The sequence below is a fragment of the Streptococcus sp. HMSC072D03 genome (assembly GCF_001812855.1).
Classification (GTDB): Bacteria; Bacillota; Bacilli; order Lactobacillales; family Streptococcaceae; genus Streptococcus; species Streptococcus salivarius_D.
Genome location: NZ_KV810610.1, coordinates 24451 through 76458, shown reverse-complemented (window position 1 = coordinate 76458; position 52008 = coordinate 24451). Strand labels below are relative to the sequence as shown.

50 protein-coding genes and 4 pseudogenes are annotated in these 52008 nt (G+C 39.9%); 16 read left to right on the top strand and 38 right to left on the bottom strand.

Going from position 1 to position 52008, the window contains the following annotated elements; translation table 11 throughout:
- From HMPREF2877_RS00820 to HMPREF2877_RS00730, 20 genes and pseudogenes are all read right to left on the bottom strand, one after another.
- Positions 1–2070: YSIRK-type signal peptide-containing protein (locus HMPREF2877_RS00820; RefSeq protein ID WP_070578065.1), on the bottom strand; the 2070-nt coding region annotated here is incomplete at its 3' end.
- A gap of 532 nt (positions 2071–2602) precedes the next feature.
- Entirely contained in the window at positions 2603–3490 is an 888-nt protein-coding gene (locus tag HMPREF2877_RS00815) for an Rpn family recombination-promoting nuclease/putative transposase (RefSeq protein ID WP_070578062.1), read from the bottom strand.
- Between the two features lie 84 nt (positions 3491–3574).
- Positions 3575–4660, bottom strand: coding sequence for a HigA family addiction module antitoxin (locus HMPREF2877_RS00810; RefSeq protein WP_013990806.1), 1086 nt, complete (start codon positions 4658–4660; stop codon positions 3575–3577).
- Positions 4653–4991, bottom strand: coding sequence for a type II toxin-antitoxin system RelE/ParE family toxin (locus HMPREF2877_RS00805; protein WP_049528707.1), 339 nt, complete (start codon positions 4989–4991; stop codon positions 4653–4655). The genes HMPREF2877_RS00810 and HMPREF2877_RS00805 overlap by 8 nt, the downstream gene beginning before the upstream one ends.
- A gap of 120 nt (positions 4992–5111) precedes the next feature.
- Positions 5112–6026: pseudogene (locus tag HMPREF2877_RS00800) on the bottom strand (N-6 DNA methylase); the annotation flags it as partial.
- Positions 6027–6218: 192 nt separating this feature from the next.
- Positions 6219–6449, bottom strand: a pseudogene (locus tag HMPREF2877_RS00795) (helix-turn-helix domain-containing protein); the annotation flags it as partial.
- A gap of 81 nt (positions 6450–6530) precedes the next feature.
- On the bottom strand, positions 6531–8450 hold the full coding sequence (gene tet(32) / locus HMPREF2877_RS00790; RefSeq protein ID WP_003505402.1) for a tetracycline resistance ribosomal protection protein Tet(32): 1920 nt from the start codon (positions 8448–8450) through the stop codon (positions 6531–6533).
- A gap of 361 nt (positions 8451–8811) precedes the next feature.
- On the bottom strand, positions 8812–9333 hold the full coding sequence (locus HMPREF2877_RS00785) for a P-loop nucleotide/nucleoside kinase family protein (protein WP_003505403.1): 522 nt from the start codon (positions 9331–9333) through the stop codon (positions 8812–8814).
- Between the two features lie 262 nt (positions 9334–9595).
- Positions 9596–9841: a Maff2 family mobile element protein gene (locus HMPREF2877_RS11380; RefSeq protein WP_070578059.1), complete on the bottom strand. Its 246-nt coding sequence runs from the start codon at positions 9839–9841 to the stop codon at positions 9596–9598.
- An 11-nt stretch (positions 9842–9852) separates the two neighbouring features.
- Complete coding sequence (locus tag HMPREF2877_RS00775; RefSeq protein ID WP_000048811.1) at positions 9853–10701, bottom strand: KilA-N domain-containing protein; 849 nt, start codon at positions 10699–10701, stop codon at positions 9853–9855.
- A 167-nt stretch (positions 10702–10868) separates the two neighbouring features.
- Positions 10869–11561 (bottom strand): annotated as a pseudogene (locus HMPREF2877_RS00770) (type I restriction-modification system subunit M N-terminal domain-containing protein); the annotation flags it as partial.
- 42 nt (positions 11562–11603) lie between these two features.
- Positions 11604–12356, bottom strand: coding sequence for a hypothetical protein (locus HMPREF2877_RS00765; protein WP_070578056.1), 753 nt, complete (start codon positions 12354–12356; stop codon positions 11604–11606).
- A 107-nt stretch (positions 12357–12463) separates the two neighbouring features.
- A pseudogene (locus tag HMPREF2877_RS00760) lies at positions 12464–13339 on the bottom strand (HAD family hydrolase); the annotation flags it as partial.
- Between the two features lie 16 nt (positions 13340–13355).
- Positions 13356–14588 (bottom strand): restriction endonuclease subunit S, encoded by a 1233-nt coding sequence (locus HMPREF2877_RS11110; RefSeq protein ID WP_083306921.1) that lies wholly within the window; start codon positions 14586–14588, stop codon positions 13356–13358.
- 51 nt (positions 14589–14639) lie between these two features.
- Positions 14640–15359: a hypothetical protein gene (locus HMPREF2877_RS00750; RefSeq protein WP_083306920.1), complete on the bottom strand. Its 720-nt coding sequence runs from the start codon at positions 15357–15359 to the stop codon at positions 14640–14642.
- A 165-nt stretch (positions 15360–15524) separates the two neighbouring features.
- The gene (locus HMPREF2877_RS00745) at positions 15525–16667 is read right to left on the bottom strand and encodes an AbiH family protein (RefSeq protein ID WP_070578047.1); all 1143 of its coding nucleotides are present in this window, start codon (positions 16665–16667) and stop codon (positions 15525–15527) included.
- A gap of 22 nt (positions 16668–16689) precedes the next feature.
- Positions 16690–19680, bottom strand: coding sequence for a type I restriction endonuclease subunit R (locus tag HMPREF2877_RS00740; RefSeq protein ID WP_070578044.1), 2991 nt, complete (start codon positions 19678–19680; stop codon positions 16690–16692).
- A gap of 117 nt (positions 19681–19797) precedes the next feature.
- Positions 19798–19929, bottom strand: a complete 132-nt coding sequence (locus tag HMPREF2877_RS11105) for a hypothetical protein (RefSeq protein WP_002886217.1) — start codon at positions 19927–19929, stop codon at positions 19798–19800.
- Positions 19930–19938: 9 nt separating this feature from the next.
- Entirely contained in the window at positions 19939–20706 is a 768-nt protein-coding gene (locus tag HMPREF2877_RS00735) for an SDR family NAD(P)-dependent oxidoreductase (RefSeq protein ID WP_070578041.1), read from the bottom strand.
- Positions 20707–20737: 31 nt separating this feature from the next.
- The gene (locus HMPREF2877_RS00730; protein ID WP_070578038.1) at positions 20738–21895 is read right to left on the bottom strand and encodes an Mbeg1-like protein; all 1158 of its coding nucleotides are present in this window, start codon (positions 21893–21895) and stop codon (positions 20738–20740) included.
- Positions 21896–22004: 109 nt separating this feature from the next.
- On the opposite strand from HMPREF2877_RS00730, the gene HMPREF2877_RS00725 reads away from it, so the two are divergent.
- Entirely contained in the window at positions 22005–22631 is a 627-nt protein-coding gene (locus HMPREF2877_RS00725) for a Pr6Pr family membrane protein (protein WP_070578035.1), read from the top strand.
- A gap of 37 nt (positions 22632–22668) precedes the next feature.
- On the opposite strand, the gene HMPREF2877_RS00720 is transcribed toward HMPREF2877_RS00725, so the two are convergent.
- Positions 22669–23511, bottom strand: coding sequence for a Cof-type HAD-IIB family hydrolase (locus HMPREF2877_RS00720; protein WP_070578032.1), 843 nt, complete (start codon positions 23509–23511; stop codon positions 22669–22671).
- A 151-nt stretch (positions 23512–23662) separates the two neighbouring features.
- Here HMPREF2877_RS00720 and HMPREF2877_RS00715 point away from each other — a divergent pair, with 151 nt between their 5' ends.
- The 4 genes from HMPREF2877_RS00715 (at position 23663) to HMPREF2877_RS00700 (ending at position 26372) form a co-directional block, all read left to right on the top strand.
- Positions 23663–24052: a hypothetical protein gene (locus tag HMPREF2877_RS00715; RefSeq protein WP_004182763.1), complete on the top strand. Its 390-nt coding sequence runs from the start codon at positions 23663–23665 to the stop codon at positions 24050–24052.
- Positions 24053–24242: 190 nt separating this feature from the next.
- The gene (locus HMPREF2877_RS00710) at positions 24243–25145 is read left to right on the top strand and encodes a glycoside hydrolase family 25 protein (protein ID WP_049553764.1); all 903 of its coding nucleotides are present in this window, start codon (positions 24243–24245) and stop codon (positions 25143–25145) included.
- 112 nt (positions 25146–25257) lie between these two features.
- A complete protein-coding gene (locus HMPREF2877_RS00705; RefSeq protein WP_045768905.1) occupies positions 25258–25731 on the top strand; it encodes an aminoacyl-tRNA deacylase in 474 nt (157 codons plus the stop codon).
- A 2-nt stretch (positions 25732–25733) separates the two neighbouring features.
- Positions 25734–26372, top strand: coding sequence for a histidine phosphatase family protein (locus tag HMPREF2877_RS00700; RefSeq protein WP_004182766.1), 639 nt, complete (start codon positions 25734–25736; stop codon positions 26370–26372).
- Positions 26373–26535: 163 nt separating this feature from the next.
- Here HMPREF2877_RS00700 and HMPREF2877_RS00695 read toward each other — a convergent pair whose 3' ends face one another.
- From HMPREF2877_RS00695 to HMPREF2877_RS00685, 3 genes are all read right to left on the bottom strand, one after another.
- Complete coding sequence (locus tag HMPREF2877_RS00695) at positions 26536–27438, bottom strand: HAD family hydrolase (RefSeq protein WP_002890593.1); 903 nt, start codon at positions 27436–27438, stop codon at positions 26536–26538.
- A gap of 320 nt (positions 27439–27758) precedes the next feature.
- Positions 27759–28238, bottom strand: coding sequence for a hypothetical protein (locus HMPREF2877_RS00690; RefSeq protein WP_004182767.1), 480 nt, complete (start codon positions 28236–28238; stop codon positions 27759–27761).
- A gap of 13 nt (positions 28239–28251) precedes the next feature.
- A complete protein-coding gene (locus HMPREF2877_RS00685) occupies positions 28252–29517 on the bottom strand; it encodes a LysM peptidoglycan-binding domain-containing protein (protein WP_004182768.1) in 1266 nt (421 codons plus the stop codon).
- Between the two features lie 227 nt (positions 29518–29744).
- On the opposite strand from HMPREF2877_RS00685, the gene lysS reads away from it, so the two are divergent.
- Both lysS and HMPREF2877_RS00675 read left to right on the top strand, forming a co-directional pair.
- Positions 29745–31235, top strand: a complete 1491-nt coding sequence (gene lysS / locus HMPREF2877_RS00680; protein WP_013990828.1) for a lysine--tRNA ligase — start codon at positions 29745–29747, stop codon at positions 31233–31235.
- A gap of 52 nt (positions 31236–31287) precedes the next feature.
- On the top strand, positions 31288–31833 hold the full coding sequence (locus HMPREF2877_RS00675) for a DUF7832 domain-containing protein (protein ID WP_045768906.1): 546 nt from the start codon (positions 31288–31290) through the stop codon (positions 31831–31833).
- A 290-nt stretch (positions 31834–32123) separates the two neighbouring features.
- Here the strand turns inward: HMPREF2877_RS00675 and HMPREF2877_RS00670 are convergent, their stop codons facing one another.
- The gene (locus HMPREF2877_RS00670; protein ID WP_013990830.1) at positions 32124–33155 is read right to left on the bottom strand and encodes an NAD(P)H-dependent amine dehydrogenase family protein; all 1032 of its coding nucleotides are present in this window, start codon (positions 33153–33155) and stop codon (positions 32124–32126) included.
- Between the two features lie 96 nt (positions 33156–33251).
- Between HMPREF2877_RS00670 and HMPREF2877_RS00665 the strand changes: the two genes are divergently transcribed.
- A complete protein-coding gene (locus HMPREF2877_RS00665) occupies positions 33252–34124 on the top strand; it encodes a MerR family transcriptional regulator (RefSeq protein ID WP_045768907.1) in 873 nt (290 codons plus the stop codon).
- 47 nt (positions 34125–34171) lie between these two features.
- Positions 34172–37048, top strand: coding sequence for a DEAD/DEAH box helicase (locus tag HMPREF2877_RS00660; protein ID WP_070578029.1), 2877 nt, complete (start codon positions 34172–34174; stop codon positions 37046–37048).
- Between the two features lie 22 nt (positions 37049–37070).
- Here HMPREF2877_RS00660 and HMPREF2877_RS00655 read toward each other — a convergent pair whose 3' ends face one another.
- Complete coding sequence (locus HMPREF2877_RS00655) at positions 37071–37460, bottom strand: (deoxy)nucleoside triphosphate pyrophosphohydrolase (protein WP_014634214.1); 390 nt, start codon at positions 37458–37460, stop codon at positions 37071–37073.
- A 102-nt stretch (positions 37461–37562) separates the two neighbouring features.
- Positions 37563–37871, bottom strand: coding sequence for a hypothetical protein (locus HMPREF2877_RS00650; protein ID WP_048790723.1), 309 nt, complete (start codon positions 37869–37871; stop codon positions 37563–37565).
- Positions 37872–38067: 196 nt separating this feature from the next.
- On the opposite strand from HMPREF2877_RS00650, the gene HMPREF2877_RS00645 reads away from it, so the two are divergent.
- Positions 38068–39402 carry an Nramp family divalent metal transporter gene (locus tag HMPREF2877_RS00645; RefSeq protein WP_021144417.1) on the top strand — a complete coding sequence of 445 codons (1335 nt, stop codon included), beginning with the start codon at positions 38068–38070 and terminating at the stop codon, positions 39400–39402.
- 35 nt (positions 39403–39437) lie between these two features.
- On the opposite strand, the gene HMPREF2877_RS00640 is transcribed toward HMPREF2877_RS00645, so the two are convergent.
- Positions 39438–39650, bottom strand: coding sequence for a YdbC family protein (locus HMPREF2877_RS00640; RefSeq protein ID WP_002886106.1), 213 nt, complete (start codon positions 39648–39650; stop codon positions 39438–39440).
- A gap of 124 nt (positions 39651–39774) precedes the next feature.
- On the opposite strand from HMPREF2877_RS00640, the gene HMPREF2877_RS00635 reads away from it, so the two are divergent.
- Together HMPREF2877_RS00635 and HMPREF2877_RS00630 are read left to right on the top strand one after the other, a co-directional pair.
- A complete protein-coding gene (locus HMPREF2877_RS00635) occupies positions 39775–40059 on the top strand; it encodes a hypothetical protein (RefSeq protein WP_004182773.1) in 285 nt (94 codons plus the stop codon).
- 95 nt (positions 40060–40154) lie between these two features.
- Positions 40155–40694 (top strand): biotin transporter BioY, encoded by a 540-nt coding sequence (locus tag HMPREF2877_RS00630; protein WP_045768912.1) that lies wholly within the window; start codon positions 40155–40157, stop codon positions 40692–40694.
- Between the two features lie 45 nt (positions 40695–40739).
- On the opposite strand, the gene HMPREF2877_RS10460 is transcribed toward HMPREF2877_RS00630, so the two are convergent.
- From HMPREF2877_RS10460 to HMPREF2877_RS00620, 3 genes are all read right to left on the bottom strand, one after another.
- Positions 40740–41057: a CHY zinc finger protein gene (locus tag HMPREF2877_RS10460; protein WP_079119893.1), complete on the bottom strand. Its 318-nt coding sequence runs from the start codon at positions 41055–41057 to the stop codon at positions 40740–40742.
- Positions 41057–42343 (bottom strand): peptidase U32 family protein, encoded by a 1287-nt coding sequence (locus HMPREF2877_RS00625; protein WP_004182776.1) that lies wholly within the window; start codon positions 42341–42343, stop codon positions 41057–41059. The genes HMPREF2877_RS10460 and HMPREF2877_RS00625 overlap by 1 nt, the downstream gene beginning before the upstream one ends.
- Before the next feature lie 95 nt (positions 42344–42438).
- Complete coding sequence (locus tag HMPREF2877_RS00620; protein ID WP_045768913.1) at positions 42439–43368, bottom strand: peptidase U32 family protein; 930 nt, start codon at positions 43366–43368, stop codon at positions 42439–42441.
- Positions 43369–43606: 238 nt separating this feature from the next.
- On the opposite strand from HMPREF2877_RS00620, the gene HMPREF2877_RS00615 reads away from it, so the two are divergent.
- Positions 43607–43903, top strand: coding sequence for a DUF3270 domain-containing protein (locus tag HMPREF2877_RS00615; RefSeq protein WP_002886140.1), 297 nt, complete (start codon positions 43607–43609; stop codon positions 43901–43903).
- Between the two features lie 53 nt (positions 43904–43956).
- Here the strand turns inward: HMPREF2877_RS00615 and HMPREF2877_RS00610 are convergent, their stop codons facing one another.
- The 7 genes from HMPREF2877_RS00610 to HMPREF2877_RS00580 form a co-directional block, all read right to left on the bottom strand.
- Positions 43957–44397, bottom strand: coding sequence for a YtxH domain-containing protein (locus HMPREF2877_RS00610; RefSeq protein WP_002890570.1), 441 nt, complete (start codon positions 44395–44397; stop codon positions 43957–43959).
- A gap of 12 nt (positions 44398–44409) precedes the next feature.
- Positions 44410–44808 (bottom strand): DUF948 domain-containing protein, encoded by a 399-nt coding sequence (locus tag HMPREF2877_RS00605; RefSeq protein WP_014634205.1) that lies wholly within the window; start codon positions 44806–44808, stop codon positions 44410–44412.
- Between the two features lie 124 nt (positions 44809–44932).
- Positions 44933–45724 carry a prolipoprotein diacylglyceryl transferase gene (gene lgt / locus HMPREF2877_RS00600; protein WP_049553768.1) on the bottom strand — a complete coding sequence of 264 codons (792 nt, stop codon included), beginning with the start codon at positions 45722–45724 and terminating at the stop codon, positions 44933–44935.
- Positions 45724–46653, bottom strand: coding sequence for an HPr(Ser) kinase/phosphatase (hprK, locus tag HMPREF2877_RS00595; RefSeq protein ID WP_049553769.1), 930 nt, complete (start codon positions 46651–46653; stop codon positions 45724–45726). Before hprK ends, lgt begins: the two co-directional genes overlap by 1 nt.
- Positions 46654–46779: 126 nt before the next feature.
- A complete protein-coding gene (locus HMPREF2877_RS00590; RefSeq protein WP_002885986.1) occupies positions 46780–47043 on the bottom strand; it encodes a PspC domain-containing protein in 264 nt (87 codons plus the stop codon).
- A gap of 65 nt (positions 47044–47108) precedes the next feature.
- Positions 47109–47549 carry a SprT family protein gene (locus HMPREF2877_RS00585; protein ID WP_002890560.1) on the bottom strand — a complete coding sequence of 147 codons (441 nt, stop codon included), beginning with the start codon at positions 47547–47549 and terminating at the stop codon, positions 47109–47111.
- Positions 47536–49668 (bottom strand): Tex family protein, encoded by a 2133-nt coding sequence (locus HMPREF2877_RS00580; protein ID WP_070578026.1) that lies wholly within the window; start codon positions 49666–49668, stop codon positions 47536–47538. The genes HMPREF2877_RS00585 and HMPREF2877_RS00580 overlap by 14 nt, the downstream gene beginning before the upstream one ends.
- Before the next feature lie 279 nt (positions 49669–49947).
- On the opposite strand from HMPREF2877_RS00580, the gene HMPREF2877_RS11100 reads away from it, so the two are divergent.
- The 3 genes from HMPREF2877_RS11100 to HMPREF2877_RS00570 are packed head-to-tail and all read left to right on the top strand — an operon-like array spanning position 49948 to position 51802.
- Positions 49948–50079, top strand: coding sequence for an SPJ_0845 family protein (locus HMPREF2877_RS11100; RefSeq protein WP_002885949.1), 132 nt, complete (start codon positions 49948–49950; stop codon positions 50077–50079).
- A gap of 5 nt (positions 50080–50084) precedes the next feature.
- Positions 50085–50987, top strand: coding sequence for a permease (locus tag HMPREF2877_RS00575; RefSeq protein ID WP_061652216.1), 903 nt, complete (start codon positions 50085–50087; stop codon positions 50985–50987).
- Positions 50987–51802 (top strand): TIGR03943 family putative permease subunit, encoded by an 816-nt coding sequence (locus HMPREF2877_RS00570; RefSeq protein ID WP_003093491.1) that lies wholly within the window; start codon positions 50987–50989, stop codon positions 51800–51802. Before HMPREF2877_RS00575 ends, HMPREF2877_RS00570 begins: the two co-directional genes overlap by 1 nt.
- Positions 51803–52008 lie beyond the last annotated feature (206 nt).

The following is a 52008-nucleotide window of genomic DNA, read 5'->3' as shown; positions in this document are numbered from 1 at the left end:
TGGAGTGCTTGAACCTGCCTCACTCTTTGGTGACTCGGAAACTGAAGTCTCTGAGACTGGATTATTGACAGGTTTTGGTTCAGGTTTTGTTGGAGAAACCGTTGAGACAGCTCCAACAATCGTCGCCTTATTGTCAATCGTATTATTGGATAAACGGATTTCGCCATTACCATTGTCACCCATCTCAAAGTTTTTGGTAATCACTGGATCAGCCAAGGTATTCAATAGTTTATTATCGTAGACATCGACATTCTTGATTGTTCCACGAACTTGTTGGAAATCAATGGCACCACGATGGAGCTTATAGAGGTCATTAGTTGTCCCTGAACGTAGAATGGTATTGTCATGAATCTTAATTCCAGAATCATTGAGGTCAAAATTGTGACCTGCAAAGACAGTGTTTACACGGATACCTGCTCCAGCAAAGACGTCCTTGATAAGGTTTCCTGAAATTTCATGCCCCTTACCACCAAAAATACCGATACCAGCCGCACGCCAACCTGATTCAATGGTGTTGTTGAGGAATTTATTATTTTCCTCAGCCGCGGCATTTGTCCCATCTGAAATACTTGACCAGATAGCTAAACCATCATCACCATTCCCACGGATATTAGAATTTTTAACTGTCGAATTCTTGGTCCCTTGAGCAAAGTTAATACCATCAGCCAAGTTATTACGGATACGAGCATTTTCAACGACAAGACCATCCGTATACTTCATATTACCCGTCTGGTCGTAGTCTCCAATCCACATACCGACTTCAAAATGCTGAACCCAGATGTCGTGAATTTTCGAATCCTTACCAAGTGTTCCCGAAATAGCCTTGTACTGTGCATCCTCGTTATAACGAGACGTTAAGTTGGAATCCATGTAAAGATTGCTCAACTCAATGCCATTACTATTATGACCGAAGACAATACCACCACCATAGCGTTTGTCACTTGTAAAGTGTAGTTGCGTATGCCAAACACCGGCACCTGAGATTTTTAGATTATCAGCTTCGATATTAACTTGTTTATCAAAATTGAAACGTCCTTCTGGAATATAGACAGATTTTCCGCTGGCTTTAGCTTCTTCCACAGCCGCAAGTAGGGCAGCAGTGTCATCACTATCATCATTGGCAGATGCACCCTTATCCACGATACTGATACTATTTTCACCTTGGGCAACAGGCGCTGGAGCCTGTTCAAGCTCAATAAAGTCAATACCGTAAGGGACATTGTCATCTTTCTTCTTAACTAGAGAAATCCTATCTCCAGATTTCAATTGGATATCCTTGAGGAGAAGACGTGTCTCATCAAAACGAAAACGTGCACTTGAACCATCAATGGCTTGATCATACTCATGGTCCCCTTTAAGGTACTGCCATGCTGAGTGAGATGACAAATCAAGATTACCAACGCTTGAACCATTGACCTGCACATCCAACTGACCTGATGCACCATCAGGTATTGTATAACGCACATTCAAAGCATTGGCTGGCTCAGTGACATTGAAAGTAACTGCCGCATCCTTTTTAGGAAGTTCAACATAAGTTTGGTTAGTCGCTTCCACAGCCGTAGATTCCATGTCCGTTGACTGCTGGATTGTAGCACCATTTTCAACACTTGCATTTTCTGCCTCATGAGTCGTATAAGGCATTTTTGCACCGTAACCATCTGTGCTGTACTCCTTGACTTGACCTTGGTCCTCAGTCGCATTGGTTAAGACATTTGCTGAAATTTCTTGAGTTTGAGGGTTGCTTGTCTCAACCAATCGATCAATGGTCGGAGTCTGTTCAGCTGCTTGAACAGTGGTAACCTGTGGCTGAGCTGGCATAATATTGGCAGGCTGTGACGCTTGTACTGGCTCAACTGATGCTGGTTCGGAAGTCGCCAATTGTGCCGTTGAGGCTGTTTGAGGTGTCTGTGCCTGATTTGAGGCATCAGTCAAATCACTAATCGATTGTGCCTCATCAGCCTGAACTGCTTGCCCATTGGCAAGAGCCATAAAGCCAATCAAGGCTGACGCTGCCCCAATAGAATATTTACGGATGCTGTACTTTGGTTTCGTTTTTCTTTCTTTAAACAAGTCTATTCTCCTGATACTTTTTTCACAATCTCTCTATTTTAGGACCAAGCCGTCCTTTGAAAGAAAATAAAGTTTCCCTCATATTAAAGATTGTTAATAATGCTGTTGTTTTTCTTATTAAAAACAAACCAAAGTAAATTATAAGGGATGAAAAAGTAAAAAAAAAAGGCTAGGCTATCCATTTTAACAAGGCCTTAACAAAATTGTCATATTAGAAAGTTCAGTCATTCATCTCTAAATTATAGTCTAAAAATGTCGCACAAAAAGGTGATTTCTTTCACGTGTAAGAAAGAAAAAACTATGAATTTCCATAAAGGCTTATTTAGCAAGAGTTATCAGCCAAAACAATCAAAATGTTTTAAATCTGTTTTCTCAGATTTCTGTCAAACGTTTGACAGTCTTTTTTAATTTTACGCTTCAAAGTATTATTTTCCGAATGTTTTAGTATTACAAATGTTAAACACCCAAAAATAAAAAAAGAGACAATAATCTGTCTCTGATTTTTCAAAAAAATAACTAACCTAACTAGATTTTACGATAACATTGCCTCTAGTTCTTCAAGCGACAGACCAGTCACATCTGATACTACTTCTAGAGATAGACCTTTTGAGAGCATCTTACGAATCAACTCTAAGCGCTCCTCATGACGACCTCGTTCCAAGCCTTCTTCACGTGCTTCATCAATTGCTGTTTCCATGGTCATATCATAATTTTCTTGAATACGTATGCGTTCATCAATCATCGCCTTTTCCTCCTGTGTCCAGCTGGATGAATCCAGTAATGAATCGGCATGCGTGACCGCTTGACTAGGTGCCTTGGAAAATGGAAGATTCCCAAAGAACTCTAGCCACTGCCGCCCTTCATCCGTAATATGCTTACCTTTATTATACTTATCCAACTCTAAAAAGGCAATCTGAAGAAGATTCTGACGTTTTCCGTCCTTATAGTAGACATTCAAAGGCCTACCCGTCCGACTATTGGCAATCCAATAAGTATTAATCGGGGACTCCTCATCTGGCAACAAGGTCTTCTCCAAGATAGCTATACCATAGACCGGCTCCATCTGCTCATACATCTTGTGTGTCTGTCCTTGTTGGCGTAATTGCTGCACATTTTCTACTAGCTGGCTAGCCAAATAATAATGAAAACGATTGAGAAAATAATGCTGCTTACGCACCTGAATCTCAATGATAACCTCGGTTCCATCATTCAACTTGGCTCGAACATCCACCGAGGTTGAAAAGAGCTCATCCTCGTCAAAGTCCTTTTTATGAAGCTGTGTCCCCTCCAAAATCTGAGCATCCACAACATCCAAATCCAAAATATCTCGAATAAATGCCACCGTCACCTCAGGCAGGCTGAAAATCTTCTTAGCCATAATATCCAAGGTCGGTGAGACATGCTTGTGTCTTTTTTCCATCTACTTCTCCTTAGTCAAAAATAGAGGGTTGGCCCCTCTACTTCTATTATTCGGAAAAAGCCTTTGATTGCACTATAAGATCCATTAAGAAACTAAATAATAGTTCACTTTCAAGTCTCTAAATTGATCATAACCCAAATACTCATCATTCTGCAAGCGACCTAAAACAATGCTTGGATGAATACCAATCTCATCAGCAAATTTCTTAATCGCTTGTTTATCAAAGCAAGCTTCATCTATAAATCTTTGATAGTCTTGAGGGTCAATTAGTAAATCTTTCGCAAACTGGTCTGCTAGCTCCTCAGAACGTCGATAAGAGTCACTACCTCCGTCATCAGATGAAAAGTCATTCTGCAGAATATGTCCAATCTCATGGAAAAGTGAAAACCAAAAAATATCCGATGCTTTATTACGATCTGTTAATAACAACAAGACACTACCGTTTCCAAATTTCTTTGTTGCACCATTTAAATTGGCATTTGCTAAAGCAGGAAGGCCCACTAGGACAACCCCACACTCTAGCAAGATATCGGTCAACTCTTGAGCAAAATCCTTTGGATCTTGTCTTGTCAAGTCTCTTAAAGTTGATAAGCTTTTCTCTAACTTTCTGCGATTAAGCTTCGTGGTCGTTTTATTACGAGCTTTTTTAGATGCTAACTCTAACATGATATTGGAATTAACGATACTCTTTTCGGTAAAGTCACGTGTATTACGATAACTCACTAAATGGTTAAAAGTCACGAGATATTCTAAACTCGATACCTCCAGAATTTTCCGAAGCTCTGTAATCTTTTCACCGATACTATAGCGCTTCTCTGGAACGTAGCCTTTTTGTTTAAAATACTTAAAGTCAATCATATCACAGATTTCCTTCTCGCGACCCTGATCAAGCTCTCTTTGTTCTACAATTTCAGCCACTTTCACATCATAAATGTTTTGAAGGTTGAGCCAAGTCTGCATAGAAACACCACTTAACTTGGCTAACTTATGAGCTGTCTCCTTACTAATAGACTCCTCAGCATTAACTAGCTTGCTGACAGTCTTGGCAGAGACTCCCAAACGCTCCGCAAATTCTTTCTGAGTTACGTTATAGTCCTCAATTAAGTCTTCAACATACTGACCTGGATGAAAAGCAACCAGGTCTTTGTACTCAACCACTTTTTTACTCATAATGATTGCTAACCTCCTCTATTTTCAAGATTTCGATTTCTACCGGACTAGAAAACACCTTCTCAAAATCTTCCTCACGAAATCCTACAATCAAACGATAGGAACTCCTTCGACCATCTATATCTAAAGCAAACTGTCCATTTCTCTTTCCCTTTAATTGGTGAAAATGATACTTAGGAAAAGCCGTCACACTAGCCAAAGAATCCGATACTTCCAAAAGGTTAATCAACTGGTGCAACTTTAATGCAACCTTATCCGAAAAATCCTTTTTCGCTCGCCTCAACTCAGTGCACTGTTTCTCAACAGTTTTATTTGTATAGATAAGCTTCATAAATTCCTTTCTGCTCGATTTAAATTACCTTTTTGGTAATTTAATATTATCAAATTCATAGAAAAAAGACCAGTCAAAACTTCATTTGACTGATCCTTCTTTTATCATTTAACTAATAAACTACCCCTTAAATGCTTCCACAAAAGCCTTAAGTTCTTCGTCTACTTCTGGTGTTGTTCCATGAAGCTGGCCAAGCATGTCAAGAAGGGACGCTGTCTGACTTTCAATCGTCGCATTAGTCTCATTAATCTTAGCCACAATCTCGGTCAAGGGCTCCACTTCTTCTTCCTCAAAGGTATCCACATAACGAGGAATATTAAGGTTGTAGTCATTTTCCACAATCTCTTCAAAGCTAGCCAGATGGGCGAACTTGTCCATATCTTCACGACTCTTATAGGCATTGAGAATCTTCTCAATATGGGCATCTGTCATGATGTTCTGATTTTTCCCTTTATCAAACTCCTTAGAGGCATCGATAAAGTAAACATCACGATTGGTGCGGTTCTTTTTGAGAATGATAACCGTCGTCGGAATACTGGTGTTAAAGAAGATATTAGCAGGCAGACCGATAACCGTATCAATGGCACCTTCTTCTAACAAAGCTTTACGAATGGTCCCTTCGGCATTACCACGGAAGAGCACCCCATGAGGTAGGACGATGGCCAGGACACCATTGTCTTGTTTCAAGTGATAGTAACCATGCAAGAGGAAGGCAAAATCGGCCTTAGACTTAGGAGCTAGTTTCCCAAATGGTGAGAATCGAGGATCATCCATGAATCCTGAGCTGGCTGACCACTTGGCTGAATAAGGTGGGTTCATAAGAACACCGTCAAAGTTAGTCGGCTCTTGGGTTGGCCAATCCTCATCCAAGGTATCAGCGTTGTGTAAAAACTGATTTTCAATCGGCACACCATGTAGAATCATGTTCATACGTGCCAGGTTATATGTTGAGGTATTCAACTCTTGACCAAAGTAAACCACTGTCTGTGGTTGACGTGAATAACGTTTGGCATTAAGCAAGAGCGAGCCTGACCCCTCTCGTGTCAAGCGACTGACACAAAATATATTGTCTATTTTTAGACAGCAAAAAGAGAGTGATTTCTCACTCCCTCTTGCGTCTATTTCCATATGATTTTTTGAACTATACTACCTTCACAGATAACCGACTCAACATACTTTTCCATAAGTTCTCGTGTAAGTTCATTATCTGTTACAACTTCTGTTTCATTCCATTTTTGTTATTACCTCCTTCGCAAAATCGTCCATGTGGACTCCAAAAAGAAAACAAATTTTTTTCAACGTATTTAAATCGGGTTCATTAACATCTCTCTCCCAATTCGATAGCGCCTGCCGGGTAACATTCAATTCCCCAGCCAGTTCTTCCTGTGTCATTCCCGATTGTGTTCGCAGATGACGTATTTGCTTTCCTGTTGTAATATCCGTCTGTTTCTGGTTCAAAATGGTTCCTCCTCTCTGATGCTGATTTTATCAATGATATTTCGGAATAGCCAGCAATGAACGCTTGCATTGCGCAAGACGTTACATTATCTTCTGAAACATATGCCGGATCTTGTCTAAACGGCTGTTCGGGCGGCGTGGCTGAAATACAGGCTCGCCGGAAGTTTCCTGATACCCTTTTAATTCTGTAATGCAGACACTTCTTCCATTTGTATAAAAATTCAGATCATTCCTATATTCACCGATACAACGGGCAGGGATTTCACCCTTAAAAATAACTTCATCTTTTTCAAGTCTGGTTGATTCAATGATTGCGCAATACTTTGGTGCATCATTATAAGCCCGTGAAAGATATTCCTGCGGTGCAAAAAGGGTAAAGGAAAGGTATGGTTCCAACAGTTGTGTCCCTGCTTTTTTCAATGCCTGCTCCAACACGACAGGCGCAAGAAAACGAAAATCAGCGGGGGTGCTGACCGGGCTGTAATAAACTCCATAATCAAAACAAATTTGGCAGTCTGTCACTCCCCAGCCATATAAGCCCTGCTCCATTCCATAACGCACACCCTCCATGACGGCATTTTGAAAACTTTGGTTTAAATAGCCGAGAGATACCTCGCTTTTATATTGTGTTCCGCTTCCAACAGGAAGCGGTGTTACAGTCAAACCAATAGATGCCCAAAACGGATTCGGCGGCACTTCAATATGAATCGTGCAGCTCGCTTTTTTTTGCGGTCTTTCCAGATAAATAACCGAAGGCTCTTTCATAGCCACGCCCACATGATATTTTTCTTCTAATAGCGAACAAATAACTTCTAACTGTACTTTTCCCAAAAAAGATAACATAATCTCATGGGTAACAGTATCAATGTCAAAATGCAAAAGAGGGTCTGTATCAGCAATCTCTGCGAGGGCATTTAACAGGGCTTCCCTTTGCTCCGGCTTTTGCGGCTCTACCGTTGTCCGAAGTAATGGCATGGGATTATCAATCCGTGTTTTGTGAGGCAGGAGTTTTTCATTTCCCAGGATATCGTTCAGTTTCAAAGTATCATCAGCTAAAATAACAATTTCTCCCGGACAGGCATGGTCAGCCGGGACGATTTCACCATTTGACGGAATACACATTTCTGTAATCTTTATTTTTTCCTTTTTTGACAGCAGCAGGGTATCCCGTAAATGGAGCGTCCCATGATACAGGCGTAAATAAGAAAGCCGTTTTTTCCGCTCTGTATACTCAACCTTAAAAACATATCCACATAATTCAGACTGAATATCGTCCGTTTCTGTAATGAAAGTTTCTATAATCGCTTCAATCAGTTTTTCTGTTCCTAAATTGTCTTTTGCACTCCCATGATAAACAGGAAACAAAGAGCAGCATCTGGTTCTTTTGCACTTTTCATATTGTAATTCCTGTATATCCAAAGAATCCTCTGCAACATATCGTTCTAATAGTTCATCGCTTCCGGAAATAATCATATCCCATTTGTCTAAATCAGAAATATCGGTCATGGTTATCTTTGGCGACAGGGAAACCTCCTGCATGACAATCATATCACTGGTAAGTTTATCTTTAATGCTTTGGTAAACACACTGCAGGTCGATCCCATTTTGGTCTATCTTATTTATAAAGATAATTGTCGGAATGTCCATTTTCTGAAGCGCATGGAATAATATACGGGTTTGTGCCTGTACGCCGTCTTTTGCTGAAATGACTAAAACAGCTCCGTCAAGGACAGATAAAGAGCGGTATGCTTCGGTTAAAAAATCCATATGACCGGGAGTGTCCACGATATTGATTTTATAATCATTCCAATAAAAAGAAGTAACCGCTGTCTGAATGGTAATTCCCCGTTGCCGTTCCAAAATCATAGTGTCTGTTCTTGTGGTCCCTTTATCCACGTTTCCCTGTTCCGCAATCGCTCCACTGGTGTATAGCAGACTTTCTGTCAATGTAGTTTTTCCTGCGTCTACATGGGCCAGAATGCCGATATTGATTATTTTCATGTGATTGTCCTCCCTTTACAGCCCCAAAGGGCATAAAAATCCCCAGCAGTAAAATACTTTTACCACTGGGGATTCTAATTTGCGGACATACACATATACAGCATACACCTATTTGTGATTGCTGTTTTTTGAATATGTCAAAATTGATAAGGCAAAAGTATTCTTAAATTGGGTACAAAAAACCAAGCCCCCACAAAAGGAGCTATCATAATTCTTTGTTCCCACTATTTGATTATAGTTTTATTTAAGAATACCTTGCCGCATATTTTTTACTCCTTTTCTGGAATGAAGCTATTATATCACATCAGTTTTAGGAAAGAAAGTACTTAAAAGAAATTTTTCTTCCCCTTATATGTAACAATCATACCGGCTTCCTGGTGTTCAGAATGGTTTCTGCTGTCTGCTGTGGTGTTTGATTGGAATTGTCCAGCCAAAAGCCGATCCGTGGTGTTGTCTGCATAAATGTATCGTATAAGGTTTCAACCGTAAAGCCGGAATAGCCTGTTTTCTCCCTGTATCGTTCCCTTTCTTTTATTGTTTCCACATCTGGACAAAGAACGACAACCTCAACAGGGTATTTATGCAGATAATTTATCATTCGGTTTAATTCATCACCGTAGTAGTTATCTTGGATCACTACAGAAAAGCCGTTGTCAAAGTATGACCTTGCCGCATCAGCAGTCAATTTGTATCGAAGGTACAGCTGGCGGACTGCTTCCGCTGATGGGGTAGCTGACATATTTTCTCTGCCTGAAATAATCATTTTTCGGAACACATCACCACGAAGATGGACGCATTTTTCTATTGATTTTGCCAGTAAATCGGAAACTGTAGATTTTCCAGAAGCCATTAAGCCTGTAATGAGATAAATTTTTTGTTTCATTTCACTTCCTCCGGCACAAAAAATATGTACATGTAACTAATTCAACACATTTATAATTTGAATAGGGACATTATAGCATTTACTAAATACAAATTCAATGTATACGGAAAGAAAGATATAAGGAGTGGGAGGGATTCCGCCGTAGTCGGCATTGTAGGAAAATCCAAAAGTTTAGATTTTCCCACAATGCTTATCTTTTGGTCTTTGGTTCGGAATAGTGTAGTGCTGGCGGTCTATCTCTTGTTTTCGGTTGCTTGCTTCCTTACCGTACATGAGCATTTGCTCCAGGGTTATCATTACCATATCCCTCCATAAGGTTAATAACACCCCATGCTCCAAGACCAGCACCTACTGCCATTACCAAAATCTTTACTGCTCCAATAAATACTAGGAAAGATATTATACCTAAAATCATTCCACTAACTTTTATAATAAATTTTAGAAAAGCAATTAGTATCGACAAGATCAATATTATTGGAAATAAGATAATTTTCAATGCCCATCTCATAACAGACCTCTCTATTTCTTTGATTTATCCTCTAAACTCTTAATACCTGTATTGTTCAACTTTTCAATTGACATCAGCTGAGTTCTGGCAAGCTTTCTAAGTTCTATCATTCTTTCTTTTTGATCCATACCTTTACCAATAAGAATTGCATTATAGCTTTCCATATTTGCAAGAACAAGTAATTCATTCAGACTTGCATAGTCTCTCATATTACCCTTTAACTCAGGATTTTCTTCACGCCACTGTTTAGCTCTCTTGTTAAACAAGGCTACATTGAGCATATCTGCTTCACTTGCATACTTGTAAGACAACTGTTCGTTGGTAAGATCTTTTAAGAGATATTCTTTGATTGCGTCTGTATGAATTTTGTAGTTAATCTTGGAAATTTCTCTATTCAAATTCCAACCTAATGATAGCTTAGAGTTTTCATCTGACTTAAGTCTTTTGTAATCCTGAATTACATACATCTTAAATTCAGCAGAAATCCATGAAGCAAATTCAAAGGCAATATCTGTATGTGCAAATGCACCACCGTATCTTCCTCCTTTTGAGATAATTCCGATTGCGTCTGTTTTTTCTACCCATTTCTTAGGGGACAGTGTAAAGGAATTATATCCAGCTTCCGATTTAATTCGGTCGAATTCGACCGAATTGAAATTCATGTTGTTTAAGCTTTCCCATAAACCAAGAAATTCAATTGTATCTTTCCTTCTCATCCAATTTTTAATTACATCACTTGGTTCATCGCTTTTATATCTAGCAATATCCGTTAGACTTATATAGTCGTTTTGAAAGTCTTCAGTATAAATTTGAATAGCAAATCCTTTTGCTTCAATCGTCTCTTTTTTCACCTTAGACATATGAGTTCCTCCTTTATGCTGATGTACTGTTTACAACATTTATTTTCATAATAACTGCTCTAAACAGCACACCAACGATTCATTTTTTTGATTTTAAACTTTGGTAGAAGCTCTAAAACCCTTGTATTTACCTGACTATTTGCCTGTGTCATTATTATGACACGAAACCCCATAGTCGCATCGTAGAGGGTAAAGCCTTGCTTGTCCTCACGACCTAAAAAGGCAATCTGGGTCATAAGCTTGGCTACAGGTTGCGGTGTATAGAACTCACCAGCTTTCTTACCCGAATCCGTCGCAAACTGACCAATCAAGTACTCGTAAGCATCACCAAGCATATCACCAGCATGACCAGCCACATCTAAGACAGCCAACTCCTTCATCACAGCCGCAACCGTTTGGTTTTGCTTTTGAGGAGTCGCTCCGAGTTTCTTAGAGTAGAGGTCGATGTCTTCGAAAAGGTTTTCATAAAGCTCGTCACTCTGCTCAATATCACGGAATCCCTGAGCCAAGTCCTCTAACTGAAAGCTTCCATCGTTCACTCGCTCCACTAAAGCCGTAAAGGTCAAGTCAGGATGAATGGCATAGCTCATCTCATCAGTGATAACTGCCAAGAGGTCCTCGTGAGTCTCCTCATCCTCGTAGTATTTACGATAGACTGCCAGTGCCTCTTCCAAACTTTCGGTCTCTTCCTCCATGGTCTCTGCCACGAAAAAGAGCATCTTGTCCGACAAATACTTGTAAAAGACCATGCCCAAGAGATAAGACTTGTAGTCGTTAGCATCCATCTTGGAGCGGAGCACATCCGCTGAGTTCCACAGGGCTTGATAAAGCGACTGGGAGGTTTGTGTTGTTTCTGACATAATGTTTCTTTCTTTGTATTTTTGAATGTTATCCTATTAGTTCTAATAGCCAATCACGACTGTTTCCACTTCCTTGATGACCTCATCTGAAATCTCAGAAAGAGGAAGTTGGTAAATAGTATTTTGACGTGGATTGAAAATGCCTAGATTTTCAATGATTTGAAACTCTGGATGAATCGAACGCCTACCCATGAGATAGTAAATCAGTAGCTGCAAGGTATGGTCCTTATTAGGCTTGCTGGTGGTGACTTTAAAGTCCCAAAGGGTATCTTTGGTCAGGAAATCCCCATCACCAGTCGTTATGGTAGCTGTATAAGCCCCTTCCATGGTAAAACCATCCGCAGTTACAGGACCAAAGGCCTTGAAAAAGCTCAAACTACGCTCAACCATGGTACGAATATTAGCAATAGTCGCCTTATCTGGAACAATCTTCTCCACTGGACGATAAGCCAGAGGACCAGCACGAAAGGCACTATCAAAACCTGCCAACTGACAAGCCTTAGTAATCGACAAATCGTCCAACCCCTTAACATCATCCAGAAGACCAAAAGCCTTAGCCTCCATCCTCATGGCACGAGCACCAAGCAAGGAAATCTCAAAAGCCTCCTCAACGGATGTTCCATCCATAAAACGACTGAGATAGTCCACAGCAGTCCCAACCAAACTAGCCGCAATAGACTCCTCAGGATTAAGAACCTGGCCATCATCAAGCGTCGTCACTGTAAACGACTTAACAGGCAGAAAACCACCACGGGGCTGCTTAATCTGTTTAATACGTTGTGTCACTGATACCATGTTTGTCTCCTTAAAAATATGAGGTAAGTTATAAGCAATAATTCTTGCTGGTAATCATGCTATTCAAAGGACTAGTAACTCGATTTTCATTTTAACTTTCTGGTACCCGCCTCTTTTTTATCACTATTTTTCTTGTTTTCTAATAGCTCGTTAAAGAACGTCTTATCAATAATAGTCTTTATTAAATTATCAAGTTCTGTATTTTCTGAGTAGTCTGCTGGCACAAAATAATCTATACGATTATCACGAGTCATTTTATAGACTTTTGTTTTATCATTAATTTCTGGATTGAATACACCGATAGAATATCCTCCTCTCGCTTTGACTAGCTTCATACAAGGTATATCAGTATCACTATCTCCTAAATAAATCATATTTCTAAAAGGTACACGTAAATCACTCTCTGAGAAGAAGTCATTTACCGCAGCATCATTTACATCTAGGACACCTTTAGTTATTCTAAATAGAAATTGTGTTTTATTCGTGTAATTTACTACCTGAGCTGGCCAGACTGCTACCCCATTTTCATCGCAATAAAAAGAAGTCGCATATATTTTCTTAAAGGCACCTTTCTTAGCTATCGAAGTCCCTTCTATCATCTCTTTCAAACCTGATGAAATAATATAGTGTTCTACAATCACGCCTTTCTCTTCCCCATATTTCCTGATTCGTTCAAACCAGTCTTCGACTCCTGGAAATAATTTGACTTCTGAGCCAAACCTTTCTAGCTCAGTTTTTGTAAATAAAACCTTTCCAGCAGATTCTGTTTTCATAGTAAACATGTAAGCTAGATTCTGGTCCATGTCATTTTTAATGGCGAAGCCATTTGACTTTTTCCAAAATTCACCAATTTCATACCCTAACTTCTGTATAAAACCTTGCGCCTGCATATCATCAGGAGACAGAGTTTTATCAAAATCATAACAAATGGCTACAACTGGTTTATCATCTTTAGTGAGACGATTAGATTTTATTTTTGACATAACGCTATTCTCCTTTTTATATAAACATATCCTGCAAGAGTTTCTTTTTGAGAGTTTCCAGTTGAGAAATTTTTTCTTGGTGAGCGGAAATAAGGTTATCTAGGTTAGAGAAATAAGCACCGATGGCTTGTTGTTCTTCCATAGAAGGGATCAATATCTTTTGATTTTTTACAATATCGCTATTGAGATTGACTTGACTTCCTGGTTGACCGTATCGATTCCATTTTTCTCTAAACATTTCTAACCATTGAAACATAAATTCTCTATCAAATTTTGGATTCATAAAAATTAAAAATCCATCATGTACACCAGTTTTAACGTAGTTAACAACAGGTTTTCCAACAGTGGCAGCAATACTAAGTAATAAATGAGGTTCCGTTAGAACTCTTGTTTTTTCTTGACCTAATTTTGATATTTTTTGTTCCAAACTATGAATTCTACCATTCTGACTTGTCACATCAGAGATACGTAACCAACCAATTTCTGAATTTGAATCAAACCATTTCGGATCTTGTATTGGTCTTGGTGAAGCACCTCGTACAATATCAGCTATCTCCCCTATACACTTTTCTTCCCATTCCCCTTCGAATCGATCCAAATGAATCTCAGGGACGGTCTGTCCAGCTTTGGGAAACATCTTGGAGAGCATGGTCGCCTTGAGAGATTGGTAGTTGGTGAGATTGTCCTTGTAGCTAGCCAGAAGGTCGTCGAGGGTACGGAAGAGGGAGCCGATGGCGGATTGTTCTTCAAATGAGGGGTAAAATAACTTAATCGCCTTCAAGTCAGAATTATGTAAATGAACAACTGATTTACCCTGTGCACGTTTAGATAATTCTCTTTGTTGTGAACCATTTGAAAGTGTCATTGCAATAAATAATGAGTTTAGGTATTCATGAGGCCTAACGATATTTAAATCTCCTCCCAAAATGATACCTCTATCAATGACACATGATGCCCTTGATATATCATCCGCACTTTCTCCAGAGGCTGGAATGATTACCTCTCCTCCCTCACTTACAACTGAGTTTTCCTCCAGATTAGCATAAGTTTCAACATTACTAATCACTGACTCATAATTCGTATAAAGACGACCATATAAAATGACAGGTGTTCCATGAGATTGCAAATCTTTCTTAGAATACCCCCTCCCTTTTGAAAATTCTGCAACCTCTGACAACTGTTTTTTTATCCAAGGTTCTGAGAAATCTCTAAATCTTACTATAGGTATTTTTTCTTTTTTAATCGACATATACTCTCCTTTGTTGTTCAGAAATGTGATACTTATAGTTTTCAAACATGCTTAGTTGTTATCATCATCTCTAACAACTTTAAATTTCATTCTAGTTTCTCCGTATTTCTGTTTTAAAATTTTCTCAGCCATTTTCTCAGGTGGAACAAGTCTAAATGCACTGTCCATAACATACTTTGTTATATATGTTTTGAGATTATCACATTTTTCAATTAATTTCGTTTCTTTACTAAAATTTTCAACTATATCAGCAAACTCATTAAAAGTATTGGCCTTTATAAATATATTATAATATTTTGAAAATTTTTCGACCTCTATTACAACCTCATGTTTCAAATCTGATAATTTTACATCATCTTGAATTACTAATGTCAGTAGCAACTCATCCTTTAAATCAATAAATTCGTAGTATTTCGGAGTTATTACTGTATAACAAAGTTTTAAAAATATCTTCTGAAATTTATCTTCATTATCTGATTCAGTCAAAGGGAAACTTTCATCTCCAAAAAAAGTTGCTGCTTTTTTCAATTGGTTTAATATTTTATAGGACCTCTCCGCCCTCTCAATTGTATACTGTAAGAAAATACGTTCTCTTTCGTTCGCTTCTTGTCTTTCAAAAAATTCTCGTTGTAACTTATGTTCATCTTTTAGCTGTTTAAGTTGCTGCTTATTTTGGAGCTTTGCTACATAAACAGCTACACCAGCACCCAGTAAAGCCCCAATCATTGAACTAATAAACTGAGAATTAAGAAATGTAATTATAGTATTCATTGCAATTTCTCCTATTCAAGTGAAGGAAAACGTCTAGTCTTAGACTATGAGTATTATACTTAGAGACTAAATTTTTTTGCTGAACTATTTTCACATAGTATTTGACTTCTGATTACCGAATCAATTCTTGAAAAGTTTTATCTATCTAATTTAGGTAATCATAACTTACTTTAAGAGCAACTCTCTCATCCCATCAACATCTTGACTTTGCACAAATACAACTTCCCTCCGACCAGTTAATTCAACCAATTTATCTTTGCCTAGAATAATGGCTAAATTCTTAATTATTGAACGTTTAGCTGTTTCATTAAAATATGTAAATATAAATCTACTTTGGTAATATTTATTGTCAACCAATTTAAAACAATTTGCAAAAATTTCCTTATCAAGTGGATCAACAGAATGTCCAAAAATAATAATATTTTTAACAATTTTTGGTATTCCTTTTGATATATCAAATTCCTGGTCAAAGAATCTCTCATATACAATTCCAGTCTCTTTAACGACACGTTGATAGAATTTTTGATAAGGTATTAAATCGCTATTGATTTCTGTTGATTTATCTTCAATGCCAAAAACCATGGTATTAATTTTATGTTTTTGTCTTTTTAAATCAATTTCTCCATGTATAAAATGCGTCTTTTCTAAGGGAATTTTATAAAGTTTATTTGGGGTATGTGTATAATTGAAACTAATCACACTAGCCTCTGAAATTCTATCTATGGCATCTAACACTGTCTCACTAGGAATAATTGGGGCAAATTCAAAGTCTATAAAGTCTCTATAAGAAAGATAAATTTCTAGGAGCTCCGTCAGTAAATCAAGATGATTAATAAAAAGATTATTTAATTCTGATATAGCTAATTCTCTCTCTAGCTTATCCCATCCGGAACTATTATAAAGTTTTAAAAAAATGGTGCCAATGAATATTTTTGAAGTAGAATTTCCCTCTTCATTCATCATTTTATGAAATCGGTCAACATATTTGGGGTATAAATCACCGCTTTTGTGATATAACTTATCGGAATTTAGTCTAAAAAAATCTATTGCTTCAGCAAGTTGAGAAATCATTATTTCAAGATTTGACCAATTTTCTCCGAGTGTAGACTTATTTTCATTAATATATTGAATATATAAATTATTTCTGTACTTTTCAATATCAATCAGATGTTTTTTAAGAAATCCATCCAACTGATTTTCTCTTTCCACAAACAATTTAGCAGAAAACTCCAAGAAATCTTTGTAACTTGTTTTTCGACCCATGGCTAAATCAAAGCCGTTTCCTAAAATCAATATCGTATCTGCCATTTATTCTCCCTAGTTATTCTCTCTACCTCCCCACTCTCAATGGTTCAATGACCTCTTCAATGAGTTTGGTGTAGGCTTCCTTGATGTGTTTTTTGTAGCTGAGCGGGTTGAGGGCATCAGCCGTTTCTGCTTTGTAGTCTTTGTAGCGTTGGCTCTTGGTGAGCTGGCTTTCGCCAGATTGCTTTTTAGCACCTTTACGATAGTGTTGGACATAGTAACGAAGTTCATCGAGTCCGACATACCATTCTCTCGCAAAGCGTTTGAGATGGTCGTCGATAATGGCTTCAATCATAGTGTCCAAGACACCAGTGATAGATTGTCCTTGGTAATCTTTAGGATTGGCTTGGACTTCTTTCCACAGGTTTCGGATAATTTCGGCTAGTTTAGGATTGGTGCGTTCCAGACTCTGGATATAGTTATCAACAGTTTCGATATCCTTGTCACTGAGCGTCTGTGGACTATCCTCTTCCTGCTGAATCATACTTTGAATCAAGGTCAGGATGTAAGCATAGTTAATCTCGTCGACTTGGACGGATTCCAGTTCGTAGTGGATATCAAAGAGATTATCATCACCATCGTCTTCAGCTCGGCTTTTGAGCTCTGCTAGGATATTTTGATAGATTCCTAGATAAGTTTCGAGCTTCTCATCTGATAGTCCTGTCTCCGCATAGATAGCCACTTCATCATATTCGCTATAGACACGGATAGATGCCAGATACTTGTCAAAGGTTTGGTAAGCCTTGGCAATGCGACGGAGTTGTGGGCTAGTTGCCTGCTCAATGGTAATGACATAGTTTTCCACATCTTCCACTTTTACTTGAAAGTCTATCCAGGCTTGGATAAAGTTAGCTTTTTCTTCTGCCCAGTCTGGGGCAGTAACATCATTTTCACCACCGTTTGAGTAAAGTTTAAGGGCGTTATCCACAGCCTCTTTAAAGGCCTCTGGTCTTTGGAAGGTGATGATATGGCCATAACGCTTTTTACTGTCGAAGATGCGGTTGGTGCGGCTAAAGGCTTGAATCAAATCCTGTGGACGCATGGGCTTACGATCGATAAAGAGAGTGGATAGACAAGGGGCATCAAAACCGGTCAAAAGACGGTCTACAACGATGACCAAATCCAACTGCTCTTTACGAGGAATGTATTTGTCTAACTTTCTAGCTAAACGATTATTGATATCCGTGTTAAAGCCACGCAAATCAGCCATATTAAAATGGGTCCCATACTCTTGATTGTAATCGTCCATGACCTGCTTCATGTGCTCTTGGTAGCCGATAGATTCTTCTTCATTTTCCGACACAGAGTAAGTGACTGTCACCTTTGGAAAGTCAAGTAGCACGCGCTTAACCCGCTCTGACACCTTGACACGTTCCTGTCCTGCCTTGATACTCTTGAGCAGATTGTAATAGGCCTGAGCCTGTGGAATGGACTTAACGGTTAAGATGGCCTCGTAGGTCTTGCCCTCACCATTTGGGAAGCCCAACTGTTGATAACTTTTGTTTAGGATAGCATCCAAGACTTCTAGCATGTGCTCTTTATCTTCATAGACAGAGTCAGGAAGGTCTTCTTCAGGAATCGGCGAAATAATGGTATTACGATAGTCCACCTTAAATCCCAGAACTGCCCCGTCATGGATGGCTTCTTTGACCGTATACTCATGGAGGCATTCGCCATATTGTTGGTGGGTGGTTTGTGCCAAATCACCTAATTGCTTGCGTTTATTTTCCTTGAAAATCGGTGTTCCTGTAAAGCCATACCAGAGCGAATTGTGGAAAAAGCCTTTGATGTCTTTTTGGGTCTGAGGCGTGACCGCACGGTGACATTCATCCACAACAAAAGCCACACGAAGGTCCTTGATTTTTTCCGAATCCTTTTGATATTTACCTTCTTGGAACTTGCGCATCATGGTTGTGATTTTCTGGATAGTCGTCACAATCACACGCTTATCATTTCCTGCCAAACGCTTAACCAAATCATGGGTATTGTCCGTTTCGTCGATATCAATAACATCGTTAGCGGCGTAGGAAAGGAAGGATGACGTCGTCTGCTGGTCAAGGTCCCTACGGTCCACGACGAAGATTGTCTTTTGAATGGCTGGAATCTGCAAGAGGTTGCGAGCCACCTTGTAGGACGTTAGAGTCTTACCAGAACCTGTGGTATGCCAGATATAGCCTGATTCCTGACGGCGAGAGGCATCTTGAACAGACTCGATAGCATGAATTTGATAGGGACGTAAGAGGATAAGGGCTTTCTTACTATCATCAATAACGGAATACTGCATCACCATCTGATGGGCACGTGGAATAGACAGGACTTCATGAGCAAAGTCCATGAGACTGGTCATGGGTTTATTATCTTTATCCACCCAAGATGTCAAGAACTGTTTATTGAGCTTATCCTCTCGTGCAGCTGCGATATAACGTGTATCCACCTTATTAGTCACAACAAACATCTGAAGGGCAGAATAGATGCCACGTAACTTACCTTCACGGTCATATTTTTTGATTTGATGAAAGGCATCCAAAAAGGCCACACGAGGACTCTTGAGCTCTATATGGATAAGAGGAAGTCCATTAATCATCAGCGTCGTATCTAAACGGCGGTCCTGATCTTGTGGATAAGCCTTGTCACGTTCCACCTGATTAATCACCTCGTAACTGGATTTTCCAGCAGCGATATTGTCACGCCAGATGACAGAAAGTCGGATAGTCCCAAGGCTAGCATCTTCACGCTGTACCTCAACTTTGGCAATACCATTTTCACCTGCCAACCACTTAGCAGCTTCATAATAGTTAATGAAGTTAAGCTGGTTCTTGATTTGGCGCTTCTCCTGCTCAGTCAAGGGATGGTCAGCGAGTAGGGCAACGTTATTTTGCGCTAACTTCTCAAAAAAGTTGTCCCATAATTGACCTTCGTTTTTTAAATCTGGGCGATAGGTCCACTGGCTCTCACCAGAGGTTAATTGCTCGATTAATTGACGTTCTATCTCAAGTTCTGGAGTAACAGGTGGCATGACTTATCCTTTCAATATTGTCGTAATCCCTTACATTATAGCATTTTCACGGGTTCTTTCATAGTTTTGGGAAAATTCGAACAAAAAAACACGGCCCGAAGGTCATGTTATTATCATTTATTTACCCATTTTTTCCTGTATGAGTTTTTCCACTCTTTGGTAACTGGCTTCAATTTCTTCCTTACTAAAGAGTTTTGTTTGCAAGGCTTCCCAGCTACTGCCGATGGCTGGATTAGTCTGATTCTTCATAAACTCCTCCTAGTCTTCCTCCCTATGAATGGTAAACCCTGTAGCTTGTTGGTTAGCCATGATGGTCATGTCTGAAATTTGGACGCGTCGTGGTTGCTTGGTGACGTAGAGAACTGCGTCCGCAATATCTTGAGCCTGGAGGGCTTCTAACCCTTGATAAACCTTGGCTGCCTTATCCTTATCACCGTGAAAGCGAACTTGAGAAAAGTCGGTCTCAACGATACCAGGCTGAATGGTTGTCACCTTGATATCTGTGGCAATGGTATCGATACGCAAGCCATCGCTGAAAGTTTTCACCGCGGCCTTAGTAGCTGAATAAACGGCAGCACCTGCATAGGCATAGATGCCCGCAGTAGATCCCATATTGATGATATGACCCTCATTGGCAGCAACCATGCTTGGCAAAATCTGACGTGTCACCATCATCAAGCCTTTGACATTGGTGTCGAGCATGGTCAGCATGTCCCACTCCTCATAGTCTTGGTAGGCTGTTAGACCTAGTGCCAGACCTGCATTATTGACTAAGACATGGATCTGTCCCACGCTTTTGAGAATAGCTTGGCAAACATCCTTGACCATGGCCATATCAGTGACATCCAGAGCAAAGGTCCAAACTTTTTGATTTGGATAGGTTGCTTGGAGCTCTTCTTTTAGAGTTTCTAAGCGCTCCACACGGCGACCTGTTAAGATGAGATTTTCTCCCTCTTTGGCAAAGGCACGCGCCGTTGCTTCCCCAATTCCTGATGTTGCTCCTGTAATAAGTACATTTTTAGACATAAAATTCTCCACTTCTATGATTCTGCTGCCCCTAATCGTTGTTGGTTAATTCACTCAACTTCTTGATAAAATCAGGAAGTTCTAGCTTGGGGAGGTTAGATTTCTTATTTCCCGACTTCCAAAATATCCAGAGCAACTGGTTGAAACCGTCCTGCAGAACTTTCTTTTGTTGGTCCGAGAAATTGCCAAATTCTTGCAACATCTGGCCTAGCTTAGGGAGAGTTTTTATCCCAATATCATCCAGACTTTCAATTCCAGAATCAAGAATGGTATCAAAGAACAAATCACAAACCTGCTTGAGTTCTTGATTAGACAAGGTCTCAATCCATTCTTGGAAGGTCTCTTTTAAGCGTTGACTCAAGTCTGTCGGCTGGTCCACATAAACAAAATCATTTGTTCCCAAGTCAACCTGCCAAAGTAAGACATTGTGTTGAGCGATGCCTATACCATCTGCTGCTACGAGCTTTGCGACCTTATCCCAATAAAGCATGACTCCCACAACTGATTCTTGAGGTCTGATAACCGTCATCTTGGGTTTTAACTCTTGGTAAGAAGTCTTCTCTAAGAGGGGCTTCATCAAGCCCGGAGAATCAAGAAGCAAGAGCTCTACTATTTGCTCACGCAGGACAGTCGAACTCTGAACAGCCGAATAGAGGGCAAGATTGCCACCCTTGGAATGTCCAGAAACAGCGATATGGCCACTGAGGTTTGGCAAGTGCTTCTCCAGAAAGGCCATGGCTGAGCGATGGGCAGGAATTTCCCGACTGTAAGTCAGCTGAAAATCTTCCTTCCAACCAATGACGCTATCATCTGTCCCACGAAAGACAATCTGCTGGTAGTCCAATTCAGGCAGACTGAAAATCATAGCCGCAAACTGTTTTTCCACTTCCTTGTCCAAGACACTACAGTAGTCACTTAGATTAAGTCCAGCGAAACGCCTAGACCTGACCATGGCTTCAGCGAGTTCCACCCGTTCCTTAGTCACCATGAAGGTATAATCGGGATTTAGGTCCTTCCCTTCAGCATAGTCATGTAAATTGATGGTTTCCTTCAAATCACTTGCTGAGAGCCATTTTTCATAAGTCAGGTAGCCAATCTCATTGATGCAAACCTTATCCAAGATATTAAGAGGCTCTTGGTCGAAAGGCAAATCCTTAACCTTTTCAAGATAATCGATTAAATTGGACATCATTACTCCTTAAAGTCTTTCTTACTTTGATTTTACTAGAATTTTCAATAATTTGTTAGTGAAAAATGTGATATGATAAGAGAAATTATTTATTAGGAAAAGGAAGCTTATGACTATTTCACGATTTTACCGTATCTTACTAGCTCTCTGTGGACTAGTAGGAGTTTCTATCCAAATCCATGATGATGGTTGGGGCATGTTGCTCTATTACACTGTTTTGTCCAATATCCTGGTCTTCTCCAGTTTGATTTTCTTCATCTTCTATGACTTCAAAAAAGGGGATGCGACAACTAACACCAAACTCTTACGTTACAAGGGTGGTGTAACCATGGCTATCCTCATCACTGGAGTCATCTATCATATCCTCTTGGCACCTATTACGGAACCTGAGAAATTCTGGACCCTCCGTAACTTCTTGGTCCACTATATTGTGCCTTGGGGATTGGTGCTTGATACCCTTATTTTCGATGCTAAGAAAGCCTACCATCTACGTGAGCCAATTTACTGGTCCGTGGTCCCTCTGTCTTACTTTGCCTTTGCCCTGCTAAATGGGCTGGTGCTAAAACTCCCAATTCCAGGTGCCAAAGATAGCCCCTTCGCCTACTTCTTTATCAATGTCAATAAATTTGGTTGGAACAAGGTTTTGGTAAACGTCCTGGTCATCAGTGCTGGGTATATCGCTGTTGGCTATCTCTTATATCTCTTGAAAAAATTTATCGGTCGTAAACCAGCATAAAATACAAACTGAGCTACCCTAGGTAACTCAGTTTTTTCTATTGCAATAAGCCTAATTTATCAAATGCCTTGTACAAGCCATCAGCTTCAACATCGTCTGTTACAAAGTCTGCCATAGCCAAGATTTCTGGCCCACCATTTCCCATGGCAACGCCAACCTCACAGTATTCCAACATAGGGATATCAATCTTGGCATCTCCGAAAGCAATGGTGTCCGAACGCTTAGCACCCAAATGTTCCAAAAGAACATCAATGGCATGGGCCTTGTTAATATCCTTAACACCCAAGTCACCAAACAAGGCTGTTTCACCTCGCCCTCCCCAAGTATGGGCTTCAAGCTGTGGAAAAGCTTCTTTGGAATCCAAGTGATCCTGATAAGACTCCAAAACAAAACTGACCTTGTTTAGGTCGTCACGATAGAGTTCTCCACCATACTGGAGGCCATGAATGAAATCTTCTGGTTCCTTACCCTCAACAGACTCTGCAGATTGCCCCTTTTGAATAGCGTAAGTCTTTAGTGTCTCACGCGCCCGCTCCCGAAAATCAGGACTAGCAAAGAGGCCGTTATTGCTCTCCAGATAAAAGGCCAGATGGCGCTCTGTTAGCCAATCCACAATCTTTGCTGCATCTTCCTTGGAAATCAGCTGATGCATGAGGACCTGACCATGATGCTCCACATAAGAGCCATTGCCACCAATCATCCCATCCAAGCCAATTTCCCATAATTCTGGTTGCATTTCTGCCTTACTACGTCCGGTACAAACATAGACCAGATGGCCCTTTTCACGCGCCTGACGAATAGCCTTGACTGCTGACTCTGGAATGCGGTTATGATAATCCACCAATGTCCCATCAACATCTAGAAAAATAAGTTTTGACATGTTTTCACCTCGAGTCTTCTTTTACTTTATTATACCCTGATACTGCTCCAAGAGATAATACTTTCCTCGGACAAACTGATACTATCCTATGATAGTATTGTTTCCAATCCAAAGCATTGCCATTTCTCCTGAAAGAAGCTATGATGAAGGTATGAATGATTTAAAAACACTACTGAATCACCTGCCCTATAAATTAGCAGCCTATGATGCCCAAGGAAACTTTCTCTACGACAACGGTGGCGCTGACGGTAGTTTCTTCCCCCGTGAGCCTGAAAATCTGCCTGATTGGGTCATGTCTGAAGTTCTAGCATCCTCTACCAAAGAAAGAAGTTATCAGATTCCAACTGACAGTTTTGATCAAGTCCTCATCCAGACCTACCAAGCTGCTATCGACAACGAAGGAAAAGTCCTAGGATTTTGGGAGACTATTTATGATTTGAAGCAACCTCTCAAGACCTATCTTGATAACTCTGCTCAAGCTCTTGTCGCCTGGTCTGATGCCACTAGTGGCGCTAGTTTCAAGGAAGAAACTGACTTTTAGGCTAAATTTCTTGCTTTAATAAATGAAAAATTCACTTAATTCAAGACCAACGCAAAACACCCTTATTCATAAAATGTGCCTAAGTCAGCACTACAAAGGCTTTTTGGAAATCAGTCACTTTAATATCTCTCACAGAATTTATAAACACTCTATTTTGCATTTTTGCGCTATTTAAGGTAAAATGGGAGTAATGAGAAAAAGAATAAAACCGATCGTTGTTTACGTGGTTCTAGCTCTTTTAGGATTAGCATTAGTTATTGCAAATATTCACAATACGTCCAAACAGCAGGCGCATCTCCAAAACGTGAAATCTGCTATTCCTTCTGCTACTACACCGAAAACAACAACCAGTAGTACATCTAGTAGTTCCGACGAGGAGCTGAAACTCAATCCCATTATCGACCTTTCGGGGTGGCAACTACCTCAGGATATCGATTACGATGTCTTGTCAAATCATATTTCTGGTGCTATTATCCGTGTCTTTGGCGGATCACAGATTAGTAAGGATAGCAATGCCGCTAGTTCGAATGGGGTTGACAAATCTTTTAAAACACATATCAAAGAACTCCAAAAACGTGATGTTCCAGTTGCCGTCTATTCCTACGCTCAAGGTGCTTCTGTCAAGGAGATGAAGGAGGAGGCTCGTATTTTCTACAAAAATGCTTCTCCATACAAACCTACCTATTACTGGATTGACGTTGAAGAGGAAACCATGCCTAATATGGAGGAAGGTGTCCAAGCTTTTCTAGCTGAGCTCAAACGTCTAGGAGCTGATAAAGTCGGTCTCTATATCGGTGCTTATTTCATGCTTGAGCAAGAGGTTTCAACCAGAAACTTCGATGCTGTTTGGATTCCCGCCTACGGTACTGACTCTGGTTACTATGAGACTTTGCCAAACACTGATATTGACTATGATCTACATCAGTATACCTCACAAGGAAGTCTTCCTGGATTCGATAATATTCTAGATCTTAGCCAAATCAATCCCGAGAAAAACAAACGTAAAACCTTTGAAAAACTCTTTGGTAAGATTAAGCAAAAACCAACTAAAAATAAGAAGACTACTTCGACAAGTTCATCTAGTAGTCAGTAAAAACCAGTGTCTAAAGCACTGGTTTTCTTCTTGTCAAATTGGTTTAGGCTTGTTCGGACGAATATGTTATAATGGATGGTAGAAATGAATAACTTTAAAAGGAGATATGACAATGGCTAAGAAAGGCAAAGTCAAGAAGACCCTGGTTGACCAAATTCTTGATAAAGCTAAGATTGACCATGATAGCTTATCCTTCAATGGTTTAGAGGGGGATCTTCCAGAAGATGTGGCGCGTGAGAGCATTTATAAAACCCTCGCCCTTAAGGGAGATAAGACAGGGCCTGTCATCGGCATTGTCCCTATCACCGAACACCTGTCTGAAAAGAAATTAGCTAAAATTTCAGGGAACAAGAAGGTTCAAATGATTCCACAAAAGGATCTCCAAAAAACAACTGGCTATGTTCACGGGGCTAACAATCCTGTGGGAATTCGCCAAAAACATAATTTCCCTATTTACATCGATCAGTCTGCCCAAGATGCTGGCTTCCTCATTGTCTCAGCGGGGGAAATTGGGCGTTCTATTCGTATCAATAGTCAAGAACTTGCTGATTTTGTTAATGCTGAATTTGCTGATATTAAGGAGTAATCATGAAACTGTATTTTGTACGTCACGGTAAAACTGAGTGGAACTTGGAAGGCCGACTTCAAGGTGCCAAGGGAGACTCGCCTTTACTTAAAGAATCTATCGAACAAGTACGTGAGCTAGGTCACTACCTCAGTGACACTCATTTTGACTTGGTCTTCTCAAGTGACCTACCTCGTGCTAAAAAAACTACAGAGCTCATCATGGAGTCTCAAAAGCATAAAGCTAAAGTTACCTACACTAAAGCTTTGCGTGAATGGCAACTAGGTAAACTAGAGGGGCAAAAGATTTCCCTTATCCAAGCCATCTATCCAAAAGAAATGGATGCCTTCCGTAACAATCTAGCCAATTTCCGTGCTAAGGACTTCCAAGCGGAATCTGTCTACAAAACAACAAAACGTGTGGCCGAATTTGTCAAAACACTTAAAGATAGTGATGCTAAAAATGTCCTCGTTGTCGGTCACGGAGCTAACCTAACAGCTTCTATCCGTACCCTCCTTGGTTTTGAACCTGGTCTTCTTCGTAAAGCAGGAGGTCTTGACAATGCTTCTGTCACTATTCTCGAAACCAATGATTTCGAGCACTTCACTCTTAAATGTTGGAATGATACGTCCTATATGGATGAACAAAACAAGATTAGCTAAATCATCGACTGACTTCATAAGACAAGCGATCCTGATTAAGGGTCGCTTTTTAACACTCAAAAAGCCCTTAAAGCTATTACTTTAAGAGCTTCACCTCCATTATTTCTTCCCTCTCTCATTTTCATTTTCTGATAAATAAAACGGCCACACGAGGCCGCTCTATTTATCTTCCATATTTCATACGAAGGATTTTTTCCTGGTTAGCATTCAAACGAAGAAGGATAACCACTTTATCAATACTCATATTGCTCTCAAGAAGACGTTCAGCCGCCATCATAAGACCATTATTGATACCTAGTTGAAGGACTGGATTTTCATTATCATTGATATCAAAGATATATTTGTTATTTGGAAGGTCGAAAAGGACTTTCACCGCTCCAAAGAGTTGCTCAAAACTATCGATTTCCAAGTCGAATACTGGCTTAGTACCTGGTTTGAGGCTACGGCCACGGTGGTTAAACCACATAGAATGCCAGCCACCATTGAAGGCACCCATGACATCATTGTCATAAGAATCTCCAACATAGAGTGTCGTTGATGGATTCATGTCAAATTGCTCAGCTGCGAGATTGAAGATTTCCTTCTCAGGCTTTTGGAAACCTGTCGCCTGACTGACGATGACACGTTTAGGGTCCACGTAATCATAAAGTCCCAACTTCTTAACCTTCTTAAGTTGGTGCTCTGTCGGACCATTGGTAATAATACCCATAGGCACATTTTTTTCCTTAAGGAAATCAAGGGTCATGCGCATCTCATCAAGCATGGTGATATTTTCCAACTCATGCTCGTAAACCTCTTGGAAATGGTTACCCGTTTCTTCATCAATTTCACGGTAGCCAAACTCCAAAAGCGTCTCTTTACAGCGCCAAAAACGGAAATATTCGGTTGTCCACTCACCGGCCATTACACGTGGAAAACCAACATCAGAATAGTGGCGGAAACGAATGTAGGCTTGATTCATGTGACTCATATCAAAGTCAGGGAAACATTTTTCCATGGCAATACGATAAGGTGCCTGTTGGTCATAAATAGTATCGTCAACGTCAAAAACAATAGAGGTAATCATCTGTCCGTTCTTTCTTATATCATTCTCTTGTCAGAGACTTAGGTAAGTTAAGAGATCTAACAACTAGACTGCAATATCAGTCAGCTCCTAATTTAATCCTAGGTCTTGCAAAAGTAAGCTTTAAGTCAACTGTCTAGGGGCAATCTTACTAATCTGTTTTTTATCAGAGTGCAATTGCCCAAACAGTCTTATTATACCGTTTTTGCCCTCTTATTTCAATTTTCGACCCCATTTAAGAAAAGATTATTCGTGTTTTGAAGATAGAAAAAGGTTTGGAACAATTTGTCCCAAACCTAATGCATCTTGTCATATTCAGACACTTATTTAATTTCTTTAAAGGTCATTTTTTGTTTGACTTCACCCTGACCACCTTTGGCAATCTGATAATAGAAGTCTTTTGATGTGAAGTGGTCACCATAAGCAAAGACCTTGTTGTACTGCCATTGTGACAATTGATCGTCCTCTTTTTTACCGAGAGTCAATGTTGTCTTTGTCACGCTGTATTCCCACTTAGCTGTTTGGTCATTATAGGCCTTGTCAAAATCTGTTTGGCTCTTAGCAGCATTAACCACTGTCGTACGATCCTGACTCACAAGTGCCTTGTTACCGCCTTCTTGGAAAGCTACATACATGACACGATTATTGACCTCACCATTTAGAGAACTTGAGTATTGGTAAACCTTGCCAGGTACAACACTATCCAAATGGTGTGTTCCCCAGTAATAGAAAGCACCAAATCCAGCTCCCGTAACCAAGAGACAGGCGAGAACGACACTAATAATGATATTTCTCTTTGACATGTCTTGCCCCTCTCTATTCGTCACCAGTTAGGTCAGAGAAAGTTGCCTCTGAGTCTGTTTCAGTGTGGCTTGAAGAACTTGATGATGAGCGTTCAACACTTGATGAAGCCTTAGATTCAGATGATTTTTCAGTGCTTGATGATGAACTTTCTTTTTCTTTGTAAACATCAACGTTGAAAGCCCACTTATCACCCTTATAATTTACCTGGATTTGGGCATATCTTGCCTTGATAAGATCTGACATCTTACTATCACTGTTAAGAACATCATAAATCTTTTGAGCGAGAGCCTTGGCATTGACTTCCGTTTTGGCACCATCTTTAGGTCCATCAACAATATCTTTAGCCTTTGGCGTTTCACCTTGAAGGTAAAGGGCTTTGCTTTCAGTGTCCTTCTTATATTCAACATTTTTACCATTCTTATCATCTGCATGTGAGAAGAAAGTCCATGCAGGACTACCTGAACGTTTTTGTTGATAAACTTGTTCGAATTCACTTTGAACCTTGTCTTGGAAAGCATCATCAGTCAATTCTTTTTCCTTAGAACTTTCTGTACTTGCTTTGCTTTCACTACTACTTGCTGTTGAGCTTGATGCAGAAGAAGATGATGAAGATCCACTTGTTGAACTTGATGAAGCATCTTTAGATTCTGATGATGAAGATGAATCCTTACTATCTTTAGAATCTTTAGTATCTTTATCTTTATCGTTATTATTGTTAGTCGTGCTATTTGAGAATGAAACGCTATTGTCAGAATTATCTGGAGCGTAGATCACTGTATTCTTAGAATGGTCATCAGAGACAAAAGTGCTGTTATTGATAATCACTCGGTTGTTATCACCATAATAGTTGTTGATAACAATCTTAGAATGTGCACAACGGTAACCATTACCAGTCACATGGTAACCTGCTGGGACATCACCATCACGTTTCAAGATGAGGACGTCACCTGCGAAGATAAGGTCAATATTCTGAATATTATTATCGTAGGCTAATTTTTCAATAGAAATTCCAGTCGCTTGAGAGATTCCCCACAAGGTATCTCCCCATTGAATCACGTATTGTTGGCCATCTAACTGCTGTGGATTGATGTTCTGAGTTGTCAAATTATTTGTAATTTGTTCAGGTGTGCTGGCAATCCAGTTTGTAATATCAGCAGCGTGAGCACTCGTTTGATTTTGATAAAAGCTATCTGCTAACACAGATACCGTAGGCATCCCAATAGGTGCTAGTAAAGCGCCAAGCATCACAGCTTTACTAACATAATTTTTCTTTTTCATCGTATTTCCTCCTTATATCATACGAAACTTACTTTGCTATTGTACACCCTTATTATTATATTTGTCAATAAATTCTATAACTTTCTAATCTAGCGTTAATACTAGTTAATGATTTGTCCTAAAAATAGACAAATCCTAGCTTTATTCATCTGACATTTAATCATTTGTCCTATCTTTAGAGGGTGATTTATGATACAATAATTACGACTATTTTATGGAGGACTAACATGTCAAATCAACACATGGAAGAATTGAACGATCAACAGATTGTCCGTCGTGAAAAAATGGCGGCCTTGGCTGAACAAGGAATCGATCCTTTTGGTAAGCGATTCGAACGCACAGCTACATCTGGTCAATTAAAAGAAAAATACGCTGACAAAACAAAAGAAGAATTGCACGAAATCAACGAAACTGCTACTATCGCAGGTCGTTTGATGACTAAACGTGGTAAAGGTAAAGTTGGCTTCGCCCACATCCAAGACCGCGATGGTCAAATCCAAATCTACGTGCGTAAAGATGCTGTCGGTGAAGAAAACTACGAAATCTTCAAGAAAGCTGACCTTGGTGACTTCCTCGGTGTCGAAGGTGAAGTCATGCGAACAGATATGGGAGAACTTTCTATCAAAGCTACTCATATCACACACTTGTCTAAAGCCCTTCGTCCATTGCCTGAGAAATTCCACGGACTTTCAGACGTTGAAACAATCTACCGTAAACGTTACCTCGATTTGATTTCTAACCGTGAAAGCTTTGACCGCTTTGTTACACGTTCAAAAATCATTTCTGAAATCCGTCGCTACCTCGATGCTCAAGGTTTCCTTGAAGTAGAAACACCTGTCCTTCACAACGAAGCTGGTGGTGCTGCTGCTAAACCTTTCATCACTCACCACAATGCACAAAACATCGACATGGTGCTTCGTATCGCGACTGAGCTCCACCTCAAACGTCTCATCGTTGGTGGTATGGAACGCGTTTACGAAATCGGACGTATCTTCCGTAACGAAGGTATGGATGCCACTCACAACCCTGAGTTCACATCTATCGAAGTTTACCAAGCATACGCTGACTTCCACGATATCATGAACTTGACTGAAGGTATCATCCAACACGCTGCTAAAGCTGTTAAAGGTGACGGACCTATCAACTATCAAGGAACTGAAATCAAGATCAACGAACCATTCAAACGCATCCACATGGTTGACGCTATCAAAGAAATCACTGGCGTTGACTTCTGGCAAGACATGACTTTGGATGAAGCCAAAGCTATCGCTGCTGAAAAGAATGTTCCTGTTGAAAAACACTACACTGAAGTTGGTCACATCATCAACGCCTTCTTCGAAGAATTCGTTGAAGAAACATTGATTCAACCAACATTCGTTTACGGTCACCCAGTTGCTGTGTCTCCATTGGCTAAGAAAAATCCAGAAGACCCACGCTTCACTGACCGTTTCGAACTCTTCATCATGACTAAAGAGTACGGAAATGCCTTTACCGAATTGAACGACCCAATCGATCAATTGTCACGTTTCGAAGCACAAGCTGCTGCTAAAGAACTCGGTGATGACGAAGCAACAGGCATCGACTACGACTACGTTGAAGCACTTGAATACGGTATGCCACCAACAGGTGGACTCGGAATCGGTATCGACCGTCTCTGCATGCTCCTCACTGACACAACAACCATCCGTGATGTCTTGTTGTTCCCAACGATGAAATAATAATCATATCCCATTATTTGAATAATGGGATATTTTTATATGAGGTATAAACATGTTTAAAAAATTGAAGTCCCTTTTTAAGAAAAAATCAACTGTAGTTGAACAGCCTGAGACAAAGAGAGAAGAAAGTCAATTAGACTTTCCCATAGACCGCACAAATTATTTTTTCGATCATGCACTTGTATTCTATTGTGAAGAAAATGATATTACTTCAGAAAAACTAAGCAAATCAGATATGCTAGAGATTAGCAAAAGAGCTGCCTTACATCTCAGTGTCTTCGTAGCCTGGCTAGCAAAGCACGATTTTCTGAATCCCCAAAGTGATAGCTTTAACCTTGAAGATGCACAAAAACTCAAGAATGAAACGATTACGGGTACAGACTATCTCTTTAAACATCTTGATGAAAAACTCTATTCATCTGATATTAGTGACACACTCCTCCCCTTCATCTCTGATTTTTATGAAGATTATATGGATTTTTGTTATACAGTCTTGGTTGATGATGTTGCTAAAACTGAATTTGACTGGAAAATCTATCACTTGGTTGAAGATGACATTGACGAGATGTTTACCAGTTACAAAGAACAATTAGTATAAATAGAAAAAAATTCTCTCGTAATTACCGTGAAACCTTCTTTTATATTTTGCTCTTGGAGCCCTTACTCAAGTAACCGAACCTCCCATCACCGCTAGCATAGTGGTTAGTAAAAAAATAAGCTAGTTGATTCACCTGGTTTGTGATAATAAAACTTACCAAAGTTACTACTATAATTGCAAGTATCCCCAAACCATCACCTTCATGTTACTCTCCTAACATAAGGAAGTTGTTTAACTCAAAACTATCAAAAAGTTCTCCCTCTTGATAACTTCAGAGGGAGAACTTTCTGCTATTTAACGTAAGTATGCAATGGATAAGTAGGGAATTCAACTTCACGAGCTTTTTCAGATGTCACAAAGCCAGCTGGTGCATCTAATACTGTAGGAATTCGGTTGATAATAGTTGCACAGGTATGTGCAACTGTATCTGGTTTTGACACTGAGAAGACAAGATTAGGCTCACCAGTAATCTCCCAGTCACACATATCTCCATCATCTTCACGATATACCTTACCTATACATTCCACTTCAAACTCAACTCCTTGGTGAGTATGAATCGTTGTTACTGCTGACATACCTGTCACGTCACCTGCTTTAATAGTTCGACCAAGAGTTGCAGAATAGACATCCTCATCTAGAACATAAGGAACACTCTTTTGAGAAATATCCTTAATGGTCCAATTCATTTTTGAACAAATAGCTTCAGCAGAATTCCACATATAAGATGGGAAACTTTCAGCACTTGCGATTTCAGCATCAAATCGTTCTAAATCATAACCAGCACCATGAGCTTCTGCAAGAGCAAGTCCATAGTCTTCTACATTATAGCTAACCTTACCTTTGATCTTATCGATTCTATTTAGCCCTGCCATGGCAAGACAAGGCATATTAATCCAGTAAATATCTTGCATCCCAGATCCCATAATTGTAACGCCATATTTTTTCGCTAATTTATCTAAGCGATTTGTCTCAGATGGTGAGGTTGTCCAAGGATAAATGGCTTCTTCACAAGTTGTTATAACATTGACCCCATGCTTAATAGCTGTTTCGAAGAAATCATACATTTCTGGCATATAGGAAAGAATTGTCACGATGGCGATATCAGCATCACAATTGCTAAAGACTTCCTCCGCATTGTCTGAAATTAGGACACCAGTTTTATAACCGAGTCCTGCAAAATCACCTACATCTTGACCAACAATATTTGGATTATTATCAATCGCTCCAACGATTTCAATACCATGATCTAACATGTATTTAAAAAGAACTTGAGACATTTTCCCACAACCAAATTGTACTGCACGAATTTTAGTATTTTTCATAGATTTCGCCTTCTTTCTATAAAGGTTGTTATTTATTTCACAATTATATTATAATGTCTCTAGTAACTAGAGAGTCAATAGAAAGTTTGGTGGAAAATGAAAGACATTTTACGAATTGGAGAGTTCTCCAAATTAAATAATATTCCTATTCGTACGCTAAGATTCTATGATCAGATTGGTCTCTTGAAACCATATCAAGTCGACCCTGAAACCAACTATAGAAGTTATCATATTGAGCAATCATCCCTAGTGGATGCCATACAGTATTTGCGTCAACTTGACTTTTCTTTGGAAGAGATTAAAGAAATCCTGTCTGATATCGAAAATTCACACCTTCACAAACTGATTATCGACAAGTATCAGCAACTCATTGAAGAACAAAAACGTATCAAAAAACAACTTCGAGAAATTGAAATCTATCAATCTGGAGCCTTGCTTTACCAGACGAAATCCCACTCTCAACACTTAGAAATCCAAACATTTCCTGAACGTTCTCTTTATCGCTTTCAGATTGATTCAAATATCTATCAGATGTCAACTGAGGAATACGAACTTCATTTACGGTGTTTTAAGCAAGAAATCATACAATACAATCCTTTTTTCAATCATTTTAGTCGAGTAGGTTCAATTATGCCAAAAGAGAATTTCATCAGTCAAAACTTTGATTCCAAAGAGTTTACACTATTTGATGATGAACCCATCTATCACTCTCATCTAACCAAAAGCATACTCCCAGAAGGTAACTACGCTATACGTTACTGTAAATCATTCGAAGAAGAAATTAAACTCTTGCCTCAATTCCTCTTAGATATTCGTGAACAAGGTTATCAAATTATTGGAGACTATCTTTGTGAAGTCATCCATGAGCAGCCGAGCCTAGAAGAACAAAAAAGAGATATGTTTATTCGAATGCAAGTTAGAATTGGAAAAAAAGTTAAAAATTTCAACCTAAACCATTTTCGTAACTAGTATTTGCTATAATAGGTTTATCCTGCAACTTAGAAAGGGCTTATACAATGCCAGAGGGAATTAATTTATTTCAGGACACTTTGATAAAATCACTTAAGTTTGGTTTTGTTGATAACATTAAATATCAAGAGGGTGGTTATTCTCCCCAAATTCTTGTGAATAATAGTGATGAAAAGCGCTATGTCTTGACAGACCTACAGGAAGAATTGAGTAAGTGTACTGCTTTCTACTTTTCTGTCGCCTTTGTCACTAAAAATGGAATTGCCATGATTAAGTCTCAGTTATCAGATCTAATGGATAAGAAAGTGCCAGGAAAAATCTTGATTTCCCCTTATCTAGATTTCAACGACCCTGATGCAATGCGTGAGCTACTAAAACTTAAAAATGTTGAAGTTCGTTTAACGCCTGAAAAGATGCAGATGCACGCCAAATTCTATATTTTCGAACATACTGGTAAACAGGTATTGATTTCAGGTAGTTCCAACCTTACTCATACAGCTTTAAAAATTAATTATGAGTGGAATATCAAACTAACCTCTACTCATAACGGGGAGTTCATTCAAAATACCAAATCAGAATTTGACCGTATTTGGGAAAAATCAGAGTTACTAACACCCGAAATAATTGATACCTATGCTCAAAAGAGAAAGAAGGTCATTAGTCTCACAAAGATTAATGATGAAGAGAAACTCCCCTATTCAGCTGAAAAAATTGTTCCTAATAAAATGCAAGAAGCCGCACTAGAAGGACTCAGAAATATTCGTGAACAGGGAAAAGATAGGGCACTCGTTATTAGTGCCACGGGTACTGGTAAGACATTTTTATCTGCCTTTGACGTTAAACAATATAATCCTGAACGCATGTTATTTATCGTCCATCGTGAACAGATTCTCAAAAAATCTTTAATAGATTTTCAAAAAGTTCTGGGCTTTAATCCCTCTGAAGGATATATTTATCACTCAGGTGACGATTTAACTGGTAAAAAATATATCTTCGCGACTATTCAAACATTGTCACGCGAGGAGAACTTAAAAGCATTTTCAAAAGACTTCTTCGACTATATTCTCATTGACGAAGTGCATAAGGCTGGGGCTGATTCATACAAAAAAGTTATGGACCATTTTACACCGAATTTTTATCTAGGTATGACAGCAACTCCTGAACGTACTGATGGCCAAAATATCTACGAGATTTTTGACTATAATATTGCCTATGAGATTCGCTTACAAGATGCATTAGAAAATGACATGCTTTGTCCGTTCGTTTATTTTGGTGTTAAAGACATTGAAATTAATGGGAAACTTATTGACGAAAAATCAAACATCACAAACCTTACATCAGATGAGCGTGTCAAACATATTCTAAATAAAATTGATTTCTATGGTGTTTGTAATAATCAAGTTCGTGGACTTATTTTTTGCTCATCAAAAGCAGAAGCCAGAGAGTTATCAATAAAACTTAATCAACATGGAAAACGTACCATCGCATTGACTGGTGATGACGATATCAACTATCGTGAAAAGGTTGTTAAGCAATTAGAAGATGGAGAGCTAGAATATATCTTGACCGTTGATATTTTTAATGAGGGGATAGATATACCATCCGTAAACCAGGTAGTTATGTTACGTAACACGCAATCAAGTATCATTTTTGTTCAGCAGCTTGGTCGTGGACTTCGTAAGCATAAAAGCAAAGATTACGTTACTATTATTGGTAATTACAAAAATAACTATCTGATTCCAATTGCATTATTCGGTGATAAATCTATGAATAAAGATAATTACCGTCGTGAACTGCGTGAACCAAATATCTTGAGTGGTTTAACAACCGTAAACTTTGAGGAAGTTGCTAAAGAACAAATCTTCAAATCGATTACAAATACGGTTCTATCTAACATGAAAATTCTCAAAGATGCTTATACAGATCTTGAAAATAAACTTGGTAGAACGCCTATGCTAATCGATCATTTAACCTTTGATAATATTGATCCAATAGTATTTTTTAACAATAATAGCTTCAAAAACTATGCAGATGTTATTAACAAATTTTCAAACAAGTCAATAGAACTCACTGACACTGAGAGTAACTGGTTGAGTTTTATCACATTTGAACTTCTTCCTGGTAAACGAAAACATGAGCTGCTTCTACTTCAGGAACTTATCAAAAATGGTGAAGTCTCGAAAGATAAATTTATTGAGATTCTGGAAACTGAACAATTATCTACTAAAGACTCAATCATCTCCTCTGTTGAAAATGTATTAAGTCTTCAATTTCTTAAATCTCAAGAGGTAAAAAAATTCGGTACTGAACCTCTGGTCACTCTAGAAAAAAATGTTTATAAGCTCAATTCTGAGGTCCTAGATTGTTTCAAGAACTCTGATTTTGCCTTGCTTTTTAATGATGTTATTAAGGCTGGACTCTACAAAACGAATGATTATCCTGAAATATTTACAATCGGTCAAAAATATTCTCGTCGTGATGTCTGTAAACTTCTTAACTGGTCTAAGGATGAACCTCCACTTAATATTGGTGGCTATAAAATAGACAAGAACACTAACACTTGTCCAATCTTCATCACCTATCATAAAGATGATGAAATCAGTGATACTATCAAATACGAAGATGAGTTATTAAATGAAACTACTCTAAAATGGTTTTCTAAAAACAAGCGTACACTTGAGTCACCAGATGTAAAAACAATTATCAATTCCCCTGAAAATGGATTAGATCTAAAATTATTTATCATTAAAGATGATGCTGAAGGTGGAGATTTTTACTATTTAGGTGACTTAACCATCGTACCATCTACTGTTGAAGAATTAGTGCGCCCACTGGAAAGTGGTAATGAAAGTATTGTTACTATGAATTTCAAACTAGATAATCCTATTCCTGATACTCTCTATCGCTACATAACTAATAAATAAGAGCACCACATTTGTGATGCTCTTATTTTGATAACAATTCTACAGCTGGTCGGTCTACAGGTGCCCAATTCAAAGTTTTCAAGCGACTTGGCTCTAACCAAGCTGAATCCTGATGTTCTAACAAATCTAGATTTCCAGAAACGAGTTTAGCATGAAAGGTTTTCATAACAACTGTTCCAAAATCATAATCATAGGAAGCTTCATTAACGAAGGAAATAATCTCAATCTGAGAATTTAATTCTTCATGAATCTCTCGAATTAATGCTTCTTCAGGTGATTCTCCTTCTTCCAACTTACCTCCAGGAAATTCCCAGTATCCTCCTAAACTTTTTCCTTCTGGTCGTTGGGCACAAAAGATTTTGCCATCCTTTTCGATGGCTGCTGCCACAACATTAATGATTTTTTTAGACATGTAACATTCCTCCAAATAGTATTCTATCAAAAAGCTATCATGACAAGCAAACTTTAATTTGTTATGAAAAAACGCTTCTCTCATTTCGAGGGAAGCATTTTCTTATTTCCAAAATTTTGCTTTTGAAGCTGCTACCCAAGCTGATAGACAAGCTAGAGCTGCTACTGCATAGATAGCGTATTGTTTCGCAGGATAAATCCATACTTTGTTTTCTTCATGCCAGCGAGACTTCCAGAGGCTGATGTAATCTCCGGTCATTCCAGGATTTTTAAGGCGCTCCATGTAATTGGCAGGTAGGTTATCAGGCTGATTCATCTGCACGTTAATGATAAAGATAAGCAAAGCAAGCGCAATGACAACTAGGATTGCCAGGGTAATCTTTTTCTTAGCTGTTAGTTGAAATGTTTTCAATTATTTTTCTCCCTCATTTATGAAATAATCTACTCATATAGTTTAGTATAAAAAGGCAATTCTGAAAAGTCCTCTATGACACCAATGTAAGATAAGTCAAAACCTTGCACATCTTCCTCATGGTGCTATAATAAAGATGTCGGTCTGTCTAGAAATAATACACTTTTAGGCAGATATGACTTAGAAAGAGGTGTTTATGACATATTCAAAGAAGGTTTCCCTTTCTGAGGTAAACCAATCCATAGATACACCAAATAATAATCGTTTTTGGCAAAATCTTAAGGCTTTCTTAGGACCTGGGGCTCTTGTGGCAGTGGGTTACATGGATCCAGGGAACTGGATTACCAGTGTCGTCGGTGGGGCGACCTACAAGTATAGTCTGCTTTTTGTCATCTTAATTTCATCTTTAATCGCTATGCAGTTGCAACAAATGGCTGGGAAATTAGGGATTGTGACCCAAATGGACCTAGCTCAAGCGACTGCCTATCACTCGCCCAAATGGTTGCGATACACGCTTTGGGTGATTCTGGAGCTGGCCTTAATGGCGACGGATTTGGCTGAGGTGCTTGGTTCTGCCATTGCTCTTAACCTGCTCTTTGGTATTCCAATTATGGTTGCCATTCTGGTGACAGTCCTTGATGTCTTCCTGCTACTGCTCATCATGAAGCTGGGATTCAAAAAAATCGAGGCTATTGTTTCAACCTTGATTTTGACTATCTTGGTTATCTTTGTCTATCTGGTAGCCTTGTCTGAGCCTAGTATTACGGGAATCCTAGAGGGTTATCTCCCTACGCCAACGCTCTTCGAGCCACATGCTGCTGGACATACCAACCAGTTGACCTTGGCGCTTGGGATTGTGGGTGCGACCGTTATGCCACATAACCTCTACTTGCACTCATCCTTGTCACAGACTCGTAAGGTTGACTATTCTGATGGCAAAGACGTGACTAAGGCTGTCCGTTTCATGACCTGGGATTCTAACATCCAGTTGACTTTGGCTTTTGTGGTTAACTCCCTCCTCTTGATTTTGGGGGCAGCTCTCTTCTTTGGTCATGCTTCTGATATTTCAGCTTTCTCACAGATGTACAATGCTCTTCAGGACTCTAAGATTGCTGGTGCGGTAGCTAGTTCGACACTTTCAACACTCTTTGCCTTGGCGCTCTTGGCTAGTGGTCAAAACTCTACCATTACTGGTACTCTGACTGGCCAAATTGTCATGGAAGGCTTTCTCCATATGAGGTTACCGCAGTGGGTAATTCGTTTATTCACACGTCTCTTCGCCTTGCTACCTGTTATCGTTGTAGCTATTCTCTACGGTGATCAAGAAAAGACTCTGGATCAACTGCTAGTTTATTCACAGGTTTTCCTTTCACTTGCCTTGCCATTCTCTATCTTCCCTTTGATTTACTACACTTCTAAGAAATCACTCATGGGAAAACACGTCAATGCTAAGTGGAATACTTTCCTTGGTTATGCCATCGCTATTGTCCTAACCATTCTCAATCTCAAACTTATCATTGATACGTTTTAAACAAAAAATAAGGCCAGCGCCATGCTGACCTTGTTTTAGTTTTTAAAGGCGTCAACGAGAACTTGGAATTCTTCATTGCTAAGGGTAATCCCCTTACCCATCTTGGTATGGTCTGGACTCCATGTACGGATGTCATACTTAGCCGGTGCGCCATTAAAGCTCACACGATTGAGTTCCTTAGTCCAGCCCTTGTCATTCTCAGACAAGACCAAGAGTTTTTCTTCAATTTCAAATGAAAATTCTGCCATTTGCTTACCTCCACTAGCTTTATTCGTTTTTTTCTGTGAAAATTGTGTGTTTTAGAAAGAAGTTATCCACAAAATTTCACCTTTCATGCTATAATTATTTTATCAAGAAACGAGGGAAATGACCATGATAAACTTTTTAGAAGCAGTAAAGCATCAGCTTCATCAGTTTGTGGAAACAGGTCACAGCAAACCTGTCCACCTAATGCAAAATCAGCTTATTAACGATATTTATCATGCTATTGATCATAACCAAATGGTCATGCTGACATCCAATCAGAAGACCTATAAGGGCTACATCAACCGTTATGACAGAGAGCGACAAGCCATCTTTATCGAGCAAGATAAGATCATCAGCATGATTGAACTAAAAGAAATCAAACGTCTAAAAATCATATCACAACGAGGTTAAGTTTATCAGTTAACCTCGTTTTATTATGAGGTTGACTATTTCAGAAGTGCTTGTTATAATAAGTTAACTATTAATTTATGAAAGGTTAACTAAAAATGACGCAAAATCGTACATTGTCACTCATACTTCCCGCCTTCGGTGCTGCTATCATTGCCGCACTGGCTCAAATTGTTATTCCTATCGGTGCAGTTCCCATTACGCTTCAGACTTTTGCTGTTGGACTGGTTGCTGCCATCCTTAAGCCAAGAGAGGCAACTCTTGCTGCCACCCTCTACCTTATCCTAGGCGCCATTGGTCTACCAGTTTTTGCAGGTGGAGGCGGTGGACTCCAAGCCTTCTTTAGCCCTTCAGCTGGCTATTTGTTGGCTTATCCATTTTTCGCCTTTGTCACTTCAAAACTGACGCATGCTGAGACTCCTATTTGGAAAATCTTTGTGGCTTTTGTTTTGGGTGATGCACTTGTCTTTATCGGTGGTATCCTCAGCCTGCACTTTCTCGGAAAGATGGGATGGTCTGCAGCTGTGGCTGTTGGTTTGACACCTTTTATCATTCCTGACCTCTTAAAAGGTCTCATCGTCGCTTTGGTGACTAAGCCAGTCTTAAAAGCTCTTAAAAATCATAGTTACTTTAACTAAAAAAGATTGAAGACTTTGTTCATGTGAACAGAATCTTCAATCTTTTTATTTTTCAAAATAAATATCATAGTGCTTTGAACAAGCTGGGTTGAAGGCACTGTGACAATTAGGACAAGCTTCTACATCTTGATACTCCTCAATTGTCATCTCATGCCTACAAACGCCACAGATAAGGACCTTGTCCTGCTTCAATTGGCAAGGATAAGCTCGATAGATATGAGCCTCCAAGCGATCATGACACTGATAACAGGCATAATACTTCTGGCACTCGAAGCATTTTAGGGCAACAATATCTAGTGGGGAATGGTAGTGCTGACATCTACTCTGATCATCTACCAGGAGCCCATTGATTTGACTTGTCATTAGGCACGAACAGTTTTGCTTGAACCGTCTTTTTGGTAGAGGTTAATCAAACCTTCTTTAGTTGAACGAATCATGTCACCAGGTTTAACTTCTTGTGGCACGGTAATTGTAAGAAGTTCCATTGGGTTTGGTGCACGGTCAATCTTGTTACCATTGGCATCGTGAAGGTCTTTGATATCACACTCGAAATGACGGAAGCCTGGTCCGTAGAATTCAACGTGGTCACCTTCGAGGATAACGTTACGTTGACGGATAGTAGCTGTCATAGTTGCTGGATCAAAGTCTACGACTTCACCAACGAATTTGTATTGTGGAATCTTACGACGAGCTCCAAAGAGTTGTTCGTTTTCTGTTGGTGTCTTGTAGTAGAAACCTGTTGCCAATTCACGCTGGGCAACTTTCCAGAGTTCGTTAATCAAATCATCTTTGATGGCATAAAAGGCTTCTGCACTTTCCATGTAAGCGTCACAAGCAGCCTTGTAACAGTTGGCAACTGTTGAAACGTAGTGAACAGATTTCATACGACCTTCGATTTTAAGGCTGTCAACGCCATTATCAATAAGGTCTGGGATATTTTCAATCATACACATGTCAACGGCTGACATTGAGTATTCTTCAGGAACTTCACCGTGGATACTCTTTCGCTCTTGACCGAATGGCATGTCGTAAAGGTCATATTTCCAGCGACAAGACTGTGAACAACCACCACGGTTGGCATCACGGTCTGACATGTGGTTAGAAAGGGTACAGCGACCTGAGTATGAGATACACATAGCACCATGGACAAAGGCCTCAATTTCAAGATCCGTACGTTTACGGATTTCAGCCAATTCTTCCATAGTTACCTCACGTGCCAAAACAACACGGGTCAAGCCATACTGTTTCCAAAAATGGAAGGTTTCAACATTTGTCGCAGATGCTTGCGTTGACAAGTGGATGTTAAGTCCTGGAGCGTAGGTTGAACAGATTTCAATCAAGGCTGGGTCAGATACGATAACGGCATCGAGTCCCATATCACGCAATTCACGGAACCATTCACCAGCACCTTTTTCATTTCCTTCATGGGTAACCATGTTTGAAGCAACGTGCACATCAACGCCACGAGCGTGAGCGTATTCGATACCTTCACGAAGCTCATCCATGGTAAAGTTTCCGGCACGGCTACGCAAACCATAGGCTTGTCCACCAACGAAAACAGCATCTGCGCCGTAATTTACAGCGACTTTCAATTTTTCCAAAGTCCCAGCAGGTACCAGAACCTCTGGGCGTTTTTTAGTTGTAGTCATAATTTCTCCAATTTGCAAGATTGTCGATTTTAGTTTTTAGAAGGCTCCTTCGTTCCCTGAAAATGGAAAACTCACAAACGAAGGAGGAAGTATTTTTATTTTACACGGTCAGGTTCATAGTCATAGAAACCTGTGTCCAAACCACGGTTGGCTGGGTGTAATTTATGAATAGCCTCATCAAAGAGGAAGGCTTGGTCTTGTGAAAATTCACCAGCCTCGATGAGGTCACGAGCCTTCACAAAATACTCAGTGATTTTTACAAAGTTTTCACCTGGGCAATAAACACCGTCTAACTTCCAGTGATCAAAACCATGTTCAACGAGTTCTGAAAGTTTAGTCATCATATCCAAGTCATTGTTGGCAAAGATATGTGTTCCATGCAAGTCTTCATAAACTGAGTAGTGAGAATCTGGATCTCCTGGCTCAGAAAGGAAGAGGTCACGTTCTTTGGTAACAGCTTCATCCGTTTTGATAAAGTTGTAGTAGTTTTGAAGAAGCGGACGTTTTGAGTGGTGAATGATACTTGCACCATAAACCAAAACCTCAGCTGGAATTTTAAGATTTTCAGCCATGACGAAAAGTTCCGCAGATGGAATTTCACGAGCCAAAACAGCTTCAGAAGCTCCAGCTTGTTTGCCCCAGAAATTAATCTGACGGCTAGAGGTTACCATGGTTGAAGCATCATAAATCATTTTGAAGGGGCGTTTGTCACGGTTACAAATGTAGAAAACTCCTGCATCACCAACCGTGATATAATCTGCCTTGATTTCTTCAAGAAAATCAAGGTAGTCTGGAAGAGCATCCATCATACCTTGGTGCATGAGGGCGTTAACGGCAACAGTCAATTCCTTGCCAGACTCATGTACCAGCTCTGCAATCTTTCGCATCTCTGCGAATGAAAAAGGCTTAGGCAAACGAAGGCCAAAAGCTTTTTCGCCGATGTAAATACGATCTACGCCAAGTTCTAGGAGCTCACGTGCCTGCTCGTAGCTCTCAGCAGTCGCTGTAATCACTATTTTTTCCATAACTCACATTATAGCACAAATGATTTGATTTTTTTAGAATTTTTAGGCTCAAAACTCTGTATCTAAATATTTTTAATTAGTTTTTGAATACTATGATTTTTACAAAAATCAAAAAAAACTTTGCAATATAAAATTTTTGTGGTATTATTAATGAGATTCTAAATAGTGAAATACTGACTAAGTATTTTAACCTACACGAAAAAGTGATTTAGATATTTTATATAGAAAGGAGGCAGACATGGCTGACAACTTACACCGTCAATTTGATCACATCGAAGATTTCGAGACTGAGCGTCCTCAAACGACGAATTATCAAGATTATCAAGGTTTAAATAGTAATAGTATTAAGCTACAAGATATGATTTTCTTTGGACGTATCTCAAGCTTCTGTGTTTCAACAGTCCTAGTTGCCTTCCTTTTCTTGGTAGCACAGGTGGCTACCTTCTGGGCCTTCTTCTGGGCAATTACCATCAGCGTCATTGGTCAGATAGGCATTTATGTCCTGATCGAATATTATAAAGCACAAAAACGTTGACTGCTTGGTCAACGTTTTTGCGTACTAAAAAAAGCCTCATGGGCTTTCTTTTTTTATTTTGCTTCTGCTGCTTCTTCAGAGATATCTTTGATATCAATGACGATATCATCAACGATAGCTTTGGTTTCTGCTTCAACATCTGCTTGCTCAGGAGTTACTTGTGCTGTTTTCTCTTTGATAAGTTCAAAGCTCTCTTTGGCAAAGTCAGCAACTTGAGCTGTTTTTTCTTGAACGGTTTTTGTCAAATCATCTGCAGTGATTTCACCATTTTCAAATTTTGTTTTGTAGTCTTGGAAAGTATCGACTGCCAAATCTTTGTAATCGCTAGCTTTTTCCACCACTTGATTTTGATAAGCTTTAGGATCTTCTTTGAATGAAGCGATTTCTTCATCGATACGTGATTTAACAGCTTTACCTTTTTCAGTTGTAAAGAAGTAAGCTGCTGCAGCTCCAGAAGCTGCACCAATGATTAGGGTGTTTAAAAATTTACTCATGAAAAGACCTCCTTATTTTTTCTTGTCTTTTTTACTAAATAGTTTTGAAGCAACTTTACCGATAGCAAAGGCTGAACCCGCCTTACCGACACTTGCTCCTGCTGCACTTGCTTTAGCACCGAGGTAACGAGCTTCAGTATTCAAGTCAGAAACACTTTCTGAAAGCTCAGCTACTGCTACGAAAAGAGGATCGATTGTTTGAACTTTTTCATTAACATCTTCAACCAAGACGTTTGCCTTAGCCAAGATTTCATTTGTTTGATGAAGGGTTACATTAATGTCTGTACGAAGCACAGCAACTGTTTCTTCAACTTCTTTGACCACATGACGTGTACGAAGTAGGGTAGGGATCAATGCAACGAGGAACGCAGCAAGTGCGATTGCGATAATAAGAAATGCAATTTCTGCCATAGTTTAGGACTCCTTTGACCTTTTTAAAAGGTCGCTACAAGAAAACTGAGGTAAAATCTCCAGTTTCCAGTGACCTTTGTTATGATAATTTTCATTATATTATAACAAAGTCTGAGCTATATGACTAGTTTTTCATTTTATAATCTGCCTCTGGACGTTGCTTTCGCAAATATAGTAAGATAGCACCCAAGATGATAATGGCGATGCTGACCCATTGAGAAACACGCAAGCCAGCAAACATGAGGCTATCGGTACGCATGCCTTCAATGACAAAACGTCCAAGACCATACCAGATAAGGTAAAATGAGGTCACATCTCCTTGACGTAGTTTCTTATTAAAGCGTCTTAGTCCTAGGATAGTGATAAATCCGACTAAGTTCCAGAGACTTTCATAAAGAAAGGTCGGTACACGATAACTCCCATCAATGAACATCTGCTGGCGAATAAATTCTGGGACATAATTCAGATGACTAACTGCTCTTCCGTAAGCCTCTTGGTTAACAAAGTTTCCCCAGCGACCGATACTCTGAGCAAGCATAACACCAGGTGCTGCAATATCAAGAAAATCCAAGACAGCAATGGCATGACGTTTCGAAAACCAATAGAGGACAGCTGCACCAGCAATCAAGCCACCATAAATGGCAATTCCGCCATTCCAAATCGCAAAAATTTCTGAAGGATTCTGACTGTAGTAAGACCACTGGAAGATCACATAGTAGAGCCTTGCACCAACAATGGCTATAGGAAAGGCAAGAAGAATAAAATCTAGGATGTTTTCAGGGTCAATTCCCTTTTCGGGAGCCCAACGCTGAGCCAGATAAACTGCAAGTAAGAGACCAGATACAATACAGATGGCATACCAATGAATACTGATTGGACCAAGTCTTAGGGCAATTGGATCAATGGTAGCTAACATCAGTCTTCACCATTCTTACTAATGAGGTTGGTCAAACGGTCCTCAAAGGTTTTGGTTGCATCAAATCCCATTTGCTTAGCACGATAGTTCATTGCTGCAGCTTCGATAACAACTGATACGTTACGTCCTGTCTTAACAGGAATACGGACACGTGGAATCTTAACGCCTTGCAATTCGATTTCTTCGTTTCCGTTTCCAAGACGATCAAAGATCTTGCCATTTTCAAAATTCTCAAGATAAATGGCCAACTGAACTTGAGAGGAATTACGGACAGCACTAGCTCCGTAGAGACTCATGACATCAATGATACCAACCCCACGAATTTCAAGAAGATGGCGGAGGATTTCCGCGGGCTCACCCCAGAGAGTCTCCTCATCCTTAGCATAAACATCCACACGGTCGTCAGCGACAAGACGGTGACCACGTTTCACCAACTCAAGCCCTGTCTCACTCTTACCGATGCCAGAGTCTCCTTGAATAAGAACTCCCATCCCGTAGATATCTACCAAAACACCATGGACACTAGTTCGTTCAGCTAATTGCGAGTTAAGATACCAAGACATGTCACCTGAAAGCGACGATGTGCCGTTTCGTCCTTGAAGAACTGCTACACCATTTTCCTTAGCAGCTCGAAGCATCTCTTCCGGAATCTCAAGACCACGCGCCACGATAACAGCTGGAGTTTCCGCTTTAAACATATTCGCAAAAACAGAATAACGGTTGTAATCAGTCATGGTTTTAAGGTAGGACCACTCCTTCATCCCAACCAACTGAAGTCGTTCAGGTGAATAATAGTCAAAATACCCCGTCATTTCTAAACCAGGACGAGAGATATCAGCTGTTGTTATCGCTTTTGCCAAAAGCTCCTTATTTCCATAGACAACCTTGAGTTTAAGCCTATCAACCAGCATTTTAACAGTTACTGTCATGTTATTTCCTCCGATTATTTACTAGTTTCATTGTATCATAAAAAGGTTTTCAATGCGGTTCTCAAAGCAAAAAAGACCTATGACTAGCACTAAGGCCAATCATAGATCTTTTCTATTATAATTTACTCACCAATTCCACTCGTCTTCTACAGGTTCAGCGTTTTTACGTTTACGTCCATCCTTGAGTTTGATTTCGGGATAAATATCTTCTTTGTAAGGAAGGAGAAAGGCTAAAACCAAGTATAGAAAGATTCCAAACTGTGTTGAAACCATGAGAATGATAGCCAAGATACGAGCCAAAGCTAGGTCCCAACCAAACTTATCTGCCAAACCTGCAACAACACCGGCGACGAGTCTATTTTTTCGTGTTTTATAAAAACGATTTGACATGGTCTTCTTCTCCCATCATTTCTTTGATTTAATTATATGATTTTTTTAAATTAAAAAAATCAGCCCTAGGACTGATTTAGAAAAATGAGCTTACCTCGACACAGACCGCATCCAAACTTCTGTGTATTGACACGGCGTTTGCGACGGTAGATATGACCACAAGATTGGCACTGATAGAGGTAGTACTTCTCCTTTTGACCTTGCATCTTTGGAGCGTATCTAAGGCCTTCAACCTTGGCTAGTAAGTCCTTAAAATCTCTATCAACATGCTTGTAGCCCTTACCTTGAAAATAAAGGTGATAATGACAAAGCTCGTGGCGGACGATTTTTCGAAAGGTCTCAAGACCATGTTCCTCATAGAGTTTTGGATTGAAATCTAAGTGTCCATCCTTGGGAAAGAACCGCCCTCCAGTGGTCCGGAGACGCTTGTTCCACAAGGCTTGATGTTTAAATTCCCAGCCAAAATCTTCTATAGAAACAGTCTTAACATAATCAGTTAGATTCACGTGGATTCACCAAGGAGAGGTTAAGTTTTTCATGCTCCAAATCAACTTTTGATACCCACACGGTAACCAAATCCCCAACAGAAACGACCTGACTTGGGTGGTTAACGAAGCTCTTGCTCATCTCAGAGATATGGATAAGTCCATCCTCATGGACACCGATATCCACAAAGGCACCAAAGTCCACAACATTTCGGACTGTCCCTTCAAGTTTTTGTCCGACTGACAAGTCTTTGAGTTCAAGAACATCCTGACGAAGCACTGGTGCTTCAAAATCATCACGGAGGTCACGACCTGGTTTCAAAAGGTCAGCGATGATATCTTTAAGGGTTTCCTGACCAAGCCCTAGCTCTTCTGCTGTTTCTTTAAGATTAAGAGCCTTCAATTTCTCTTTGGCAGAGTCGTCCAAATCTGTGATATCCAACTGCTTGAAGAGGTCTTTTACCGCTGGGTAAGACTCTGGGTGGACCCCTGTATTATCCAAGATATTCTTGGCATTTGGGATACGGAGGAAACCAGCTACTTGTTCGAAGGCTTTGGCACCGAGACGTGGAACTTTTTTGATTTCAGCACGTGATGCAATCTCACCATTTTCCTCACGGTAGGCGACGATATTTTCAGAGATGGTCTTGTTGAGTCCTGACACATGTGACAAGAGGGTACTACTTGCCGTATTGACATTGACACCGACTTGGTTAACCACGGTATCAACGACGAAATCAAGATTTTCAGACAGTTTCTTCTGGCTAACATCGTGCTGGTATTGGCCTACTCCGATTGATTTAGGGTCAATCTTAACCAACTCGGCCAATGGGTCTTGGAGACGACGGGCAATAGAAATGGCAGAGCGTTTTTCGACCGTCAAGTCTGGGAACTCATGGCGAGCCAACTCTGATGCAGAGTAGACAGAGGCACCACTTTCATTGACAATGACATAAGAAGTTTCTGGGAAATCCTTGAGGACTTCTGCCACAAAAGCTTCACTTTCACGGCTTGCTGTTCCATTACCGATCGCAATAATCTCAATGGCATACTTTTTGATGAGGTCAGCCAAGTCTTTTTTAGCCTGTGCGATTTTAGCCTGACTTGCTGGAGCTACTGGATATATAACTTGCGTTGTAATGAGCTTACCAGTTTGGTCAACCACGGCCAACTTAGCCCCTGTACGAAAGGCTGGGTCAAAACCAAGTACCATCTTGCCTTTAAGTGGCGATACTAGAAGGAGGCTTCGAAGATTTTGAGAGAAAAGTTGAATAGCACCATCTTCTGCTGCTTCAGTCAATTCACTTCGGATACGACGCTCCATAGCTGGAATGATTTTCTTCTTGAGAGATTGATTGATAACTTCCTCGATATAGTCATTTTTTTGTTTGAAACGAGCACTGTAGAAACGGTGCATTTTCTCAAGATTGTGCTTAAAGCTTACCTTGATAACGCCTAGTTTCTCACCACGGTTAAGGGCTAACGTACGGTAACCTTGAAGTTTAGACACCTTGTCCTCAAAATCATAGTAAATCTTGAAAATTTCTTTTTCATCCAGCGATTGATCCTTGAGGGTTGAAGTGATGTCACTGTTGTTCCAGATTTCGTTGTAGGTCCAAGAGCGCAAGCTATTGTCCTCAGAAAAGGCCTCAACCAAAATATCCACAGCACCCGCAAGAGCCATATCAGCTGTTGGAAAGGCTTCAGATATCAGCTTTTCAGCTTCAGCCTTGAGGTTGGGACTATTTTGCAAGATAAGACGAGCCAATGGGAAAAGACCTGCTTCACGGGCAACCGTCGCCTTGGTGCGGCGTTTTTCCTTATAGGGGAGGTAGAGTTCTTCCACATCTGCCAACTTCTCAGCAGCTTCAATAGCTGCCTTGAGTTGGTCGGTCAATTTGCCCTGAGCCTCAATCTTGGCAAGAACTGTTTCCTTACGGTCTTGAAGAGCAGTCAAGGACTTGTCCATATCAATGATGGCCTTGATTTGCGTTTCATCCAGATTGCCCGTTTTTTCCTTACGGTAACGGGCGATAAAGGGGATGGTATTGCCTTCTGCGGTCAATTCCAAAACAGTTTCAACTTGTTGTTTTTTTAGGCCCAATTCCTGAGCCAATGTCTCTAAATTACGATTTTCCATAAGTTCTATTATACCACGAGAGGAGATTTGCTTGGGCAGAAAACCTTGTAGCTGAAGCGAGAATTTTTAAGCAAGAGGTAGTATAATAGAAAAGTAAACCTATTGTTAGGGGCTATTTCTTTCGGAAATAACGCCCTTAGTATCTTTTGTAACTGAACTCGGGCTATTTCTTTCGGAAAATAGATGCATCTTCCTAGAAGCAGAGCTTCTTCGTCTGATGCCCTAATTTTCTGTCAGAAATAACGCCCTTAGTATCTTATGTAAACTCGGAGGCTTTTTATGGCAGTTATTCAGAAAAAAACAAATGAACTTGAAAGCATGATGGCATCTTTTGCGGCTATCCCTGATTTTGAAAAGGCGGGAACTGATCCTAAGAAGGACAAACGTCTTCAAGAAGATAAGAAGAAATAATTTTTATGGCTATTTTTCATCAACTACCAGATAGCGTTCTGCAGCTTCTGGCAGTTTTTCTATCGATTATTATCGAAGCCTTGCCCTTCGTTTTGCTGGGAAGTATCCTGTCTGGCTTTATCGAGGTCTTTGTGACTCCTGAAAAGGTCCAAAACTTCCTTCCTAAAAACAAGGTCCTGGCTATTCTCTTTGGAACTCTTATTGGTTTTATTTTCCCTTCTTGTGAGTGTGGGATTGTTCCAATTATCACGCGCTTTTTAGAGAAAAAAGTGCCTAGCTACACGGCTATTCCTTTCATGGCAACTGCTCCTATCATTAATCCAGTCGTTCTCTTTGCGACCTATACGGCCTTTGGGAACTCTTGGTACTACGTGCTTTTACGTTTCGTCGGGGCTTTCTTGATTGCCATGATTTTGGGAATCTTGCTGGGCTTTATGGTGGATGACCAGATTCTCAAGGGCAACCGTAAGGTTAGTCATGTGCACGACTATAGTGGTTTGTCAGCTGGTAAGAAAACCTTTCAAGCTCTGGTTCATGCGGTTGACGAGTTCTTTGACACTGGGCGTTACTTGATTTTCGGGAGCTTGGTGGCCGCAAGTATGCAGACCTACCTACCGACCCGTATCCTCACGACCATCGGTCATAATTCAGTGACAGCCATCCTGATCATGATGCTCTTGGCTTTCATCCTCTCGCTCTGTTCAGAGGCGGATGCCTTTATCGGAGCTTCACTACTCTCTAGTTTCGGAGTAGCACCAACGGTTGCCTTTCTCATCATTGGTCCTATGGTTGATATCAAGAACTTGATTATGATGAAACACCAGTTTAAAACACGCTTTGTTGGTCTCTTCGTAGGAACTGCTAGTCTGGCGACAATCATTTACTGTCTGGTATTGGGGGTGATTTAATGTTACGTTTTCTCATCTTATCTGGGTACTTTGAGCTGGTCATGTACTTGCAAGTTTCTGGCAAGCTCAACCAGTACATTAACATCCACTACTCCTACTTGGCCTACATTTCCATGGTGCTTTCCTTTATTCTTGCTGTGGTTCAACTCATCGTTTGGATGAAGCAGATGAAGGTTCACTCGCATTTGTCAGGTCGAGTAGCCAAGGTAGCCAGCATCGTTCTCTTGGCCTTTCCAGTCCTCACGGGGCTCTTGGTGCCAACAGTGACCTTGGATGCCAATACCGTGTCAGCTAAGGGTTATCATTTTCCACTGGCGGCAGGGAGTGATCCTAATCAGGCCGACCAAGAGGGAACGACTATTCAGTACTTGAAGCCAGACACCAGCTCCTACTTCACCTCCTCAGCTTATGAGAAGGAAATGACCAGAGAGCTCGCCAAGTACAAGGGACGTGAGACCATCCAGATTACCACGGAAAATTACATGGAAGTCATGGAGCTCATCTACCTCTATCCTAACGATTTCGTAGGCAAGAAGGTCACCTATACCGGATTTGTTTACAATGACCCACAAACCAAGGGTTATCAGTTCATCTTCCGTTTTGGGATTATCCACTGTATCGCCGATTCAGGTGTTTACGGACTGGCGACGACAGGAAGTGACCAAACCTTTAAGGACAATACGTGGGTAAAAGTCACTGGTACCATCACTGTGGATTACTATCAAAATCTCAAACAGAGCCTTCCTATCCTTAATTTGACTGAGGTCAAAGAGGTCGGACAGCCTGACAACCCTTATGTATATCGTGTATTTTAAAAAGCCAAGTTCAGTTGAACTGGCTTTTTTAGTTGAATTAATCAAACTGTACAGTCACTTAAATCTTAAAGTACAAAAAAGGGGTTGTGCTTTCCGTCCAAAACTGCTCAGTTGTACAGTTACTTAAATCTTGAGAGTACAAAAACGTGGACGGTGGCCTGACAAGCGTAAGTCCGGTTGTACAGTTACTTAAATCTTGAGAGTAC

Excerpts from the sequence above, each read along its gene's own strand:
- lgt (WP_049553768.1), bottom strand. The coding sequence starts at position 45,724 with ATGTTAGCTACCATTGATCCAATTGCCCTAAGACTTGGTCCAATCAGT.
- HMPREF2877_RS00645 (WP_021144417.1), top strand. The coding sequence starts at position 38,068 with ATGACATATTCAAAGAAGGTTTCCCTTTCTGAGGTAAACCAATCCATA.
- HMPREF2877_RS00815 (WP_070578062.1), bottom strand. The coding sequence starts at position 3,490 with ATGGAAAAAAGACACAAGCATGTCTCACCGACCTTGGATATTATGGCT.
- HMPREF2877_RS10460 (WP_079119893.1), bottom strand. The coding sequence starts at position 41,057 with ATGACAAGTCAAATCAATGGGCTCCTGGTAGATGATCAGAGTAGATGT.
- HMPREF2877_RS00660 (WP_070578029.1), top strand. The coding sequence starts at position 34,172 with ATGCCAGAGGGAATTAATTTATTTCAGGACACTTTGATAAAATCACTT.
- HMPREF2877_RS00635 (WP_004182773.1), top strand. The coding sequence starts at position 39,775 with ATGATAAACTTTTTAGAAGCAGTAAAGCATCAGCTTCATCAGTTTGTG.
- lysS (WP_013990828.1), top strand. The coding sequence starts at position 29,745 with ATGTCAAATCAACACATGGAAGAATTGAACGATCAACAGATTGTCCGT.
- HMPREF2877_RS00750 (WP_083306920.1), bottom strand. The coding sequence starts at position 15,359 with ATGAATACTATAATTACATTTCTTAATTCTCAGTTTATTAGTTCAATG.
- HMPREF2877_RS00725 (WP_070578035.1), top strand. The coding sequence starts at position 22,005 with ATGACTATTTCACGATTTTACCGTATCTTACTAGCTCTCTGTGGACTA.
- HMPREF2877_RS00700 (WP_004182766.1), top strand. The coding sequence starts at position 25,734 with ATGAAACTGTATTTTGTACGTCACGGTAAAACTGAGTGGAACTTGGAA.
- HMPREF2877_RS00575 (WP_061652216.1), top strand. The coding sequence starts at position 50,085 with ATGGCTATTTTTCATCAACTACCAGATAGCGTTCTGCAGCTTCTGGCA.
- HMPREF2877_RS00695 (WP_002890593.1), bottom strand. The coding sequence starts at position 27,438 with ATGATTACCTCTATTGTTTTTGACGTTGACGATACTATTTATGACCAA.
- HMPREF2877_RS00710 (WP_049553764.1), top strand. The coding sequence starts at position 24,243 with ATGAGAAAAAGAATAAAACCGATCGTTGTTTACGTGGTTCTAGCTCTT.
- HMPREF2877_RS11105 (WP_002886217.1), bottom strand. The coding sequence starts at position 19,929 with ATGAAGAATCAGACTAATCCAGCCATCGGCAGTAGCTGGGAAGCCTTG.
- HMPREF2877_RS00670 (WP_013990830.1), bottom strand. The coding sequence starts at position 33,155 with ATGAAAAATACTAAAATTCGTGCAGTACAATTTGGTTGTGGGAAAATG.
- HMPREF2877_RS00785 (WP_003505403.1), bottom strand. The coding sequence starts at position 9,333 with ATGAAACAAAAAATTTATCTCATTACAGGCTTAATGGCTTCTGGAAAA.
- HMPREF2877_RS00615 (WP_002886140.1), top strand. The coding sequence starts at position 43,607 with ATGGCTGACAACTTACACCGTCAATTTGATCACATCGAAGATTTCGAG.
- HMPREF2877_RS00745 (WP_070578047.1), bottom strand. The coding sequence starts at position 16,667 with ATGGCAGATACGATATTGATTTTAGGAAACGGCTTTGATTTAGCCATG.
- HMPREF2877_RS00655 (WP_014634214.1), bottom strand. The coding sequence starts at position 37,460 with ATGTCTAAAAAAATCATTAATGTTGTGGCAGCAGCCATCGAAAAGGAT.
- HMPREF2877_RS00720 (WP_070578032.1), bottom strand. The coding sequence starts at position 23,511 with ATGTCAAAACTTATTTTTCTAGATGTTGATGGGACATTGGTGGATTAT.
- HMPREF2877_RS00605 (WP_014634205.1), bottom strand. The coding sequence starts at position 44,808 with ATGGCAGAAATTGCATTTCTTATTATCGCAATCGCACTTGCTGCGTTC.
- hprK (WP_049553769.1), bottom strand. The coding sequence starts at position 46,653 with ATGACAGTAACTGTTAAAATGCTGGTTGATAGGCTTAAACTCAAGGTT.
- HMPREF2877_RS11100 (WP_002885949.1), top strand. The coding sequence starts at position 49,948 with ATGGCAGTTATTCAGAAAAAAACAAATGAACTTGAAAGCATGATGGCA.
- HMPREF2877_RS00805 (WP_049528707.1), bottom strand. The coding sequence starts at position 4,991 with ATGAAGCTTATCTATACAAATAAAACTGTTGAGAAACAGTGCACTGAG.
- HMPREF2877_RS11110 (WP_083306921.1), bottom strand. The coding sequence starts at position 14,588 with ATGTCGATTAAAAAAGAAAAAATACCTATAGTAAGATTTAGAGATTTC.
- HMPREF2877_RS00640 (WP_002886106.1), bottom strand. The coding sequence starts at position 39,650 with ATGGCAGAATTTTCATTTGAAATTGAAGAAAAACTCTTGGTCTTGTCT.
- HMPREF2877_RS00580 (WP_070578026.1), bottom strand. The coding sequence starts at position 49,668 with ATGGAAAATCGTAATTTAGAGACATTGGCTCAGGAATTGGGCCTAAAA.
- HMPREF2877_RS11380 (WP_070578059.1), bottom strand. The coding sequence starts at position 9,841 with ATGAGATGGGCATTGAAAATTATCTTATTTCCAATAATATTGATCTTG.
- HMPREF2877_RS00715 (WP_004182763.1), top strand. The coding sequence starts at position 23,663 with ATGAATGATTTAAAAACACTACTGAATCACCTGCCCTATAAATTAGCA.
- HMPREF2877_RS00690 (WP_004182767.1), bottom strand. The coding sequence starts at position 28,238 with ATGTCAAAGAGAAATATCATTATTAGTGTCGTTCTCGCCTGTCTCTTG.
- HMPREF2877_RS00665 (WP_045768907.1), top strand. The coding sequence starts at position 33,252 with ATGAAAGACATTTTACGAATTGGAGAGTTCTCCAAATTAAATAATATT.
- HMPREF2877_RS00735 (WP_070578041.1), bottom strand. The coding sequence starts at position 20,706 with ATGTCTAAAAATGTACTTATTACAGGAGCAACATCAGGAATTGGGGAA.
- HMPREF2877_RS00775 (WP_000048811.1), bottom strand. The coding sequence starts at position 10,701 with ATGTCTAAGGTGAAAAAAGAGACGATTGAAGCAAAAGGATTTGCTATT.
- HMPREF2877_RS00675 (WP_045768906.1), top strand. The coding sequence starts at position 31,288 with ATGTTTAAAAAATTGAAGTCCCTTTTTAAGAAAAAATCAACTGTAGTT.
- HMPREF2877_RS00630 (WP_045768912.1), top strand. The coding sequence starts at position 40,155 with ATGACGCAAAATCGTACATTGTCACTCATACTTCCCGCCTTCGGTGCT.
- HMPREF2877_RS00610 (WP_002890570.1), bottom strand. The coding sequence starts at position 44,397 with ATGAGTAAATTTTTAAACACCCTAATCATTGGTGCAGCTTCTGGAGCT.
- HMPREF2877_RS00625 (WP_004182776.1), bottom strand. The coding sequence starts at position 42,343 with ATGACTACAACTAAAAAACGCCCAGAGGTTCTGGTACCTGCTGGGACT.
- HMPREF2877_RS00705 (WP_045768905.1), top strand. The coding sequence starts at position 25,258 with ATGGCTAAGAAAGGCAAAGTCAAGAAGACCCTGGTTGACCAAATTCTT.
- HMPREF2877_RS00590 (WP_002885986.1), bottom strand. The coding sequence starts at position 47,043 with ATGTCAAATCGTTTTTATAAAACACGAAAAAATAGACTCGTCGCCGGT.
- HMPREF2877_RS00730 (WP_070578038.1), bottom strand. The coding sequence starts at position 21,895 with ATGTCCAATTTAATCGATTATCTTGAAAAGGTTAAGGATTTGCCTTTC.
- HMPREF2877_RS00685 (WP_004182768.1), bottom strand. The coding sequence starts at position 29,517 with ATGAAAAAGAAAAATTATGTTAGTAAAGCTGTGATGCTTGGCGCTTTA.
- HMPREF2877_RS00740 (WP_070578044.1), bottom strand. The coding sequence starts at position 19,680 with ATGCCACCTGTTACTCCAGAACTTGAGATAGAACGTCAATTAATCGAG.
- HMPREF2877_RS00620 (WP_045768913.1), bottom strand. The coding sequence starts at position 43,368 with ATGGAAAAAATAGTGATTACAGCGACTGCTGAGAGCTACGAGCAGGCA.
- HMPREF2877_RS00570 (WP_003093491.1), top strand. The coding sequence starts at position 50,987 with ATGTTACGTTTTCTCATCTTATCTGGGTACTTTGAGCTGGTCATGTAC.
- HMPREF2877_RS00765 (WP_070578056.1), bottom strand. The coding sequence starts at position 12,356 with ATGGTATCAGTGACACAACGTATTAAACAGATTAAGCAGCCCCGTGGT.
- HMPREF2877_RS00810 (WP_013990806.1), bottom strand. The coding sequence starts at position 4,660 with ATGAGTAAAAAAGTGGTTGAGTACAAAGACCTGGTTGCTTTTCATCCA.